Below are 56,336 nucleotides of genomic sequence, written 5' to 3'. Positions count from 1 at the left end.
AAGTATGCGGGCGATGTCGCGCTGCCGGCATACCCGTCAACCGAGACGAACACATCGACGGTGAGTGTCTGCATGGCAATTCCTCCGGATGTCTCGCACCTGCCGTGCCCTGCCCGCTCCCATGGGGCATGGCACCTTCCAGTAGAGACGTCGGAGCGGAATCGCGTGCATCGACACCCTCAACCAACCATCGCGTCAACCCCTCGGCCGGGCGCTCCTCAGCCGGTCGCTCCTCAGCCGGTCGCTACGAGGCGCTGTCCGTGGGGCGGCGCGCGATCCAGAGCTGGCGCGTGGAGCGCACCACCAGGTCGTCACGGTGGCGTACGTCCGCCGGGCCGCCGTTCACGAGCGTGTCGAGCGCTTCCAGGTCGGCCGGATGGATACGGCCTTCCAGAGCGCCGCGGATACGGCTGAGCGTGCCGTGCGCGTAGAGCCCGGCGCTGCCGCCCGACGGCGGGCGCAGTTCGAGATTCTCTGTGCGTTCATCCTCAAGGGTGAAACCGGCCGATGCCAGCAGCGCGCCCCAGTCGGCTCCCATGTGCGGTACCTCTTCGGCGTGCAGCGTCGTGAGTGCCTCGCGGAAGCGGCCCTCCAGCCCGGGGCGCTCCGGCACCGCGTCGTCGGCGAGGAATCGCGGCATCCCGTCCAGTTCCGCGACGGCCAGGAGCCCGCCCGGGCGCAGGGCCTTGAAGATGATGTCGAGGGTCGCGGCGGGGTCGTCCATGTGATGCATGGAGGCCGAGGCCCAGACGAGGTCCGCGTCCGTGACGCCCGGCAGGCCCGTACCGGCGTCGGCTTCCAGCAGGTGGACGCGCGCGTCAAGGTTCTTGGCGGCAGCGGTCCGGGTCAGCTGATCCAGCATGTGAGAGGAGCTGTCCACGGCCGTCACCTGAGCGGAGGGGAACTGCTTGAGCAGGGCGAACGTTCCGGTGCCGCTTCCGGCACCAAGGTCCACGATCCGCTCGACATCGTCCCCGGCCAGCGCCGCGATGGAACGCATCGCGGCGGCGAGCTGAGGCGCGAACAGGTCGGCATCGAGGTCGAGCAGCTCCGCCAGGCCGTCCTGCTCATGCGTATGTGTGCCGTGGCTGTGGGCGCCGTGGGCGCCATGGCCGGCCTCATGGGACCCATGTCCGTGCGGCTGGGAGTGTGCGGGAGAACCGTGCGGTGCAGGCGTCCGGTGCGTGGGGTGCGTCATGACATCGACCGTACGTGCCATTTCGTTCAGCGCATAAGCTCTTGCCTATGACGCAAGAAGATCCCTCGCTCGACGGCCCCGCGCGCAAGGGACCACGGCCTTGCGCGCCGCGAAGGCCAGGTCACCCGACGACCTGACCTCCCCCCAGCCACCTGAGACACCGCACCCCACGACACCCCGGGCTCAGACCTGGTATCGGTCCGTCGAGAACCGCGCGCGATGTTCTCGGCCGCCCACCCACCCACTGCGACGTCCGCTTCAGGCCCGCCCACCAGGGAACTCCCAGGCTGCCACCCCGCCCACTCCCTTGCCCGCGCGTTGCCCGGGCCCACGGCGCGGAGCTCACGGCGGAGCAGCCGCAGGGGGCGGAGCGGTGTTCCGGCTGACGTTCGGGTGAGGTCGGGTGGCCGCTGCGGCCCGTTGCGGCACGGCGACGGTGGCAAGGGGGCAGACTGACTGCCGTACCGAACCACGCAGACTGGAACACAGGGGACGTCATGGCCGCGACTGAATCGGCATGGAGGCTGCGAGAAGGGCTTTCGCAGCATCGGCGGGTGGCGGGCGTCGCGCTCGCCGCGCTGGTCGCGTTGACGGTGGGTGGCTGCGGCAGCACGGAGCAGGCCGGCCGTGAGTCTTCACCCAGTAGTGAGACCTCGAAAGCCCATTCCTCTTCCTCGAAGACCCCCTCCCCGCGGCCCTCGTCCCCGCAGCCCTCGTCCGGGCGGCCGTCCGCCTCGGCGGCGGACGGGCACAATGTCGGCGCCTGCGCGGACGGCAACTGCGAGATCGCGGTAGCAGGCCCGGTGAAGTTCAGCTTCAAGGGCCCGGCCGGTCCGGCAACCCTGTCCGTCACCGAGGTCGGCCCGAACAAGATCGAGTACACGATCAAGTCGGGCAACGGCGAGTCCAAGGGCGGCTCGACCGGCCCGGGCCAAGCGTGCACCACGGTCCTCCGCAGCAACGGAGGAAGCAACTCCTGCGGTGGTCCGGGCGACGCCACCCGGCCGAGCCCTCAGCCCGATGCGGTGGTGATCCAGACGGTCACCCGTGAGGACGGCACGGCTCTCCTCCGCATCGTGTCCGACTGACGACACGAAGTCTTGGAGCCGTCGCTCACGCGGTCACGAGCGGAACAGGCAGAGCAGTCTCAAGCTCCGCAGCGGCGCCGGCGCCGTCGGCCTCGGCCTGCTCACTGACTCGGAGTCCCCACTCCCTTCGCCCGGCGCGTGGGCAGCACGCCGGCCGCGGCCGAACCCTCGGTGCAGGACATCGTCCGCTCATGTGCCGGGCTTTCGCCGGCCATCACCCACCAACGCCTGGCGGCGGCCCTGGCCCAGGCGGGGCGTGACGAGGCATCGCCGCCCCACTTGGCGGACGCCCGGTCCCACTTCAGCGAACAAGGCGATACGTCGGGACTCACGCGAACTCACCATGCTCCGGCCGATGTTCATGCCCGCAGGGCCTGGCCCACCGCACCGGCCCTCTACCGCGAGCAAGGCCGTTCCGCCGCGGCACACCGCATGAGGCCAACCTGGCAACCGGCAGTCCCGGCTGACTCCCAACTGATTCACTGGCTCATTGATTCACTGGCTCGCTGATTCACTGATTCACTGATTCACTGGCTCGCCGACGCGCTGACGGCGCTCTGGGCCAACACCTCACGAAGGCAACGCAGATGACCACGCAGACCGATCATGTCGACCACGAACTCATCGAGGCCGCGGCTCATGTCGCGCGCACCCGCTGCCGGGGCGACAACCACACCATGGCGGCCGCGGCCCGCGACCGGGACGGCCGGATCGTCACCGCGGTGAACGCCTACCACTTCACCGGAGGCCCTTGTGCCGAGCTGGTCGTCATCGGCGCGGCAGCCGGCCAGGGCGCCTACGAGCTGGACACGATCGTCGCCGTGGGCGACCGCGACCGCGGAGTCGTCCCCCCGTGCGGCCGGTGCCGCCAAGTCCTCCTCGACTACTTCCCGGACCTCAAGGTCATCGTCGGTGCGGGCGACCGCCTCCGGACCGTCCCCGTCGCCGACCTGCTGCCCGAAACCTACGTGTGGGCCGACCACCAGCTCGATACGGAAGGCTAGTAGTACTGGGACAGGCAGAACTCGTGCCCCTCGGGGTCGGCCATCACGACGACCACACCCTCGTCGTATTCGTGCCGCTCGCCGGTGAACCGGCCGCCGAGGCCTATGACTTGGGCGATCCCCTGATCGATGTCGTCCACCGAGACGTCCAGGTGCAGGCGCACCTTTCCGGCCCTCGGCTCGGTCACGGGCTGGAAGACCAGGCGCGGCTGCGGGTCGTCGCGATGGCCGAGATAGACCCAGCCGGGCTCGGACGGCCCTTGCGGGCGGTCCAGCAGCACGCTCCAGAACGCTGACACTCGCTCGACATCGATGCAGTCCACGGTCACTCCGACCCAACGGTTCGTCATGGAGTGAGCATGCCTTCGTCGTGGGTCCCGCGTCCCGTCGGCCAGGGAATTGCCCCCGGCCCAGGTGCCGCCCGCAGGTGAGGACCGGTACCGCCGGCCCGGCGAAGACGCCCGCGGCGACAACGCCGGTGACTTGCGCACCGAGCCGCTTGACCTTGTGGCAACGTCAACGTTTCTACTGATGCCATGCGAATCGGAGAGCTCGCCCGCATGGCCGGCATCACCACCCGTGCCGTGCGGCACTACCACCGCATCGGGCTCCTGCCCGAGCCTCCCCGGCAGCCCAACGGATATCGCGAATATTCCCTGCGCGACGCCGTGGAGCTGGCGCGTGTCCGCCGGCTGACCGAGCTGGGCCTGAGCCTCGACGAGGTCAAGGACGTGCTGGCGGACGATGTGGGCAAGGATCTCGTCGAGATCCTGACCGAGCTGGACGCCGACCTGGCCCGCCAGGAGGAGTCCATCCGTCGGCGTCGCGCCCGTCTGCGGCTGCTGCTCGGACAGGCCGAGCGCACCGGACAGCTGCCCGCCGAGACCCCCGTATCGCCCGAACTGACCGCGCTCTTCGCCGACATGGCCCGCGCCTCGGCACGGCTGCCCGGCCCCGAGCCCGCGATGGCCGCCAAGGAACGGGAACTGCTGGCCCTGCTGGAGACCGGTTCGCCGGACGACGACCGCGGCTGGCTCGATGCGCTTTCCCTGCCGAAGATCGGGGCGGTGAAGGTGAAGTGGTCCCGCACGCTGCCCGCCACCCCTACCTCGGTCACCGTCGTCCAGGACCCGGACTACGCCGAAGACGCCACATCCGCGGTCACCGCGCTGAGGGCGGCCGACGGAATCCGCAGCCGTTGAACGAGGTGGGCTTCGGGGACCGCCCCTCCTAGGGTCCCCTGCGCACGTCCGACATCCGGCTTGCCCAGGAGGGCCCCGTGCCCCGGAACACCAGCACCGCTCCCCTGGGGGAAAACCCCCAGCTCAAGACGGAGGTCAGCCTCGTTCCGGGGCGGCGCGGGCGCGCCTAGCGTCGGGGGCATGAACGTAGCCACCTGGGAGCAGCCATGATCGAGGTCCGCGGTCTCACCAAACGTTACGGCCCCACCGTTGCCGTGGACGGCCTCGGCTTCGAGGTCCGCCCGGGCGCGGTGACCGGTTTCCTCGGCCCGAACGGGTCCGGGAAGTCCACCACCATGCGCATCATCACGGGCCTGGACCGCCCGGACGCGGGCACCGCCCATATCCACGGCACGCCGTACGAGGAGCTGCGCTGGCCGTTGCGGGAGGTCGGCGCGCTGCTCGAGGCCCGTACGTACCACCCGGGACGCAGCGCGGCGAACCACCTGGCCGCGCTGGCCGCCGCCAACGGCATTCCCCGCACTCGGGTCCGCGCCGTCCTGGACACCGTCGGTCTCGCCGACGTGGCGAACAAGCGCGCGGGCGGATTCTCACTGGGCATGTCGCAGCGGCTCGGCATCGCCGCCGCCCTGCTCGGTGATCCGGGGGTGCTCCTCTTCGACGAGCCCGTCAACGGGCTCGACCCGGAGGGCGTGCGCTGGATCCGCAACCTGATGAAGTCCCTCGCCGCCGAGGGCCGCACCGTGCTGCTGTCCAGTCATCTGATCAGTGAAATGGCGCTCACCGCCGACCACTTGATCGTGATCGGCCAGGGCCGGCTGCTCGCCGACACCAGCGTCGCCGGGCTGACGGCCGACGGGTGTTCGCTCGAGGAGGCGTTCTTCGCCCTCACCGGGGACAGCGCCGAGTACCGGGGCATCGCCCCCGCACAGCCGAGGAGGCAGTCGTGACCGCCCCGCAGACGGCACCGGCGCTGCCCGCGGGGCGCTACGGGTTCGCCCACGCCGCGTGGATGGAGTGGATCAAACTGCGCAGCCTGCGCTCCACCCTCTGGGCGCTCGTGGCCACCGTCGTCGGGATGCTCGTCATCGGCGTCGTGACCATGGCCAACACCCATGCCCCCAGCCCCGACAAGGCCGACACGTTCGACCCGGTGAACAACGTGCTGGCCGGGATCGCTCTCGGCCAACTGATCGTCGGTGTACTCGGCGTGCTCGTGGTCACCGGCGAGTACTCCTCCGGCGCGATTCGCTCCACGCTCGCCGCGATCCCCGACCGGGCGCTGCTGCTCGCCGCCAAGGCGGGCGTCTTCGGCGCGGTGACGCTGGCCGTCGGTGAAGCGGTCGCGTTCGCGACGTTCCTCGCCGGGCGGCTCGCGCTCGGAGAAGGAGTGCCGGTGCCCGGCATCGGCGACCCGGGTGTGCTGCGCGCGGTGGTCCTTTCGGGCGCGTATCTCGCCCTGGTCGGGCTGCTCGGCATCGCGCTGGGCGCCGTCGTCCGACACACGGCCGCGGCCGTCGGGGCACTGGTCGGGCTGCTGTACGTGCTGCCCGCGGCACTGTCCGGGCTCACCGGGGTCACGGTGGCAAAGTACTTCCCGACCATGATCGCCGGGAACTCGCTCGCCGTCTCCAAGCCAGTGGCCGACGTGCTCTCACCGTGGGTCGGCTTCGGGATGCTGTGCCTGTACGTGGTGGCGGCGCTCGGCGCGGGCGGCTGGCTGCTGACGCGCCGGGACGCGTGACCGCCTCACGGCAGACGACAGTTGCCTACAGCAGACGTACGTACAGGAGACTTGAGCCATGCACGAGCCAGCCGGGGACCGGCCACCGGAAGGCGCGCGGGCCGAGCCCTCACGTCAGGTCTCCCCGGGCGCCGTCCTGCGTGCCCCGTTCACGGCTCGCGCCTGGGCCGAGGTCACGTACTGCCTGGTGGGCTTCCCCCTGGCCGTCGTCGGGGCCGTTCTCCTCCTCGTCCTGCTCGCCCTCGGCACCGGTCTCACGGCTTCCCTGGTCGGCGCTGTCCTCGGACTTGCGCTGGTCGTCGGGGCCGTCGGCCTCGGGCGCGGCTGCGCCGCCGTGCATCGCCGGCTCGCCCAGGGGTTGCTGGGCGAGCGGGTGGAGGCGCCGCCGCGGCTGCGGCCGACGGGCAAGGCGTTCGCGCGGCTGGACGCTCGCCTGCGCGACGCGGCGGGGTGGCGTTCGGTGGCCTACCTCCTGGTGAAACTGCCCGTCGCCGCCTTCGGCCTGTACGCCGTCGGCTGGTGGCTGACCGCCCTCCTCAATCTCTCCGCGCCACTGCGGTGGGCCGCGTTCCACCAGCGCCCCGCGGCGGGCGGGGCGGGCATGCCGACGATCACGCCGGTCCCCGTCGGCGGTGGCGCCCCGCACAGCACGAGTCTCGCCGGGACCTTCGTGGCGGCGGCGATCGGCGCGGTGACGCTGCTGGCGGCGCCCTGGTTCACACGTGGCGTCGTCGCCGTGGACCGCTGGCTCATCCGGGCGCTGCTCGGGCCGGGCCAACTCGCCGAACGGGTGAGGAGTTTGGAGGAGAGCCGCGCGCTCGCCGTCGACGACTCGGCCGCCCTGCTGCGCCGCCTGGAGCGCGATCTGCACGACGGGGCGCAGGTCCGGCTCGTCGCGCTGGCCATGAGCCTCGACATGGCGAAGGAGCGGCTCGGCCCGGAGGGCGAACCGATCGCTGACCCGGCGCGTGTACGGCAACTCGTGGACACCGCGCACCGCAACGCCACCGAGGCCCTCGCCGAATTGCGTGACCTGGCACGCGGCATTCATCCCCCGGTCCTGGACGACGGTCTGCCGGACGCGTTGTCGACGCTGACCGCGCGGAGCACCGTGCCAGTGGAGCTCTCGGTGGACGTGCCGCAGCGGCCGACGCCCGCGATCGAGACGATCGCGTACTTCTGCGCGGCCGAGCTCCTCACCAACGTCATCAAGCACAGCGGTGCGCGCCGGGCGGTGTTGTGGGTCGCGCAGGAGGACGGCGTCCTGCGGCTGCGGGTCACTGACGACGGTCGCGGTGGGGCGGCACTCGGCGCGGGAAGCGGGTTGACGGGCCTTCAGCAGCGGGTGCGGACGGTGGACGGACGCCTTGACGTGTCGAGCCCGAGCGGCGGGCCGACCGCGGTGACGGTGCAACTGCCGCTCCACGCATGAGTGACTCCGCGAGCAATGCGCTGAGCGACCCGGCGGACGGCCCGCGCGCAGCGCCTCCGCCCCCGCCGTCCACCGCTCCAACCCGTGAGAGCATGCCCCCATGCGCATCGTGATCGCCGAAGATGCCGCCGTGTTGCGGGAGTTGCTCGCCCAGATGCTCACCGAGCGTGGCCACGAGGTGTGCGCGGCCGTGCCCGATGCCGATGCCCTGCTCGCCGCCGTCGCCGAGCACCGGCCCGACGTCACCGTCGTCGACATCCGTATGCCGCCGACACACACCGACGAGGGCCTGCGAGCCGCGATCGACATCCGGCGCGAGCACCCGGACACGGGCGTGCTGCTGTTCTCCCAGTACATCGAGACTAAGTACGCGACCAGGCTGCTCGCCGCGGGCTCGGCCGGGGTCGGCTACCTGCTCAAGGACCGCGTCGCGAACGTCGCCGAGTTCACCGACGCCCTGTCCCGCGTCGCCGCCGGCGGCACCGCTCTCGATGCCGAAGTGGTCACGCAGTTGGCCGGAGCGAGCCGCCGTGGAGGCGACCTGGAGTCACTGACGGCACGCGAGCGGGAGGTTCTGGCGCTGATGGCCGAAGGCAGGACGAACGCCGCGATCGCGCAGACGCTGGTGGTGTCGGCGGGCACGGTCGAGAAACACGTCGCGGCCGTCTTCGGCAAGCTGGGCCTGCCCGCGTCGGAGGACGCGAACCGGCGCGTGCTGGCCGTACTGCGCCACTTGGGGTCGTAGACGGCGCCGGTCCACTGGAGTTCGGGTCGGCTCCGCGGCACGCAAGTGACGCCTTCCGGGCGGGAGTTCAGCGGTCCTTCGGATCGAGCAGCCACAGTCCCAGGACCACCAGGAAGGACAGGCACAGGAACCCCGCGCCCCACCAGGCCGTACCGGTAGCGCCCGTCATCCACTCGTCGACCACCACGCTGAGGCCCCAGAGCTGTCCGATGACCACCGTCATCGCCAGGACGAGGCGGGCCGTGAGTTTCGAGGAGCGTTCCGGCTCCTGGTCGGTGCCGGCGCCGGGACCCGGACCCGTGTGTCGGATCCGGGGGTCGCCGTAGCCGCTGGTCGGGCGGATCTGCGGGTAGCGCTCCTGGACCGGGCGGTTGAGGCGCGGCTGGGCACTGCCGGGGGTGTACGGGGGCCTCGGGGGGACGGCTTGGGGCTCGTCGGTGCTCATGTCCGCCGGCTCCTTTCCCCGTTGGCACCGTTCGCGACGGGGCAGCCGAGCTGGGCCCGGACCTCGGGCCGCGCGTCGGCGAACTCCCGGCACACCGCGTCCTGGGCGTTCTCCCCGGAGCGGGCCGTGGCGACCGCCCAGACGCTGCCGTCGCTCTGCTCGACGAGCAGCACCTTGGGCAGGCCGCGCGGTGGCGGGCCCGCGGTGACCTCGCCGGTGCGGGCGTCGAAGACGCCTTCGTGGCAGGGGCAGTACAACTCGCCCTCGCTGCCGCGGTCCTTGCGCCACAGCACGCCGCACGCCAGGTGCGTACAGACGGCGGAGTAGGCGACGAGGCTGCCGTCCGTGAGGCGGACGGCGACCGCCCGGTCGTCCTCGCCGGGATACCGGAAGGCAATGGACTCGCCGGGCGCGAGGCGGCCGGTGATCCGCTTGGGTTCGGGCGCGCCGTCGATGTCACCGTGCCGGTGCAGCACTCCCCCGGCGACGGCGATGCCCCCGACCGCCAGGCCACCGGAGACGGTGGCGACGATACGGAGGTAGTCGCGGCGCGTGGTGAGGGAGTCGGCGGAGATGCGGTCCTCGAGCGCCGCCTGCGCCGCGTCGCCGTCGGTTCCGGGCCCGGGGACCGGGGGCTGCTCGGTGACGCTCATCGGGCCACGTCCTTCCCGTTGACCTGGACGATCGGCAGTCCTCCGGGCACCGGCCACTGGACCTTGTCGGCGGGGACGACCATCGCCACGCCGGTGTTGACGACGACGTCGCCGAACGTGAAGGAGTCCGCGACCTGGACGCCCGGGCGTTCGGCCTGGAGATCCTCGAGCGTTCCGTAGAAGAGGGCCCCGGTGGGGCAGACCGTGGCGCACATGGGGGCGAGTCCGTAGGCGGTGCGGTCGTAGCAGAGGTTGCACTTCATCTGCAGTTTGGCCTGGAGGTCGATCTTCGGTACGCCGAAGGGGCAGGCGTTGACGCAGTTGGCGCAGCCGATGCAGCGGGTGGTGTCGGCCTGCTGCACGACACCGTCGGCGGTCACCAGGATCGCGTCGGCGGGACACACCTCGGCGCACGGGGCGACCGGGTCCTCGCAGTGCATGCAGACCGTGGGCAGGGACGCGACCGAGTGGCCCTCGTCGGGGTAGTCGAGGTGAATCATGGACTTGCCCCGGTGCGAGTCGCACTCCCGGCAGGCGGACACGCACGCCTGGCAGCCGATGCACCGCCCCGGATCGATGAAGATCGTTCTGCCCATCATGGCGTGACCTCAGCTCCTCTCGGCGGTGCCACGGCCCTGCGGGGCCGTGGGCGGCAGGGGGTCGGTACGGGACACCTGGGCTTCCGGGTACGCGACCTGGCCGGGCGCGGTCGGGGGCGCGGGCACCTCGTCGATCTGCTCGGCGTGCTCGATGCGGCAGGCGCAGACCTTGTACTCGGGGATCTTGGAACGGGGGTCGAGGGCGTCGATGGTGAGCGCGTTGGCGGCTGTGGGGACCGGCCAGTGGTACGGCACGAAGACGGTGTCGGGGCGGATCGCCTCGGTGACCAGTGCGGGGAAGACCTCGCTGCCCCGGCGCGTCACGACGCGTACCGGATCGCCGTTCCTGAAGCCGTGCGAGGGGTGGACCTCCGCCCACGGACGCGGGGTCTGCTCGACCAGGGCGCCGAGCCTGCGCGTCTGGTTGCCGGACAGGAAGTGGGCGACGGTGCGGCCGGTGGTGAGCGACATGGGGTGGTCGTCGTCGTACGGATCCATCGGCGGGTGCCACTCCACGACCTGGAGGTGGATCTTGCCGTCGGGGTGGTACGACTTGCCGTCCTCGAACAAGCGGGGGGTGCCGGGGTGGTCGGTGGCAGGGCACGGCCAGGCGATGCCGCCGGTCTCCTCGAGGCGGTCGTAGGTGATTCCGTAGTAGTCGATGACCGTGCCGGCCGACGCGATGCGCAGTTCCTCGAAGACCTCGCGCGAGCCCGGATAGTGGAACTTGTCTCCCACGCCGAGGCGTCGGGCCAGCTCACACATCACCCAGGTGTCGGTACGTACGCCCTCCGGCGGCTCCTGCGCCTTGTTGTGCTTGATCACCCGGGCCTCGGCGTTGGCCATCACGCCCTCGTCCTCGGCCCAGGTGGTGACGGGGAAGACGACGTGGGCGTTGTCCGCCGTCTCGGAGAGGAAGAAGTCGAACTGGGCGTGGAATTCGAGAGTGTCGTAACCGTCCTTGACCGTCGCGTAGTTAGGGAGGGAGACGAACGGGTTGTTGCAGATGCCGATCAGGCCGCGGATCTCCCGGCGCTGCATCTGCCAGACCATTTCCATCATCGACGTGCCGGCGGCGGGGAGTTCGGACTCCTCGATGCCCCAGATCTCGCAGATCTGCCGCCGGTGGTCGGGGTTCAGGATGGAGCGCCCGCCGGGCAGCAGGTCGGCCTTCTGGCCGTGCTCGCGGCCGCCCTGGCCGTTGCCCTGGCCGGTGAGGGTGCCGTAGCCGGCGCCCGGTCTGCCGATGTTGCCGGTGGCCACGCAGAGGTTGATGACGGTGAGGCAGTTCTCGACGCCCTGCGAGTGGTGCTCGATGCCCCGGGCGTGCCAGGCCATGGCGTTGTCGGCGCCCGCGAAGGCCCTGGCGACCTGGACGACCTGCGCGGCGGGGATCCCGCAGATCTCGGCGGCCCGTTCCGGGGTGTACGTGGCGACGGTGGCCCGGACCTCGTCCCAGCCGGTGGTGTGCGCGGCCACGTACTCCTCGTCGACGAGGTTCTCGCGGATGACGACGTTCAGTACGGCGTTGAAGAACGCGGAGTCGGTGCCCGGCTTGAGGGCGACGTGGATGTCGGCCGTGCGGGCGATGGACGTCTCGCGCGGGTCGACGACGATGAGGACGGCGCCCCGGTCGCGGGCGCCCCACACGTACTGGGTCATCACCGGGAAGCACTCCCCCACGTTCGACCCGGCGATCAGCAGGCAGTCGGACAGGAGGATGTCGGAGAAGGGGTTGCCGGCCCGGTCGATGCCGAAGGACAGCTTGTTGGCTCCGGCGGCGGAGACCATGCACAGACGGCCGTTGTAGTCGACGTGCTTCGTCTTGAGAGCGACGCGCGCGAACTTGCCGACCAGGTACGTCTTTTCGGAGAACAGGCTCGCTCCGCCGAGCACCCCGAACGCGTCGTTGCCGTGGGCGGACTGGATGCGGCGGATCTCGGAGACCGTGAAGTCGAGGGCCTCCTCCCAGGTCGCCTCCCGGAAGGGTTCGTCGCGGGAGCGGCGCATGAGGGGGGCGGTCAGCCGGTCCGGGTGGTTGATCTGCTGGTAGGCGTTGATGCCCTTGGGGCAGAGCCGCATGCGGTTGATGTCGTGGTTGCGGGGCTCGACGCCGAACACCTTGCCGCGCTTGTCGACGCGCAGGTACATCCCGCACTGCACGCCGCAGAAGCAGCAGTGGGTGGGGACGAGCGTCTCGCCGTTCTGGTCGGCGTGCCACTGGTCGGCCGGGATGCCGCCCGCGTCACGGAAGTTGCGGGTGCCGGGCGGTGCGATGGAGGGGTCAAGCGGGATGTACGGCTGGGTCACTTGAAGCCCTTCTTCACGTCGCTGAGGTATGCGGTGCCGCGCAGCACCCGCTTGCAGCGGGGGCAGTACTCGGTCCAGGTGTCGAAGTCGAGCTTGAGGTCGCGCATGGTGCCCTGGAGGTTCTCGACGTACGGGGCGGTGTCGATCAGCTGGCCGCAGCGCTTGCAGTGGAAGAGCTGTTCGTCCTTGCGGGCCGTGTACTTGAACAGCTGCATGCCGACGGCGGCCGGCCGCTGGACGATGTGGAAGAACTTCCCGAAGGGGATGTAGATGAGGGTGAAGACCACCGACACCATGTGCAGGATCGCCAGGAACTCGTAGCCGCCGCCGTGCAGGAAGATCGACGAGAAGGTGAGGAGCAGGCCGGTCACCGAGATGACGATCAGGGCGATCAGCGGGACCAGGTCGTAGGCGAACCGCTGGCCGGTCATGGCGCCGCGGTCCTTCATGCGCCGCCACAGGAAGTACGAGGCACCGGGGATCACCAGGACGGCGGCGATGTCCAGGCCGTGGAACATCAGCCAGCCGACGATGTTCAGCGAGTCGAAGCCGAGGACCTTCAGGCCCCAGATCCGCATCTCGTAGCCGGGCCCCGCGCTGGACGAGGCGGTGAACGTGAACCAGCCCCACGTCAGCGGGAAGGTGATCAGGGCGGCCAGGACGCAGCCCCAGAAGATCAGCTGGTGGGCGGCCCAGCGGGCCTGCGAGCGGGCTCCGAGGAACTTCTGGAAGCCGAGGTAGGTGGCGATCATCTTCGGCAGCGCGGTGGGCGCCTTGCGGAAGTTGTCGGCCGAGAACAGGCTGCGCCAGCCCTGCTTGAACAGACGGCGTGCGCCCGGGGCGGAGATCCACACGGTGTAGCGGTAGGCGACACCGAAGGCGAGGAACACGGTCGCGACGGCGTACGGGAGGAGAGCCGAGTCGAAGTCCTTGAGCATCCGGCTGCCGAACACGATGGCCAGGATCAGCAGTACGGACACGATGGTTCCGGCGAGCGTGGCCCGCCCCGCGACCGAATGCGGTCCGGGCCGGCCGACCGCACCGGCGGGCGGTGGCGCGTCCGGGGCGGTGGCCACGTCCGGGGCGGCGGGGGGTGCGGGCGGCTCAGTCACCCGGCCCACGATAGGGAGTTTTGTAGGTGTTTCGCCCGTTCTCGAAGGCGCACGAGTGACGTGTCGGTCGGCGGCGGCGCTCAACGGGGTACGCACGCCCGGCCAGTGACGAGGCCGCAGACACGCCCTACGGCCGCCGCGCCCCGATGTCCCGCATGCGGCCGTACGCGTAGACGCAGCCGGCGAGAGCCAGGTCGGACAGGAGCATGAAGCCGATGGAGTACGAGCTCTTGGCGCTGTAGACCGCGCCCATGACGAGCGGTGGCACAAAGCCACCGAGGCCGCCCATCGCGCCCACGATGCCGGTGACGGAGCCGACCTGCGGCTGTGGAGTGACCTGGGAGACGAGCGCGAAGACGCTGCCGCTGGCCGTGCCGAGCCCGGCGGCCATCAGCAGGAAGCAGAGGGTGCCCACGGGGTTCAGCGCCGGGTCGAAGGCCTGGACGATCGCGAAGAGCGCGACGACGGCCAGGGCGCAGGCAGTGACGGTCGCCGGGTGGATCCGGTCGGACAGCCAGCCGCCGATGGGCCGGAAGATGACAGTGACCAGGGCGAACCCGGCCGCCTTGGTGCCCGCGTCGGTGGGGTCGAGCTCGTACCAGGTCTTCAGATACGTGGGCAGGTAGACGCCGAACGCGACGATGCCGCCGAACCCGATCGCGTACAGCCCTGACAGCTCCCACGTCACCCTCAGCCGTCCCGCCTGCCCGAGCCGGGTGGCGAGCGAGGTGGTGGGGATCGGCCGGTCGGGGCGGTCGGCGATGAGGAGCAGAGCGAGCAGCGCGTACGCGGCCAGCGCGATGGCCACCACGAAGAAGGGGAGGTTCTCACTGTACTTGGCCATGCGTGGCGTGAAGTAGCCGGACAGGGCCACACCGCCCATGCCCATGCCGAAGATCCCGAGCGCGAACCCGCGGCGGGCGGGCGGGAACCAGGAGTTCACGAGCGGGATACCGATGGCGAACGTCGTGCCGCCGATACCGAGCAGGAAGCCGACGCCGAGCATGGCGATGAAGGAGTTCCTGGCGGGGATGACCAGGAGCACCGGGATGATCGTCAGGGCGGAGATCAGCGGGAACATCAGCTTGGCGCCGTAGCGGTCGGTCAGCGCTCCGACGGGAATGCGGCCGAGGGAGCCCACGATCACGGGCACCGCGACGAGGAACGACTGGTTGAACGAGCTCAGGTTCAGGCGTTCACCGAAATCGCTGCCGAGCGGCGCGATGAGAGACCAGGCCCAGAACGTGAGAGCGAACCCGACGGTGGCCACCGCCAGATTGCGGTAGGCCGCGGCGGGCGGCCGGGCGGTCGTCTGTTCCGGTGCAGGGTGTTCCACATGCCGATGCTAGGAACGCCTGCGGTGTCCCGGCCTGATCTGGTGCTCCGATCGATTCTCGAGCCCCGGGACCGCGTCAGCATATGTTGACACCCGCCCGAGCGTCAGCATATGCTGACGGCCATGGAGAGCACACTCGAAATCGCCGAGGGCGCCGCCAGCAGCGACCCGGACACCGGGCTCCGCGCGGTGGCCGCCCTACGAGAACTCACCGAACGCCTGGAGATCCTCCAGGTCGAGAACGCCCGGAAGCTGGGATGGTCCTGGCAGGACATCGCGGAGCGGCTCGGCGTCACCAAACAGACCGTGCACCGCAAGTACGGCCGCCTGATAGGGAGTCGATGATGTTCGAACGCTTCACGCCGGACACCCGCACCGTGGTGGTCCACACCCAGGAACACGCCCGCCGCCTCGGCCACAACTACATCGGCCCCGAGCATCTCCTGCTCGCCCTCGCCTCCGCCGATCAGCCCGCGGGCGCCGTACTGCGTGAGCACGGCGTGACGCCTCAGGGCGTGGAGGAGGAGATCGTCCGTCTGGTCGGACGCGGGGGCGCGTCCCACCTGTTCGGCACCCTCAACCGGGACGCGCTCGCGTCCGTGGGCATCGATATCGACGCCGTACGCGCCAGGATCGAGGAGTCCTTCGGGCCGGAAGCCCTCGCGCGCGCCGACAGCGCCGTCCACCACGGACCTCGCTCACCGAGGCGCGGCCCGCGTCACGTGGTGCTCACGGTCCTCGCCCGCCGCCGGCACCGAAGGCGCGCCGCCCGACACCTCCCCCGCCCGGCAGATGCCTCCGCTCCCACCGGCCTGTACCAAGCCGCCGGCGCTCGCTCCGGCGCGCACATCCGGTTCTCCCCTCGCGCCAAGGAGAGCCTCGCGAACACGGTCCGCGAGGCGCAGGCCCGACACGACAGTCACATCGGCCTCGAACACCTCAGCCTCAGCCTCATCACCATGACCACCGGCCTCGTGCCCTCGGTACTGTCGGCGCTCGGCGCCTCGGCCCCGGCGTTGCGCACCGCGATCAGGGAGCGGTATCGGCAGGTGAGCTGATTCCCCCGGTCGTGCGGCTACGGCGCCGTCGCCGTGCTCCGGTCGGGGGCTGGCGGGGCCGCCGGGTCGACGGCGACGACGAGGAACGTGGCGACGAGGGCGCTGGCCCCCGCGAGCCCGGCGGCAAGACGGCGCCGGGCCGTGAGGGTGGGGAGCGGCGTGGGGCCTGCGGGCTTGCGGTGGCGTCCCATGTGGGTCTCTCTGTCAGGGGTGTACGGCATCTGCGCCGGGTCAGAACGTGAAGCGCTCTGCGTGGATGTGGTCTTCGGGCACCCCGGCCCGCACCAGCGCCGCGGTGGCCGCGGCCGTCATGCCGGGCGGCCCGCACACGTACACGTCGTGCTCGGCGAGTTCGGGTACGAGATTGCGCAGGGCCTGCGGTGCGAGCGGGTCGAACGAGGCGCCCGAGGGGCCGAGCAGATAGTGCAGGGCGGCCTGCCTGCTGCGGGCGATGGCCTCCAACTCCTCACTCAGCACGAGTTGTTCGGCCGTGCCCGCGCGGTAGAGGAGAGTGAGGTCGCCCGGCGCTCCGGGCAGCGTCTCGAACAGGGCCCGCAGGGGCGTGATGCCGACGCCGCCCGCCAGGAGCAGCACCTTGCTCCGTGTGCGGCGGTGCGCGGTGAGCGCGCCGAAGGGCCCCGTGGCCAGGACGCGCGTGCCCGGCGCGAGCCTGCGGACGCGGCGCGTGTGCCGGCCGAGCGCCTTGACGGTGATACGGAGTTCATCGCCGTGCACCGGCGCCGAGAGGGAGAAGGGGAGCGACGTGTGCCAGAGCCCTCCCCTGAGGAATCGCCAGCGGAAGAACTGGCCGGGCTCGGCCCGCAGTCCGTCGAGCCCGATGCCCTGCATGACGACGGAGAAGACGCCGGGCCCCTCCCCATGGACCGCGACCACGCGCAGGCTGTGCCGCAGCGCCTGACGGACGGGCACGACCAGCCGGTACCAGACGAGCAGTACGGCGACGATCGCGTGCAGCAGGGCCCAGAGCCACCGCGTGACGACGCCGCTTGCCTCATCCGGGCCCGCGAGTTGATGCACGAAGCCCAGCGCAGCGCCCAGATAGGTCAGCAGATGCAGGGCCCGCCACGTCTCGTGGGTGACCCGGCGGCGTACCGCGCGAGCGCTGCTCACACCGACGGCGACGAGCAGGGCCGTACCGGCGGACGCGGCCGCGACGGCCGGGTATCCGAGGAGGTCCACGACGGTGGAGACGAGGTCGGTGCCGGCGTGGGTGGCGTATCCGCACACGGCGAGGACCAGATGCGCCGCGCACAGCACCAGGACGTGACGTCCACCGGCGGCGTGACGGCGGGCGAGGCGGTCGGCGCCGACTCCGTGCTCGACCGCGGGGATGCGCGCCATGAGGAAGAGCATGACGAGGATGCCGTATCCGGCGAGCAGTCCGGTGAGGTGTGCGCCGGTCGCGAAGAGCACGTCGAGTCGTGCCGACGGTTCGGCCTGTACGGCCCAGAGGACGCTGACGCCGATCCCGCCCACGACGATGCCTGCGCGCAGGGCGGCCGGCGAGACGCGGAGGGGAGCGGCGGGACGTCCGATGCGGGGACGTCGGGTGGGCCGCGGGGGTATGGGCGGATACTCCGCGCCCGGGCCCTCGACGTGGCGCAGATACGCGGTCAGGGCGGGGTACCTGCAGAGTTCGGCTTCGCTGGCGGCCTCGGTCGTCACGCGGCCACAGTAGAGGTCCGGAGGGGTGAAAAGAGCCAGGTCAGAGGCCCATCGCTGATCCTTAAGGCGGGCTTGAGGATCGCCTCAAGGGTGGTTAAGCCACGGGCCTTTCGACCTCGGAAGAGTGCGGGAGCACCACCGCTCCGGAATCCACCGCTCCGCGTTTGCGGCCTCGTCGCCAGGAGGTCACCGTCGCGGGCAACAGTGACGCCCATACCGCACAAGGGACTTCGCCCTCTTGTACACAATGTCGGACAGGCCGGGGATCCGACGCCCCCATGGAGCCTGATACAAACCGTCGGCACCCTGGTACAAAGAACACGTCTTCGGCTCCTCCCGACCGTGCCTCACTCATCGGACACGGCGTACGAGACAGACGTGCCGGCCAGACCGGCCCGCGCCGAAGCCCCCGCACCGAGCCTCGACCAGGCATGCCGGGCGCACTGATCAGAAGGCGGCTCAGAGCAGCCCCCACCCGTGCAGAAAGGCCGACGGTTTGAACCCGCAGACATTTCAGGATCAGGCACCTCCCCACATACCCGCATCGGGTCAGCGCATTGTGATCATCGAGGACGACGAGGCCCTGGGGCGCTCCGCAGCCGCTCACATCGGCCGCTGGTACGGCACGGTGCGCCGTCTGCCGCGGCCCGACGACGACACGCTGCGCGAGCACCTGGAGCAGTCCGTCGACGCTGTCGCTGTCGTCTCCCGTGATGACATCGTCGCCCTGCGCTATGCCTTGCTCGCCCAACATCTCAAGCCGGGTATCCGGTTGGTCGTGACCCTCTTCGACCGCACGGTCGCCGACGAGGTCTCGCGCACAGTGCCCAACTGCACCGTCCTGAGCATGACCGATGCCATCGTGCCCAGCCTCCTGGCCGAATGCCTCGCCCCGAGCTACGCCATGCTCCAGCCCGACGGCGGGGGCGTCATCGCGGTCCGGCGGGAGGCCGGGACCACGTCCGTCGAGCATCTGAACGGACGTGCCCTCGCGGCCCACGCGCATGTTCACCCCCGCGCGTCCTTCCCTGCCTGGCTGCGCTCCCTCGGGACGTCCGCGAAGGCGCTCATCGCGAGTCTGGCCGCCCTGTCGGTGGCCTTCTCGGTGGACATCGCGCTCGGCGTCCTCGTCCTGCACGAGCACTGGACCGACTCCGTGTGGAACGCCGCCCGCGCGCTCACCACGATCGGCTCGTCACCGGCGGCCGAGCACGGACCCGGCTGGTACAAGGTCGTGTCCGCCGTCTCGATGCTCGCCGTCCTGGTGCTGGCGGCCATCTTCACCGCGAGCGTCGTCGACCGGTTCACCGGGCACCGCATGACGAGCATCCTGGGCGCCAGGTCCATCCCGCGCCGCGGCCACGTCATCGTCGTCGGCCTCGGGCAGGTGGGCCTGCGGCTGTCCGCGCGGCTGAAGGACCTCGGCGTCAAGGTCGTCGCCGTCGAGCGCAACCCCCAGGCCGCGTGCCTCCCCCTCGCCCGCTCCCTGAACATCCCGGTCGTCCTCGGCCGGGGCGGTGACCGCTTCCTGCTCGAACGCCTCTCCGTCCTGCGGGCCCGCGGTCTTGCCGCGGTCGGCTCGGACAGTCTGGCGAACATGGCCGTCGCGGTCGCGGCCCGGGCCGTCGCCCCCGACCAGCGGATCATCCTGCGCGCCGGAAGCGACGAGGTCACGACGGACTCGCAGTCCCTGTTCCGGATCGGTGCGGTGTGCGACTTCCCGCGCATCGTCGGCGCGTTCGTCGCCGCGTCGGTTCTGGGCGCCGAACCGTCCAGCGTCTTCGTCGCCGAGGACCGCACCTGCGCGCTGTTCCCGGACGGCCAGGTGGTCGACCTCGCGACGTGGGACACACGCCCCGGGCAATCCGGGGACGAGACCGCACCGGGCCGTACCGCGTCAGGCGTTGAGGCGTCAGCGGCCACGAGCTGAGGGCGGCATCATCGCGCTCTCACCGCAGGCCGGCCGGCGGCCGTCCCCTCCACCCGGCATGCCGTGCACACGGCCGAGGAGCGGGAGGGGACATCCGACCGAGCGTGACCGACGCGCCGGCACGATCACCACCGGCGGGACAAACTCACTGCCGGCTTGCGCCAGTTCCCTGATGCGGGGGACGGATCCGTGTATCGCGGGCGTATCGAAAATCGCATACGCCACCGCAACGGCCCTCCGTCTCCAATGGGGGCATGAACCACAACGCATCCGTGTCGGGACCGCCCCGCCGCACGCGCAGGATCGTGCTCCTCGGCCTGGCGATCCTCGGCATGGCGGGCGCCCTGTTCGTCGTGCGGGGGCCGCTCATGATGGCGGCTCCGAGGTGCATGGCCGGACGGTGGCACGGCTGCTTCGACACGTTCAACGGTGTGGTGCTCATGACGTTGGTCGGGCTGCCGTTGGCCGCGCTGGTGGCGTGGGCTCTGGCACTCCGTCGGCGGGCCGCCGGCGTCGCATCGGCGTGGCGGATGTCGCTGGCCGAGGTGGGCATGGTCCACGGGACGGTGCCGTTCCTGTGGCTCACCATGATGCCGGGCGCCGGCGCCGGCATCGTCCCCGCCCGGGTGAGCCTCGTACCGCTGCGGGACCTGGTCACGATGGGGACGCTCGGGATCGTCGGCAATCTGCTGGTCTTCGCGTCGTTGGGGTTCTTCGCCCCGATGCGGTTCGCGGCGCTGGCGTCCGTGCCACGGATCCTGGCGCTCGGGGCGGGCTGCTCGGTCCTGGTCGAAACCGGGCAGTACGTCCTGCGCCTCGACCGGGTGTCCTCCGTGGACGACGTACTGGTCAACACCGCCGGCGCCGTACTGGCCGCGCTGGCGTCGCGCCACTGGTGGCGCACTGCGGCGCAGGCGCCGTCGGACCAGCCGCGCCCCGCGCCGGCGCCGACAGGCTGAGTCGCGTGTCCGGTGTGCACACTTCTTCGCACTCGCCTTGCACACGCCTTTGGCCCACGCCTTTGCATACGTCGGCGATATGTTCTGCTGCTTAGGCTTCGCACATGCGCGTACTGATCGTGGAGGACGAGCCCTACCTGGCCGAAGCCGTCCGTGACGGTCTACGCCTCGAGGCGATCGCCGCCGACATCGCCGGCGACGGCGACTGTGCCCTGGAACTCCTCAGCGTCAACTCCTACGACCTCGCGGTCCTCGACCGCGACATTCCCGGCCCCTCCGGCGACGAGGTGGCCCGGCGCATCGTCGCTTCCGGCAGCGGCATCCCGATCCTCATGCTCACCGCCGCCGACCGGATCGACGACAAGGCCTCCGGGTTCGGGCTGGGCGCCGACGACTACCTCACCAAACCGTTCGAGCTGCGGGAGCTCGTCCTGCGGCTGCGGGCGCTCGACCGCAGACGCGCGTACGCCCGGCCTCCGGTCCGCGAGATCGCGGGCCTGCGGCTCGACCCCTTCCGCCGGGAGGTCTTCCGCGACGGGCGCTACGTGGCGCTCACCCGCAAACAGTTCGCCGTCCTCGAAGTCCTCGTCGCCGCCGAGGGCGGGGTCGTCAGCGCCGAAGAACTCCTCGAACGGGCATGGGACGAGAACGCCGACCCCCTCACCAACGCCGTGCGCATCACCGTCTCGGCACTGCGCAAACGGCTCGGCGAACCATGGGTCATCGCCACCGTTCCCGGCGTCGGCTACCGGATCGACACCGGTCCGGACACCACCACCCCCGGCAGTACGCCGCATGGATAGGCGCCCAGGGCTCAGCGCCCGACTCAAACTCACCCTCAGCTACGCCGGATTCCTCGCCGTCGCCGGCACTCTCCTGCTGGCCGTGGTGTGGGTGTTCCTGCTGCGCTACGTACCTGACAACCCCAAGGGCCTGCTCGGGATCTCGCCCAACCGCTACCTCCTTGTGCACACCTTCGCCCCCGCCGCGGCCGTGGCGATGGTCTTCCTGCTCGTGTTCGGCCTCGTCGGGGGATGGATCCTCGCCGGCCGGATGCTCGCGCCTCTCACGCAGATCACGGACGCGGCACGGATGGCCGGGAGCGGGTCGCTGTCCCACCGGATCCACATGAAGGGCCGCCAGGACGAATTCCGTGAACTCTCCGACGCGTTCGACTCGATGCTCCGACAACTCGAGTCCCACGTCGCCGAGCAGCAGAGGTTCGCCGCGAACGCCTCCCACGAACTGCGCACCCCGCTGGCGATCTCGCGGACGCTCCTCGACGTCGCCCGCAAGGACCCCCCGCGGGACCCGGGCGAACTCATCGAACGCCTGCACGCCGTCAATACGCGGGCGATCGACCTCACCGAGGCCCTCCTGCTGCTCAGCCGTGGCGACCGCGGAACGTTCATCCGCGAGAGCGTCGACCTCTCCCTCATCGCCGAAGAAGCCGCCGAAACGCTGCTCCCCCTCGCCGAACGGCACCGCATCACGCTCGAAGTCACCGGCGATGCCGCCCGGACCAGCGGCTCGCCGGAGCTCCTGCTTCGCATGGTGGCGAACCTCGTCCAGAACGCCATCGTCCACAACCTCCCCGACGGCGGCACCGTGACGGTCCACACCGAGACGCACGGCGGCACGAGCGTGCTGCGGGTCGAGAACACGGGCCGTCGGCTCCCGCCGGAACTGGTACCGACGCTCACCGAACCCTTCCAGCGCGGAACGGAACGCGTACGCACCGACGAGCACGCCGGCGTCGGGCTCGGCCTGGCCATCGTCCACAGCATCGTCCGCGCCCACGACGGGACCCTCGACCTCGTACCCCGCGCCGCCGGCGGTCTCCTCGTCACGGTCCGGCTTCCCGGCACGCCGTAGACATGGTCGCCGAGCATGGTTGGCGGTCGGGCCCAGCGTCGTGACGCCGGAGCCGACCTGGCCAGGCTCGCCCGGCCGCCCTCGTGCCCACGGGCCGGACGGCGAAGTTCTTCCGGAGCCCAGCCCCTCTCCGGGCGTGCATGTGCGTGGCCGGATGGCGGATCTGCTGCGATGCTGCCCTCATGGGGACAAGACCGCGGCGCAGCCAGGCCGAGCGGGACGAGATCACTGTCGAGATCGGCTATGCACTGTTCAGCGCGTGCTTCCTCGGTGGCATCGTCTTCGCGACGATCGCCGGCCCCGCCTTCGTCTGGCGCCTCCCTCCCACTGTCGAGCACTCATTGGTGGCCACGGGGACTGTGGCCGGCGGCGTGCTGGCAGTGATGCGCGTCGTCCACGTCCTGTGGCGATTCGACTCGCAACACCGCTGACGGACAACCAGGCGCGGGCGGCCGCCGCATCAGCACGTCCGGCGGTAGGGAACGTCAGAAGTGTGCGCGGGTGAAGAACCTGCCGTTCTCGTGCACCGCAGTGAACGCTGAGCCGTCGGGGCTGAAGGGCCGGGGCTGAGGGCCTGACTCATTGCCCGCCGAGTCGGAGCGCGCCGACCACGTACAGGCTCCCGGATACCGTCGTCAGCAGAAATGCGAGAGTCGTGTGGACGACGAGACCTCGTCCCGGGGCAAGGCCCAGGTATGCCCGTGCCGCGCGGCTCACCCGGGGTCGGGGGACCCCTCGCGCGGCGTTCGCGTCGGCCTTCTCGATCGCTCGGCGAAGTTTGCCGCGGGCTCTCTTCGTCGTGATGCCCAGGCGCACACCATGGACGTCGCACACCACGAGGGTGCGGTGCGCGCCGCTGTACGAAAAGGTCGTGAGCAGGCGGACGGTGGTGATCAGGTTCAGGTCCACGGACCGTTCGCCGGTCAGGGTGTGCGCGGTCAGGTGCGACGACGAGTGTCGGAACGGGGCTCGTTCCTCGCACAGTTCGGTGAGGAGGAGGAACCCGGTGGTCGCGCACAGCAGGCCGAGCATGATCGGTGTGGCTTCGGGGACCGCCCCGGTACGGGCCAGTCCGTAGCCGGCGAGGGGCAGCAGAAGAACAGCCACCGCCAGTCCGGATCCCACGCGCGCACGCACCACGCTGCGGGTTGTACTCGCTTCCACTGACGCCCCCGTTTCAGCCGACCGGCACCAGCATGCCTGTGATGTGGGTTGTGGCGCACTGCCGATGTCCGGCAATCTTCGGGATCCCCCAGGAGCAGGAGCGGGACGCAGCACCGCAGGCGTCGCACAGCGCGTCGCCACCGCCTGAAGGATGTGCTCGTCCGGGAGAGCCAGAGGTGCCCGCCACCGGAGAACAAGAAAGGCAAGGAGGACTTCCCACTCCTTGCCACTCTCAACTTATAGCGCACCGGGGGGCTTGCGGCAAGGCCCCCACCTTGCCGCACAATCGCTGGCCGAAGCCCGAACCCTGCGGAAATGGGAGATCAACGAAGTGCATGTGCTGTTGTCGGTTCATGGGTCGTGCGGTGGCGTGGCGCCGGTGCGGGTGCTCGGCGCCGGGGCGCCGGTGGGCGCCGCGTCGGACTTCGCAGGCGTGACCTCGGATCGGAGCTGATGACATTGACCTCCACGACCACCCGTGCGTTCGACCTTCCCGAGCGTCTTTCCGCGAAGGCCGATGCGACGCTGATCGCCGGCGATGAGCAGCACTTCGCGGCCGTCGCGAGCAGCCTCGACCAGACGATCACCGAGCTCTCCGACCGTCTCGACGTCCTGCGCAAGGCGCCCGGCGGCATCGGCCGCGAGGCGATGGACCGGGACTCGGAGATCCACCGGCTGACCGGCCGCCTGCGCGCCCTGCGCCGCTTCGGCCTGGACCTGTGCCTGGGCCGTGTCGTCGGCGCGGACGACGCCGGGCCCCTGTACATCGGGCGGCTCGGCCTCACCGACAGCGAGGGCCGCCGACTGCTCGTCGACTGGCGCTCACCCGCCGCCGAGCCGTTCTTCGCGGCGACGCACGCCAACCCGATGGGCCTGGCGAGCCGTCGCCGGTACCGCTGGACCGGCGGCCGGATCAGTGACTACTGGGACGAGGTGTTCACCGCCGACGGCCTGGAACAGCGGGCCGCTCTCGACGACCAGTCCGCGTTCATCGCCAGCCTGGGCGGCAACCGTTCGGCCCGTATGCGTGACGTCCTCGGCACCATCCAGGCCGACCAGGACGCCATCATCCGCGCCGGTTCGCGCGGAGCGCTCGTCGTCGACGGCGGGCCCGGCACGGGCAAGACCGTCGTCGCCCTGCACCGTTCCGCGTACCTCCTCTACTCCGACCCGCGCCTCAGCCACCGTCGGGGCGGTGTGCTGTTCGTCGGTCCGCACCGGCCCTACCTGGACTACGTGGCCGATGTCCTGCCGAGCCTCGGAGAGGAGGGCGTGCAGACCTGCATCCTGCCGGACCTCGTCACCGAGGGCGCGACGGCGGAGGCCGAGACCGACCCGGACGTGGCCCGCCTGAAGTCGTCGGCGGACATGGTGCGGGCGATCGAGAAGGCCGTCAGGTTCTACGAGGAGCCGCCCACCAAGGGCATGACCGCCACGACCGCCTGGTCCGACATCTGGGTGAGCGCCGACGACTGGGCCGAAGCGTTCAAGGCTCCGGGTCCGGGCGCCGCGCACAACGAGGCGCGCGAGCAGGTCTGGGAGGAACTGGCCACGATCCTCATGGACAAGCAGGGTATGGACGAGGACGAGGACGGCGTCTCGCCCGATCTGTTCCTGCGGTCGCTGCGGCAGGACAGGGATCTGGTCGCGGCCCTCAACAGCGCGTGGCCGCTGCTCGAGGCCGCCGACCTCGTCTCCGATCTCTGGACGGTCCCCGCCTACCTGCGGATGTGTGCCCCCTGGCTCGGCCGCGACGACGTGGCGAAGCTGCAGCGCAAGGACGCACCCCAGGCCTGGACGGTGTCCGACCTGCCGCTCCTTGACGCGGCTCGGCAGCGCCTCGGTGACCCGGAGGCGGCACGGCGCAAGCGGCAGCACGACGCGGCCGTCGCCGCCGAGCGTGAGCGCATGGCCCTCGTCATCGACGACATCATCTCGGCGGCCGACTTCAACTCGGCCGGCGACGACAGCGAGGGCGCGGTGCGGATGCTGCGCGGGAAGGACCTCCAGGACAGCCTGATCGACGAGAGCGCGCTGCCCACGGCCGACCCGGACCGGCTCGCGGGACCGTTCGCCCACATCGTCGTGGACGAGGCCCAGGAACTGACCGACGCGGAGTGGCAGATGCTGCTGCTCCGCTGTCCGTCGCGGAGTTTCACCATCGTCGGGGACCGTGCTCAGGCGAGGCACGGGTTCACGGAGTCGTGGGAGGAGCGCCTGGAGCGGGCCGGGCTCGACCGGATCAAGATGGCCTCCCTGAGCATCAACTACCGCACGCCGGAGGAGGTCATGACGCAGGCCGAGCCGGTCATCCGGGCCGAGCTCCCCGACGCCAATGTGCCGACGTCCGTCCGCAGCAGCGGCGTCCCCGTCGTCCACGGACCGGTCACGGACCTGGACTCGATCCTCGGCACCTGGCTCGCCGCGCACGACGACGGGATCGCCTGCGTCATCGGCGACCCCACGTTCCGGGCGACGTCACGCGTCCGGTCCCTGACCCCGGAGCTGTCGAAGGGCCTCGAATTCGATCTGGTCGTGCTCATCGATCCGGAGGAGTTCGGCGACGGCATCGAAGGAGCGGTCGACCGCTATGTGGCGATGACCCGGGCGACGCAGCAGCTCGTCATCCTGACGAGTTCCGTCCTGACGAGTTCCTGACCGAGGAGGGACAGGCCGCCGTGATCGCCGCTCGGTGATCGTGCGGATCGCCGCCGAGGTTCCCGGATGTGCCCGGCCCGCCACGTGCATGGCGGGCCGGGCATACGACATACGACGTACGACATACGACGTACGACATGCGCCTCTCACATGCGGTCGTCTGCAAGACGGACCGGCTCCTCCTGCCCCGCCAGGGTGCGCGGCATCGGCAGTGCGCCGTCTCCCGGCACGGGCCCGGCGCCGGATGCGGCTCGCCCCCAGGTCCCCGCCTCCACCTCCCGTCTGCACCCAGGGCTCTACAAAAGGGGTCCTGCGGTCATACCGGGGGATGACCGGCCACCGAGTCCGACTACCGCAGGCGTGGGCCGGAGTCAGGCCCGGAGGCTGACATCCGGGCTCCGGAATGCGGCGACGATAGAGGGAGAAATCCTGCTGACTTCCCTGACGTGCCATGGCACCGCCGGGCGGTCGCCCCTGCCTCCGCCTCCACCCGACGGGAGTCTCTTTCGCCGTGGCTACCTTCCTTTACAAACTAGGGCGCCTCTCCTTCAGGCGGCGCCGCTATGTGGCGCTCCTGTGGGTGCTGCTCCTGGGCGGCATCGGATACGCGTCCTCGGCCGCGCCCGCGCCGCCCGCCGACTCGTTCTCCATGCCGGGCACGGACTCGCAGAAGGCCTTCGACCTGCTCGACGAGCGCTTCCCCGCCGCCAGCGCGGAGGGCGCCACCGCCCGCGTCGTCATCCGCGCGCCGGAGGGCGAGAAGATAACCGACCCCGCCGCGAAGGCCGAGGTCAACCAGCTCGTCACAGCGCTCGGCAAGGGTCCGCAGGTCGCCGGTGTGGCCGACCCGTACAAGGCGAACGCCGTCAGCAAGGACGGCACCACCGCGTACGCGTCCGTCACCTACAAGGTGATCTCGACGGAGCTCACGGACAAGACGCACGACGCGCTGACCGACGCCACCGACAAGACCCGCGCCGAGGGCTTCAAGGTCGAGACGGGCGGTGACGCCGTCCAGGCCGAGCAGGAGATGGGCGGCTCCGCCGAGCTCATCGGCATCGCCGTCTCCGCGGTCGTCCTCGTCATCACCTTCGGCTCGCTGATCGCCGCCGGCCTTCCGCTGCTGACCGCCATCATCGGCGTCGGGATCGGTGTCTCCGGCATCGCCGCCCTGGGCAGCGTCCTCAACCTCTCGGGCACGACCTCGACGCTGGCGATGATGATCGGGCTCGCGGTCGGGATCGACTACGCCCTCTTCATCGTCTCCCGCTACCGCGCCGAGATAGCCGAAGGCCGGGAACCGGAGGAAGCGGCGGGCCGGGCCACCGGTACCGCGGGCTCCGCCGTGGTCTTCGCCGGACTGACCGTCATCGTGGCTCTCGCGGGTCTGTCGGTCGTCAACATCCCCATGCTCACCAAGATGGGCCTCGCAGCGGCGGCCACGGTGGCCATCGCCGTACTCATCGCGCTGACCATGATCCCCGCGCTGCTCGGTTTCGCGGGCAAGCGCGCCCTGCGCCGCAGGGACCGCAAGAACCTCGCGAAGCCGGCCGCCGAGCACAGTGCCAGGGATGCCAAGGACGCCAAGCCCAACCTAGGCACCCGCTGGGCGCGCCTCGTGCTGCGCCGCCCCGTCACCGTGCTGCTGATCGGTGTACTCGGCCTGGGCGCGGTCGCCATCCCGGCGACGAGTCTGGAGCTCGGGCTGCCCGACGAAGGGACCTCGGCGCCGGACACCACGCAGCGCAAGGCGTACGACATGCTGTCCGAGTCGTTCGGGGCGGGCTTCAACGGCCCGCTGATGGTCACCGTCGACACGGGCGGAGCCAAGAACGCTGCCGCCGCCGCCAAGACGGTGGGCACGTCCCTCGCCAAGGTCGACGGCGTCGCGGCGGTCACCCCCGCCTCGGTGAACCCGGCCGGTGACACCGCGATCATCACGGTCGTCCCGACGACCGGACCGAGCGACCACAAGACCGAGGAACTCGTCAAGACGATCAGGTCCACCGCGAGCGGCCTGGAGGCGGACACCGATTCCGACGTCCTGGTCACCGGGCAGACGGCGATGACCATCGACTTCTCCCAGACCCTCGACGACGCGCTCCTGCCCTACCTGGGTCTCGTCGTCGGGCTCGCCTTCCTGATCCTGATGCTGGTCTTCCGCTCGGTCCTCGTCCCGCTGAAGGCGGCCCTCGGCTTCCTGCTGTCGGTCGCCGCGGCGCTCGGCGCAGTCGTCGCCGTGTTCCAGTGGGGCTGGCTCGCGGACATCGTCGGCGTCGACCAGCCGGGCCCCATCATGTCGATGATGCCGATCTTCATGATCGGCGTGGTGTTCGGCCTGGCGATGGACTACGAGGTCTTCCTCGTGACACGGATGCGCGAGGCGTACGTCCATGGGGCGCGCCCCGCCGAGGCGGTCGTGACCGGCTTCAAGCATGGCGGCCGGGTCGTCGGCGCGGCGGCGATCATCATGATGAGCGTCTTCTCCGGGTTCATCATGGAGAACAACGACATGATCAAGATGATGGGCTTCGGGCTCGCCATCGCGGTCTTCTTCGACGCGTTCGTCGTCCGTATGGCGATCGTCCCGGCGGTACTCGCCCTGCTCGGCAAGTCTGCCTGGTGGCTGCCGCGATGGCTCGACAAGATCCTGCCCAACGTGGATGTCGAGGGCGAGAAACTGCACAAGACCCTCGCCCCGTCGTCGTCACCGGCGGCCGAGGAGGAGCGGGAGCTGGAGCCCGCACGCGGCTGATCCCACGGTCCCGCCCGATCCGGGGCCCCTCCCCACCGCAAGACCGCCGCCCCGGTGATCACAGTCACCGGGGCGGCGGTCGCCGCGGCGCCTTCAGCGGCGGAGCATCGACATCAGCTGCCCGTGCGTCTCGGCGTCGGCGGCCACCACAAGTCCCCGCCCCGCAGGCCCAGTCGGGGCGCCGTCGACCCCAGTGACTACGCAGCCGGCGGCCCGGCACAGTGCGATCCCCGCGGCGAAATGCACACTCTCGGTGAGGTCACCGCCATCAGTGACGTACGCTGCGCGCTTGCCGGCCGCGACCCAGGCCAGCGCCAGCGTCGTCGACACGACCCGCGGCCGGAACCGCTCGGCGAACGCGGGGTGGGCCAGCAGGTCGACGGCCCGGAAGCCGGGCCGGTTGATGAACGGCGGGTCCAGATTGACGTCCACGAGCGAGGTGCCGGATGTCGGGGCCAGCGGCTCGTCCACCCCGTCGCGCCGCACCCACGCGCTCGTCCCGTCCGTGAAGAACACCTCGCCGCTGAACGGGTCGGCCACCGCCGCCGCCCCATCGCGCAGCGCCACGTTGACGGCGACGAGCATGCTGCCGACGGCGTAGTTCAGCGTGCCGCAGAGGGGATCCACCAGCCACTGGCGCGCGGCGCCGTCCGTGCCGTGTCGCCCGCCTTCCTCACCGAGTACCGCGTCGTCGGGGCGGGCGGCGCGGATGACGTCGACGATGGCCTTCTCGGCCTCCACGTCGGCGGCGGTGGCAAAGTCACCCGCGCCCTTGTCGATGCGGGTGAGGCGTAGCCCGTACAGGCTGCGCACCACGTCGGCACCGGCATTCGCCGCGGCTATGGCGACCACGGAATCGTCAGAACGCACAGATGAGTTGATCACGCGGTGCAGCGTATCGGGCAGTGCCGGAGCCGGCGGCGGAAAGCCCGCCGCCGGCTCCAGCACCGGTACGTGTCGCGTGGTGGACGGGTCGCTACGAAGCCACTCGGCGCGTTCCGGCTTCCACAGCGCTCGGCTCCGTCAGGCCCAAGTGGTCGCGCAGGGTGGTGCCCTCGTACTCCGTGCGGTACACCCCGCGCTCCTGGAGCAGCGGAACGACGGTGTCGGCGAAGACGTCGAGGCCGCCCGGGGTGGTGTGCGGGACGAGGATGAAGCCGTCGGCCGCGTCCGCCTGGACGAAGTCGTCGATCGTCTCGGCGACCGTGGCCGCAGAGCCCACGAACGACTGGCGGTTGCCCGTCTCGATGACGAGATCCCGGATCGACCACTTGTTGGCGGCGGCGCGCTCCCGCCACTCGCGGGCTGTGGCCAGCGGGTCACGGTACATGCGGACCTGGGCGCGGCCGCGAGCGATGGTGTGCTCGCCGAGGTCGGGGTCGATCTCGGGGAGCGGCCCGTCCGGGTCGTAGCCGGACAGGTCACGGTTCCAGACGAACTCCAGGTGCTTGATGGCGGTGGCGCCGCTGACCTGCTGTCGGCGTACCTCGCGGGCCAGTTCCGCCGCCTCGGCGTCACTCTCGCCGAGCACGAAGGTCGCGGCGGGCAGGATCAGGAGCTGGTCGTGCGTACGGCCGTGACGGGACAGGCGGCCCTTGACGTCCGTGTAGAACGCCTGCCCCTCCTTGAGGGTGCTGTACCGGCTGAAGATCGCGTCGGCGCTCGACGCGGCGAACTCCCGCCCCTCGTCGGAGTCGCCTGCCTGGAAGATCACCGGGCGGCCCTGGGGGCTGCGGGGTACGTTGAACCGCCCGCTGATGTCGAAGTGCTGTCCCTGGTGGACGAAGGCTCCGGCCCGGGCGTCGCGCAGGAAGGTGCCGCTCGCCCGATCCGCGACGATCTCGTCGCCGCGCCACGAGTCGAAGAGCTCGCTCGCGGTGGTCAGGAACTCCTTGGCCCGCGAGTACCGCTCGTCCTGCGGCAGGAACCCGCCGCGCCGGAAGTTCTCGCCGGTGAACGCGTCCCAGGAGGTGACGACGTTCCACGCGGCACGCCCGTCCGAGAGGTGGTCGAGGCTGGCGAACTGGCGGGCGACCTCGTAGGGCTCGTTGAAGGTCGAGTTGATGGTGCCGGTCAGGCCGAGGCGCTCGGTGACCGCGGCGAGCGCGGTGAGGATCGTGAACGTGTCGGGTCGCCCCACGACATCCAAGTCGTAGATCTCTCCGGCCTGTTCACGCAGGCGCAGCCCTTCGGCCAGAAACAGAAAGTCGAACTTGGCCCGCTCGGCCGTCTGCGCGAAGTGGGCGAAGGAGCTGAACTCGACGTGGCTGCCGGCCTTGGGGTCGCTCCATACGGTGGTGTTGTTGACGCCCGGGAAGTGGGCCGCGAGGTGGATCTGCTTGCGAGGCATGGTCTGTGCTCCCTCCGGCTCAGACGGTGGCGGCGTAGCGGTTGGCGGGGCGCGCGAGCCCGAGGAGTCCGCGCAGCGTGTCGGCCTCGTACGCGCTCCGGAACGCCCCGCGCCGCTGCAGCTCGGGGACGAGTTCCTGGGCGATCGCGGGCAGATCGTGGCCGACGACGGCGGGACGCAGCCGGAATCCGGTGAGGCCCGCCGACTGCAACTCCTGGAGCAGATCGGCCAGTTGTGCGGGGGTACCCGTGAAGATCCGGGCGTCGCTGGTGTACGTGTGGCCCGCCAGGCCGTCGAGGCGTTCACGCCGAGCAGCCGCCGCGGCCGGGTCGTCGTCCAGGAAGACCACGAGATCTCCGAAGACGTGGACGGGCTCGTCCGAGCGTCCGGCCGCGGCCTGTGCCGTACGGATCCCGTCGACGACGGCACGCGCCTGGTCCGCGTCGTGCGGGGTCACGTATCCGATGTCGGCGGAGCGTGCGACGAGTTGGAACGGCACGCTCCGGTGAGCCAGGGCGCTGACGACCGGCTGTCCCTGGGGCGGACGTGGCGTGATCGAGGGGCCCTTGACGCTGAAGTGCCTGCCCTCGAAGTCGATGTAGTGCAGCTTGTCGCGGTCGATGAAGCGGCCGGTGGCGACGTCCCTGATCTCGGCGTCGTCCTCCCAGCTGTCCCACAGCCGGCGCACCGCTTCGACGTAGTCGGAGGCCTCGTCGAAGAGGTCGTCCGTCAGCTCCTTCGCCTCGGGGCTGTCCAGGTCCTCGGTGCGCAGGGCGGGAAACGTACGGCGTCCGAAGTGCGCGGCCTCGTTCCGGCGTGCCGACACCTGTACGCGTAGACCCGCGCGGCCGGAGCTCACATAGTCGAGGGTGGCGATCGCTTTGGAGATGTGGAACGGCTCCGTGTGTGTGGCGACCACGGTCGGCACAAGCCCTATGTGCCGGGTCAGCGGGGCGACGCGGGCGGCGATGAGCACGGCGTCGAGGCGCCCGCGGACCTGGTCGGTGCGGGCGTCGGGTTCCGTGAAGTGCGAGGACTGGAGCCCGAGTCCGTCCTCGATCGTCACGAAGTCGAGCAGCCCGCGCTCGGCCTCCTGGACGAGGTCGGCCCAGTAGCGGGCGGTGAACAGCTCCCGGGGCCGGGACACTGGCTCACGCCAGGCTGCCGGGTGCCAGCCTGCGCCGTCGAGAGCAACGGCCAGGTGCAGCAGGGGGATTGAAGTGGGCAGCGAAGAAGACGAGGACACGAAAGGGTGCCTTCCTGATCGACCGTACGAGATGAGCGACCCTCGGGCGGAGGGTGCGACGGCGAAGAATCCGATCAGGAACAACAGAGTGCGCCGGCCACGCGCTGGAGGTCGATATGGGCCCGGGTGTACAGGTGCACCGGGCGGTACGGGGCGAGGGCCAGGGCGCACAGGCGGGACTCCTGGGTCATGAACGCCCCCTCCCCCTCATCGCCGGTGCACACGGCATTGTCAGCAACAACGGTCGGCCCCCGTCGTCTGTTCCCGCTTCGGGCCCGGCTCTCACACGGAACCCTGTGTGTTGCCACCGGGGAGGCCCAGGACTCCCCGCGCCAGGTCAGTCCTCGGCCCGGTGGAGCCGGATCTCACGGTTCACGAAGAGGTGCACGTATCCGCACTTCCAGCAGATCAGACCCGTCGCCGTCTCGTCCGCCCACGCCAGCTTCATGAATTCCATGCCGGTGCTGTTGAGCTTGACGCCCCGCTCACGGAAGAGTTCGCTGCGGCACACCTGGCAGGTGATCCACATCTCCCCCAGCGACGCGCGTACCGGCTTGGCCATGGTCGTACTCCCCCGAGTCGTCACCCCACACCCGAACCGAGTGGGGTGATCACCTTATATTCGGGTGCTCGTGGCCGATGAGGAGGGTGATGGGCGCCCGTCACCGGGCGAGGGAACCGACCCAGTCCTCGACGGTGACGACCTCCGCCCACTGTGGGAACAGCTTCTCGATGAGAGTCCGGTGCACCTCTGGGTCGAGGTCGAGGCAGGCGTCCGACAGGACGGTGAGGCCGAAATCCAGGTCGTTGGCCTGGCACAGGGTGTGCAGCACCACGCCACTGGTGGCGATGCCCGCCAGCACAAGGCTGTTGATGTCGCGCGCCCTGAGCACGGAGTCGAGGTCGCTGCCCGAGAACGCGCTCGCCCGTCTCTTGGTGACCACGATGTCGCCCGGCCGGGGCGCCACATCGTCGTGGATCTCGGTGCCGGGAGCGCCGTCGGTGAACAGGCCCGCCTGCAGCACGGTGGCGAGCGTCCTGTTGCGCGGGCTGACTTCCGGCTGACCAGGCCGTAGCCGCATGACCACGTAGATCACGGGGATACCCGCCGCGCGAGCGCCCTCGATCGCCGCTTTCAGGCGGGCCGGACAGCCCGACCCGTCGTCGGCGATCCGGACGACGTCCCGCTGGACGTCCATCACGAGCAGAGCGCTGTTCTCCTTCGCCATGCTTGCTGCCCCTTCCCTCACAGTGGCCCTCGAGCGGGCCTCCATGGAATCAGAAGAGGGTGAGAAGCAGGGTCCGGTGCAGTGAAGAGTTCACCGCGCACCGGATCCGGTGTCCGAGCCACGCCGTGCCGCCAGATGGCGCCAGGGCCGTGCACCGGAATCGGCCGGTGTGCCGTCCAGGATGCGGGCCGTGCTCGTGGCCGGTTCGAGGATGACCGTGGCCAGGCTTGCCCACCGCTGTCCCTCGGGAAGATTCATGTCGGGCAGGCAGGTGAGCGCCGCCTCGCCCTCCCCCGATACGAGGAGGGCGACGAGTTCGTCCGGTGACTGCGGCAACGCGGTGGGCGCCAGGCGGCTGCGGATGAGGTCGTAGCGCTCGCCGGAATCCGGCTGGTAGAGCCAGGTCTTCTCGCCGACGGCAGGGGCCGGCGTGAGGAAGTGGTTGGTGCGCACGAGCGTGCCCGGGCCGGAATCCACCGCGAACACACCCTCGGGACTCAGGTCGAGGAGTACGGCCTCGGAGGTGTCGAAGAGGGCGAACGATCCCGACGAGGCGATCGGAGCGCCGCGCACGATCTCCACGGCCTTCGCCACGCTCCCCGCTTCCTCCAGGACGACGGCGGCCAGGACGTGCATGGGGATGCCGCCGATGCCGTCGCGACGGTGGCCGAGGATGTTGAAGTGCAGTGCGAGGCCTGCGCTGTTGATGCCGATCTTGGCGAGGATGCCGTGCTCGGTGAGGCCGACGACGTCGTGGGTGCCTCCGCGGGATTCCAGGGTGTGCCAGAAGGGGTTCAACTCGACGTGCCAGTCCCACGTCTGGACGCCGAAAGCGGCGAATGCGCCATCCGTGCGGCGGACGATCGTCGAGCACTCGCCGGGTGGGACGGTGGCGCTGCGGGCGAGTATCTCGGTGCGTGCGTTGAGGGCCGCGATGCGCCACACGTCGAGACCGGCACCGTGCGCTATGCCCTCGATCTCCGCCCGCGCATGGGGGCGGAACGCGTCGATGGCGTCGAGAGCACGCTCGGCGTCGTCGCGGACCTGCTGCGGGCCGATGCCGCCGAGACGGAAGAAGCGGTCGTACGCGGCGACCCCTCCGGGAAGGGTGTCGCGCAGTCGCTCACCGCGGGCGGCTCCGCGCGCGAACGGGTCGGACGACGCGACCTCGACGTGGAGGCGTTCGGCGGGACGGGTGATCATGACTGCCTGCTCCTCGGAGAAAGTGGGGATTTGGCGGGTGCGGGGATGTCGGGGCGTTGCGTGGGGGCTGCGGCGCGTCGGTCACTCGCCCGGTTCCGCGATCACCGCGCGGCGCCGCGTGCGCCCCAACCCTCCATATACGGCGGCCGAGACCACGAGTCCCGCGATGAGGGACAGGTTCGCGCCGCCGAGCAACGACGAGACGGGGCCGGTCCAGAAGCTCGTACTCACGCACAGGACCCCGGCGAGAGCGCCGGCGACGAACCCCGCCACTCCCGCCCGGTGCACGCCCGCGTCGTACCAGAACGGGCTGCCGCGCCGCTCGTCGAGGAGTCGGGGACCGTCGTAGCGGTTGCGGCAGATCCAGATGTCGGCGACGTACACGCCGACGGCCGGTCCCGTGACCACCACGACGAGTTCGAGCATGGTGTTCACACTGGTCAGGAAGTCGAAGACCAGGAGTGCGTACAGCGTCATCGCCGTGGCCAGGATGCCGATGATCAGGACGGCCCGGATCCGGCCGAGCCGCACGCCGATGGACTGGAAGGTGAGACCCGCGCTGTACGCGGTGAGGCCGTTGTTGGCGACAGTGTTGAGGACGACGGCGATGACGAACACCGGGACGAACCAGCCCGGGAGTATCCCCTCGAGCGCCGCCTCCGGGTCGCTCATGTCGAGCGTGGTGGCGGCCAGGGCACCGGCGCCGGTGAAGAGCACGCTCGGCAGGAAGGCCCCCAGCGCGGTCCACCCGGCCACCGCCATCGGCTTGCTGTCGCGCGGCAGGTAGCGCGCGAGGTCAGGACTGTTGCTGTACGAGAGCGGGGTGGACGCGACGATCGAGAAGCCGCCGACGAGCGTCACCCAGAGCTGGACACCGTGCAGTGACTCGGCGGGCCGGTAGGACCAGTCGGTGTGTCCCAGTACGTAGCCGCTCAAGACGACGAACACGACCGTGAGGGCGACACTCAGCACGGAGTACAGCCGCACGATCGTGGCGTGTCCGTACACGCTGACCACGAGGGTGACCGCGGCGATGACGCAGATGATGACGCCGTCGAGCACAGTGCTGTCGGGAGCGCCGAGCCGCCGGGCGAGTCCGAACGAGGCGACCGAGGCGGCGGACCAGTTCAGCGCCAGATAGGCGGCGGAGATCAGCCAGCCGGTGAGCGCGATGACCACTTTGTTCCCGAGGATTCCGTACATGGCACGGGAGATGACCGAGCCCGTGGTGCCCGCGGCCGGTCCGCTGACGGCCAGAACTCCGGTGAGCGCCCACAGCACGTTGCCGGCGACGATCACCGCCAGCGCCTGTCCGAGGGTGAGACCCGTCAGGACCAGCGCCGCACCCACGACGAGGCTCAGGTAGCTCACATTGGGCGCCGCCCAGACCGCGAACAGCTCCTGCGGCCGGCCGTGCCGCTCCTCCTCGGGGATGTAGTCGATCCCGTGCGCTTCCAGCTGTCCGGCCTGCTCCACGGCCTTGGCCGCGTCACTGCCGACGGTGGCTGTCAGGTCTCTGGTCGCCATCGCGTCCTCCCTTGAAGCGTCACGGCATGACCGATCGACCATATTGGTCGCATGCCCAATAGAGGAGATCTAATAGCGGAGGGTCGCGAGACGTCAAGGGTTCACCGGAAATACGGTCTCGATACAGCGGAAGCGGCACCCTCGATACGCCATGGTCAGGCGGCAGCGGACTCTGACGGGCGCCTCGGCCCTGACGCCCGCCAGGAGAACGATCACGTCACGGACGGCGACGACGGAGGCACCCGCGAGAGCCGCCGGAGCGGCCCGACCTGCCCGAGCCACCAGGCAGGAACGAGCGGATGCCCGCCGCTCGGCATGCGACGACTCGTCCCCGACCTGGCGGCCCCGTGCGTGACGTCGTGGGCTACGCGGCCGGCTTGCCCGGCTGGTCGTGGGTCGAGCAGTGGATTCCGCCGCCGCCACCCGCGATGGTGTCGATCTTCACGGGCACGATGTCACGCGTCGGGAAGTGGTCCTGGAGGATCCCCTTCGCGCGGTCGTCGGCCCGGGCGTCGCCGAAGCGCGGCATGAACACGGCACCGTTGGCGACGTAGAAGTTCGCGTACGTCGACACGAAGTCGTCACCGCGGCCGGTGATCTTGTCGAGGTCCGGCTGAGGCAGGTCGACGACTTCCAGGCGCTTGCCGCGGGCGTCCGTGGCTTCCTTGAGGACCGACCTGGCCTGGTCCGCCGATCGCGACCACACGTCCGGCGGGCTGCCGGGGTACGCCTGGTCCACGAGAACGACGCCCGGCGCGGTGAACCTGACGAGACTGTCGACGTGGGCGTCCGTGATGTCCTGGCCCCGCACTCCGGCCAGCCAGAGCACCTTTTCGACGCCCAGAGTGCTCTTGAGTTCGGCCTCGATCCGGTCGCGGCTCTTACCGGGGTTGCGGTTCTTGTTGACCACCGAACTCTCGGTGAGCAGGAGCGTGCCCTCGCCGTCGGTCTCGAAGGAGCCGCCCTCGGCGACGAGCGGCGCCTTCGAGCGGGCGATGTCGTACTTGGCGAGCAGGAGTCGGCCGACCTGGGCGTCGTTGCGGTGCTCCTGCTTGTCGCCCCAGCCGTTGAAGTTGAAATCGACGCCCAGCAGGCGGCCGTCCGACTCCTCCACGAACACGGGGACGATGTCGCGCGCCCACAGGTCGTCCACCTCGAGAGGGATGACCTCGACCTGGGAGCCGCAGGCACGCTGGGCGGCGTCGGCCTGTTCCGGCCGGGCCATGAGCACCACTGCCTCGTACTCCGCCACGGCCCGCGCCACGCGAGCGATGTCGTCGCGCACGGCGGGCAGATCCTCGAACCACACCGATTCCAGCGCGGGCCACGACATGAACGTACGCGTGTGGCTGTCCCACTCCGCTCCGAACCTGCGGCCCGACGCCTTCGCCCCGCTCGCGGAGGATGAGGACGCAGAGGAGGTCAGTTCGTCACCCGGGCCGCAGGCCGCGGCTCCGAGGGCGAGCGCGCCGATACCGGCGAAGGAACGCAGCGCACTGCGACGGGACATGGGGGGATGGGGCACTGAGAACTCCGGAATTCAGCTGACGGGCCACTCTCAGGATTCCTGGATCCTGGAAGGTGGAGCCCTGGGGGCGGAAAATATCCGACGCCGGTTGCCTTTTTGGCTGCCTGGGCGCGTTTTCAGGTATTGGGGGCCTTTTTGATATCTGGATGCGTTGTGAGTTACCTGCGTAGGCGTGTGGGTCTACGGCACGGGTTCGTGCATGGTGGAGCAGTGGATGCCGCCGCCTCCGCCCATGAGGCGGTCGACATCGAGCTGGATCACCTCGCGCCCGGGGAACGCGCCGGAGAGGGCCTGGCGGGCGGCGTGGTCCTTCGTCCGGTCCCCGAACTGTGCCGTGATGACGGCGCCGTTGACGACATGGAAATTGAGGTACGAGTCGACGAACTGCGAGCTGCGTGAGCGGACGGTGTCGGGGCCGTCGACCTGGATGACCTGGAGTCTTCTCCCCCTGGCGTCGGTCTCGCCGGACAGGATCGCGAACTGCTCACGCGCGTCGCGGGCCCAGACGTCCCCCCTGTCGCCGGGCGGCATCTGCACCATGACGACGCCGGGGCGGATGAAGCGGGACGTGACGTCGATGTGGTTGTCGGTGATGTCCCGGCCGCGGACGCCCGGAACCCAGATCATCTTTTCGGCGCCGTATGCGTGCAGTACGGCCTCCTCGATCTCCGTCCGGCTCATTCCGCGATTGCGGTTCTTGTTGACGAGGCTGCTCTCGGTGGCCATGACCGTCCCGTCACCGTCGGTCTCGATCGAGCCGCCTTCTCCGACGAAGTCCGCCCATTCGAATTCGAGTTCATTGAATTCGGCGACCCACTCGGCCACGGCGGCGTCATCCCGGTGCGTCTGCTTGTGGCCCCACCCATTGAAGTTGAGGCCTACGGCACCACGGTTCCCGCGACCGTCGCGCCGGAAGACGGCGCACGTGTCGCGCATCCAGAGGTCGTCCGTGGGGATCGACGTGATGACGGTGACGTCCGGGCCGCAGGCAGCCCTGGCATCCTCGGCGGTGTCCTCGTCCGGGGCACACATGATGACGGGCTCATAGGCGGCTACCGTGCGGGCGATGAGGGCGATGTCCCGCTGGACCCCGGACAGCTGACGGCCCCAGATGGATCTGCTCGCCGGCCAGGACATCCAGGTCCGCACGTGCGGGACGTCGTCCGCCGGCACGTGCCATCCGTCATCGGCTGTGCTGTCGTAGCCGGCCCGACGTGAAGGGCTCGCCCCGAAGAGCGCGTCGAGCAGACGCCTGCCCAGGGGAGGTTCGTTCATGGAGGGCTCCACATCAAGTGCTGTGTAGTGAGCGGCTGTTGAGGCCACGGGATCGCCAGGGAACGGCCGTCGGCGACAGGGATCCCGCCGGGCCTCGCACGGGACGGGCCGGAAGCCTCTACGGCCTTCACCGTTCGCCCCACGCCGCGCCGGGAGCCGTCGGCCTGCCGGGCCTGTACGGCGGCCGCACTCACCCGTATCCCCCGGGGCGCAGGGCGCGACCCGGGCAGGGAGCGAGCGGAGAGGCTCGGTGTCGCCATGCATGCATTGTGGCACTGACTGGATTTTCAGTCAAAGACCGCGCCTAACCCTGCCCGTCCAGCGAACCGGTGAGGCGTGAGGCCCGACGCCTCGTACGGTCCTGCGGATCAGGCCCTGCGGATCAGGCCCTGCGGATCAGCCCCGCAGACCGGCCCCGCAGACCGGCCCCGCAGACCGGCCCCGCAGATCAGCCGCGCGGATCGGGCAGCAGCTCGCGTTCCAGAGCGGCGGCCACATGCGCCCGGGCCTCGGCGGTGGTGAGCAGGCCGGCGAGCCAGCGCCCGCTCAGCCCTTCCACCAGGGAAGTCAGCCGGACCGCGGCGGCGCGCGAGTCCACGGACGCCGGGATGTCCCCGTCGTCCTGACCGTCCTCGATCACCTCGGCCAGCTCGACGAGCCATCGTTCGGTCAGCGTCGCCAGGACCGGCCGCAGCCCTTCGTCGAAGGTGGCCGCGGCGCGCACCTCGCCCCACACCGCGGAGTTCTCCCGCACGGACCGGTCGTCCTGGAACTCCCCGGCCAGCAGTCGGAGCAGCAGCTCACGGACGGGGGCGTCATCGTCGTCGGATACGCCCGCGTACCCTTCGGCACGGTCGTTGACGTACTCCAGCGCGCTCGTGACCAGGCCCGACCGGTCGCGGAAGTGGTAGTAGATGAGGGTCTTGGACACACCCGCCTCGGCGGCGACCTCCTCGACCCGCAGTCCCCTCACTCCCCGCAGGGCGATCACTCGGCAGGTGGCTTCCAGCAGTTTGGCGCGTCGAGTACTCACGCCCGTACTGTAACCAGCAGGTCAGGGCGCCGGCGCGACGCACACCGCCGGGGCGGGCAGCACCTACCGGCGCTCCAGCCGCCCCAGTTCGGTGTCGATGGCGTCCAGCATCAGCTCGCGGGCGTGCTCCAGCGGGAGGATGCCGCTGAGCCAGCGCATGCTGATGCCCTCCACCAGAAGCGTCAGCCGCTCGGCGGAGGTGGCGAGGGTGGTGACGGTGGCCATCGGCCGTACCTGACCCAGCAGTTCGGAGATTTCCTGCACCCAGACCAGCGTCGCCCTGGCCAGGTCTTCCCGCAGATCGGGGTCGAAGATGGCGCTGGCGCGCAGCTCGCCCCACGCGGTGCTGTTCTCGCGGACGACCGGATCGTCCTGGAGCTCCAGGAGAAGGGTGCGCTCCAGCTCCTGACGTGGGGTCAGGGGCTCGGCGTCCGCGTCGCGCTCCGTGGTGTAGCGCTCGGCGCGGTCGTTGATGAACTCCAGGGTCCGGCGCAGGATCCCGGCGCGGTCCTTGAAGTGGTAGTAGATGAGCGCGGTGGACACCCCGGCCTCGGCGGCCAGCTCCTCCACCCGCAAGCCGCGCACTCCGCGGCGGGCGATGACCCGCGCGGCTGCCTCCATGATCGCTGTTCTACGGTCGCCCACGATTCCTACCCTAACCGCTTTCGCAGACCGAACCTCATCCCATATTGACTGAAACTTCAGTCACGGGCACCATGCAGTCCCATCCCCTCCCCTGTCCCGCGTGCCGCACGCAACCCCCTGTCCGTCACACCCTGAGAGAGCCACCGCATGACCTCCGACCGGCGCGGAGCGCCACCCTCCTTCGAGGCCCTGTCCGTGGACGATCCGCACGAGATCGGCGGCTACCGGCTGTGCGCCCGGCTCGGTTCGGGCGGCATGGGCCATGTCTATCTGGCCTTCACACCCGGGGGCAGGCCCGTCGCCCTGAAGGCGGTGCGCCCGGAGCTTGCCGGGGACACCGCGTTCCGCCACCGGTTCGCCCAGGAGGTGACGAACACGCGGCGCGTCCACGGCCTGTACACGGCCCCGGTCATCGACTCCGGCACCGACGCCGCGACACCGTGGCTGGCCACCGCCTACGTGCCGGGGCCCTCACTGCACGAGGTGGTCCACCGGCACGGCCCGCTGCCCGTTCCGACGGTGCTGCTGCTCATGGCCGGCATCGCCGAAGCGCTCCAGGCGATCCATGCCGCCGGCGTGGTGCATCGCGACCTCAAGCCGGCCAACGTACTGCTGGCCTCCGACGGCCCGCGGGTGATCGACTTCGGTATCGCCCGTGCCGCCGACGCCGTCGCGCTCACCAGCGCGGGTCTGCAGATCGGCACACCCGCCTTCATGGCCCCCGAGCAGGTCCTGGGCAGACCCGCCACCGACGCCACGGACGTCTTCGCGCTCGGTGCCCTCGCCGTGTACGCGGTCTGCGGTGCCCCGCCTTTCGGCAGCGGCCCCGAGTCCGCGGCCCTGTACCGGGTCGTACACGAACAGCCCGACCTCACCCACGTACCGCCCGAGCTGCAGAACTTGTTGTGGCAGTGCCTCGCGAAGACCCCCGGGGACCGGCCCACCACCGGAGCCCTGATCGAGGCCGTGCGCCACCATCCGGCCGCGGGGTCCCAGCTCCGGTTCACCGAGGGCTGGCTGCCGCACTCGGTCCGCGCCGACATAGCCAGCCGCAGCGATCTGCCCGAACCCCTCCAGCCGATGCACGCCCAGCCGACGATGACGGCCCCGGCCCGCACGGACACCGCCGTCACCGCGTCACCCGCACCGCCACCCGTGCCACGGGGACGCAGGAGGCGCCGGCGCTGGATCGTGCCGACGGCGACAGTGGCCGTCCTCATCGCCGGAGCGACGGCCTACCGCCTCAGCGACTCCACCGGGGACCCGTCGAAGGCGAACGGCCCCAGCGGGCGCGACCGAAGCTCGGCGCCACCGTCACGGCCCCACTCCCGCCGCCCTCGAAGTCGAACGCGTCGCCAGGTACCGGGTACCAGCAGGTGTACGCCGACACCGAGCTGACCTCCCCCGACCCGAGCTACGAGTTCGACCTGCGCAGCGGCACGGTCGCACCCGAGTCCACCGCCGCCTGGTACCTGGCACGTACCGCCGACGCATTCGACTTCCCCGACGACAGCGATGCGTACATCGCATACGACGACACGTTGTCCCCCGGTGGCTGCGAGGAAGGGATCGACAGCGAGCCGGTGACCGCGCTGCAGTTCGATGACCTGGAGGAATGGCGTCCGTTCTGTATCCGCAGCGCGAGCGGCAAGGACATCGCGATCGTGCATCTCGTCGACGCCCCCACGGCAAACGAGTCCGTGACGGTCTCCGTCCGCTACTACCGCAAAAGCGCCTGACGGACAGTCTCCAGACCCCCTGCCGGGCGGGGCCGCCAGACCCCCTGGCGGCCCCGCCCGGCGGATGCTCCGAGAAGTCCTGCCACACATCTTGACTGAATTTTCAGTCAGTGACATCTTCAGGTCAGCACCAGATGAACCGCCACAGAGAGCGACTCACCACCATGCACCTCGACGCCGCCACCACCCACGAGCCCGTCCGGGGCAGATCCGCGGAGCCGCCGGTATGCGGCTGACTCCGACGGAACGCGACCGGCTGCTGCTGTTCGGGGCCGCCGAACTGGCCCGCGGCCGACACGCCCGCGGTCTGCGCCTCAACGTGCCCGAGGCGACCGCGCTCATCGCCGACACGGTGTGCGAGGCGGCCCGTGACGGCGCCCGGCTCGCCGAGGCCGTCGCCGCCGCGCGCAAGGCCCTCGGGCCCGATGAAGTCCTGCCCGGCGTACCCGACGTGGTCACCGAGATCCACGTCGAGGCGGTCTTCGACGACGGAACCCGGCTGGCCGTGGTCAGTGATCCGTTCGGGGGCGGCAGCCTCGGGACTCGGGCGCCGGGCGCGGTCCTGCCCGCGGCGGAGGAACCGGCCTGGCAACCCGCTCCGGTCCGGACGGTCACCGTCCACAACACCGCCTCCGTACCGATCAGCGTCACCTCTCACTTCCACTTCTTCGAAGCCAACCCCCGCCTGGACTTCGACCGGGCCGCCGCCTTCGGCATGCGTCTGGCCGTGCCGGCCGGCGCGTCCACCCGGTTCGCGCCGGGCACGGAGAGCGAGGTCGGGCTTCTCCCCATCGGCGGCGAGCGCGTCGTGATCGGGTTCGCCGGCCTGGTCGACGGCCCGCTGGACGCGCCGGGCGCCCGCCGGGACGCCCTGCGCCGCGCGGCTGCCTGCGGATATCTCGGCGCCGGGCCGGACGACGACCAGGAGGCTTCGCTGTGAGCACCACCATCGATCCGCAGGAGTACGCCGCCGTGCACGGCCCGCGCGTCGGCGACCGGGTCCGCCTCGGCGACACGGGGCTTGTCGTACGGGTCGAGGCGGACTCGCAGGCCCCGGGGGACGAGTTCCTGGCCGGCTTCGGCAAGACCGCCCGCGACGGACTGCACCTCAAGGCCGCCGCCGTCCGTGAGACCTGTGACGTCGTGATCAGCAACGTGCTGGTGATCGACGCGGCGCAGGGCATCCGCAAGACGTCGATCGGCGTACGGGAGGGGCGCATCGCCTCCGTCGGCCGCGCGGGCAACCCGGACACCCTGGCCGACGTGGACGTCGTGGTCGGCACCGGGACGACGATCGTCTCGGGCGAGGGCATGATCGCCACGGCGGGGGCCGTCGACACGCACGTGCACCTGCTCTCGCCGCGCATCATGGAGGCCTCGCTCGCCTCCGGCGTGACCACGATCATCGGGCAGGAGATCGGGCCCAGTTGGGGTGTCGGGGTCAACTCGCCCTGGGCGCTGCGGCACGCGTTCAACGCCTTCGACGCCTGGCCGGTCAACATCGGCTTCCTGGGCCGGGGTTCGTCCTCCGACCCGGCGCCCCTGGTGGAGGCCCTCGCCGAGGGCGGCGCGTCCGGCTTCAAGGTGCACGAGGACCTCGGCGCGCACACCAGGGCGCTGGACACCGCACTGCGGGTCGCCGAGGAACACGACGTGCAGGTCGCCCTGCACACCGACGGTCTGAACGAGTGCCTCTCGGTCGAGGACACCCTCGCCGTCCTCGAAGGGCGCACCATTCACGCCTTCCACATCGAGGGCTGCGGCGGCGGGCACGTGCCCAACGTGCTGAAGATGGCGGGCGTACGCAATGTCATCGGCTCCTCGACCAATCCGACCCTCCCCTTCGGCAGGGACGCGGTCGCCGAGCACTACGGGATGATCTTCAGCGCGCACGCCCTGCAGCCGGACCTCCCGGGCGACGCCGCCATGGCCCGGGACCGCATCCGGGCGGGGACCATGGGCGCCGAGGACGTGCTGCACGACCTCGGGGTCATCGGCATCACCTCGTCCGACGCCCAGGGCATGGGCCGGGCCGGGGAGACCGTGCGCCGCACCTTCGCCGTGGCCGGGAAGATGAAGGCCGAGCTCGGCCCGCTGGAGGGCGACGGGCCCGACGACGACAACGCGCGCGTGCTGCGCTACATCGCCAAGCTGACCATCAATCCGGCGATCGCCCACGGTCTGTCCCACGAGGTCGGCTCGATCGAGAGCGGGAAGCTGGCGGACATCGTGCTCTGGTGGCCCGACTCGTTCGGCGCCAAGCCGCAGATGGTCCTGAAGGCGGGCTTCCCTGCCTACGGTGTGACCGGCGATCCCAATGCCGCCGACGACCGCTGCGAACCGCTGGTGCTCGGCCCGCTGTTCGGCGCGCACGGGGCGACCGCGGCGGATCTGTCGGTGGCGTTCGTCAGCCGGGCAGCCGCCGAGTCCGGCTCCTTCGGCCGGCCCTACGACGCGCTGGCGACCCGGCGCCGGCGGGTGGCCGTGCACGGCACCCGCGGGATCGGCCCGGCCGACATGGTGAACAACGCGCGCCTGGGCGAGGTCCAGGTCGACGCGGACAGCGGGCTCGTCACGCTGGACGGATCGCCGGTCCGCTCGGAGCCGGCGTCCGAAGTGCCCCTCAACCGCCTGTACTTCCTGTGACGCACCGAGACCGACCAGTGCAGAACCGCCGAGATTTTCAGCTTCACTGGCCTGACTGAATTTTCAGTCATATCTCTGTCCATACGAACCCGGATGAATCCGGAGAGGGAGAACCCCGATGACCTTCCGCATGCCCGCCGAGTGGACCGAGCACGAGCGCTGCCTGATGGCCTGGCCGACCCGCCCCGACCTGTGGGGCGACGTCCTGGAGACGGTCAAGGGTGAGTACGCCGAAGTGGCCCGCGCCATCGCCGAGTTCGAGCCCGTGACCATGGTCGCTCCGCCCGGCCACGGCGCCGAGGCCCGCGAACGGTGCGGCGACGACGTCGAGGTGATCGAACTGCCCACGGACGACTCGTGGTTCCGTGACTCCGCGCCGCTGTTCGTGCTCGACCCCGACGGCCGCCGGGCCGGCGTGGACTTCCGCTTCAACGCCTGGGGCGGCAAGCACCACCCGTACGACACCGACGACCGGATCAGCGCTCTGCTGCTGGAGCGGCTCGGTGTTCCGGCCGACCGCTCCGAGATGATCCTGGAGGGCGGGGCGATCACCGTGGACGGTGAGGGCACGCTGATCACCACCGAGCAGTGCCTGCTCCACCCCAACCGCAATCCGGACCTGACCAGGGCGGAGATCGAGGCGGAGCTGAAGGCCCGGCTCGGTGTCACCAAGGTGATCTGGCTGCCGTACGGCGGGCTTCTGGACACGGAGACGGACGGTCACGTGGACGGCGTCTGCGCGTTCGTCGCCCCTGGCAAGGTCGTCGTGCAGCTCCCGGACGATCCCGAGCACCCCGACTACGCGCGGATGCGCGCCAACCGGGCGGTCCTCGAGGCCACGCCCGACGCGACGGGGCGGACGCTGGAGATCGTCGATCTGCCGCAGAGCGCGTTCGTCGAGGTCGGGGGCGAGCCGGTCGAGGTCGGATACCTCAACTTCTATCTGGCCAACGGCGGCGTGGTCGTACCCGTCGCCGGGCTGCCTCAGGACGCGCAGGCCCTGGAAGTCATCGCGCGGGCCTGTCCCGGGCGCAAGGTCGTCGGCGTGAACGCGCGCGTGATCGCCCACGGCGGCGGCGGTGTCCACTGCATCACCCAGCAGGTCCCCGCCGCGCGTCCGCGCGCCTGAGCAGTTCCTCACCCTCGGCGACGTACGTACGGAGAGGAACCGCGCCGATGCACACCACACCACCCCGGCGGGGAAGACGCAGGGCCGGGCGTCCCGCCCTGCTGGCCGCCGCCCTGTCCGCCATCCTCCTGCTCCCCGCATGTGCGGGACCGCCGGGCACCGGCGCCTCGGGCGCGGGTGCCGACTTCCGGCTGTCCGCGAGCACGCCACGGGCGAAGGGCCGGATCGACTCGTTCACGTGGGCGCTGTACGCGGAGCCCCCGACGCTCGACTACATCTCCGCTTTCGACTACCCGCAGAACATGATCCTCTCCAACGTGTGCGAGAGCCTGATGCGGTGGACGCCCGACCTGAAACTGGCGCCGGGTCTGGCCAGGAAGGCGTCCCATCCCGACCCGCTGACCTGGGTGTACGACCTGCGTGACGGCGTGCGCTTCCACGACGGGCGCACCTTGAACGCCGACGACGTCCTCTTCAGCCTCGGGCGGCAGATGAACCCGCACAACGGGGCCGCGTGGGCGCAGGTCTTCGAGAACGTCGCCTCCCTCGACAAGACCGGGCCGCTCCAGGTCACCGTCAGACTGAAGCGGCCCGACTCGCAGTTCCCCCAGTACATGGCGACCGCCGCCGGGGTGGTGGCGAGCCGGTCCGGGGTCGAGGCCGCCGGCCGGGACTACGGCACCTCCGGTGGACTCGCCTGCTCGGGACCGTACGAGCTGGGCAAGTGGGACAAGGGGCAGTCGATCGAGCTGCGGCGCTTCGACCGCTACTGGGGAACGAAGGCCAAGTCGGCCCATGCGGTGTTCCGCTTCCTCAGTGACTCCTCCGCGCGCACCAAGGCCATGCTCAGCGGCGAGGTGGACGGCGGATACCTCATCCCCACCGAGAGCTACGGCGCGCTGCGCTCCTCAGGTGTCGGGACCCTCTACTTCGGTGAGGGGCTCAGCACGGTCAACGTCAATGTCACCAACATGCGCGGACCGCTCGGCGACGTCCGGGTCCGGCGCGCACTGTCGCTGGCTCTGGACCGCCGGGGCTTCCTCAAGACCGGCCTGAGCGGCGCGGGAACGGTCACCAACTCCCTCACCACGAAGGCTGCTTGGGCCGCCGCCCCCGAATCGGTGCGCAAGGCCGCCTTCGACGGGCTCCCGTCCGCCGAGCCGAACCTGAGCAAGGCGAAAAAGCTGATCAAGGAAGCCGGCGCCACCGGCAGGACACTCACCGTCGCCACCAGCTCGATCGGTCAGGACGTGTCCCTGCTCGCCACCGCCGTCCAGGCCGCGGGCAGCGAGATCGGGCTCGACATCAAGCTCAAGACCGTCGCGCCCAACGCCTTCACGGCGCTGTTCACGGACCCGCAGGCGCGCAAGGGCATCGACATGTTCCCCGAGACGTACTACGACTCGATCACCGATCCGCTGGACCTGCTCAGCAACTTCCGGACGGGCGCGTACCAGAACTTCGCCGGTTACAGCGACCGCTCGTACGACCGCCTGGTCGACCGGGCCCGCGCCACGTACGACCCGGTCGAGCGCCTGACGACGGAGGCCGAGCTCCAGCGGAAGGCGGCGGGCCAGGTGCTCTGGATCCCGGTCGCCGAGTGGCCCACCGCCCTGTTCCTCAACAAGCGGATCACCGGGGCCCCCACCACCATCTCCTACCTGTACTCCCCGTGGGCCGCCGGCATCGGGGCCGCGCGATGAACTACCTCACATTCACGGTGCGGAGGCTGGCCGAGATGGCTGCCACCCTGCTCGGCGCCTCGTTCGTGATCTTCGGCGCGATGTATCTGGCGCCCGGCAGCCCGGCGAGCTTCCTCCTGTCCGGGCGGTCCGCCTCACCGGACGCGCTGCGCGCGGTCAACGAGCAGTACCACCTCGACGACCCGTTCGCCGTACGGTACTTCACTTGGCTCGGCCGGCTGCTGCACGGCGACTTCGGCCGGTCGATCACGTACCGCACCGACGTCTCCCGGCTCCTGGCCGACCGGCTGCCGAGCACCCTGCTCCTGGTCACGATGGCGATGGTCCTCGTCGTGGTCGTCGGCCTCGCTCTCGGCCGGATCGGCGCGGTCCGCGGCGGGGCCACCGACGCCACGATCCTCGTCACCACCACCCTCGCCGTCGGCACTCCGTCGTTCGTCGCCGCGGTCGTGCTCCAGGGTGTGTTCGCGGTGCGGCTGCACTGGTTCCCCGCCGGCGGCACCGGCGAAGGGTTCGGGCAGTTGCTCTGGCATCTGACGCTCCCCGCCGTGGCTCTCTCGCTGTATCTGATCGGCATGCTGGCCCGCGTCACGCGCAGCGCCATGCTCGACGTCCTCGGCCAGGAGCACGTCACCGTGGCCCTCAGCCGAGGTGTCCCGAAGCGTCACGTCATCAGCAGGCACGTGTTCCGCAACGCGCTCGGCACCGTGCTCACCACCGGCGGACTGATCGTCTCCACCCTTCTGGTGTGCACCGTCCTCGTGGAGTCCGCGTTCGGTGTCGGGGGCATCGGCCAGCTTCTCGAACTGTCCATCACCACCAAGGACTTCCCCACCGTGCAGGCCATCTCGCTGACCATGGTCGGGCTGTTCATGGCGGTCAACCTCGTCGTCGACCTCGTCCACCCCCTGATCGACCCGCGCATTTCCCTCGGGCCGGGGAGGTCCGCCGCATGAGTGTCGCCGTTCTGCGCCGCCCCGGCCTCGCCCGGCTCCGCACCCACCGTCCGCTCCTCCACGTGCTCTGCCTCGGATTCGTCTGTCTGATCGTCCTCACGGCCCTGCTCGCCCCGTGGCTGGCCCCGGCCGACCCCAACGCGGCCGACCTCGGCAACGCGCTGGCGGGCACGTCCACCGCCCACCCCTTCGGCGTCGACGCCTCCGGCCGCGACACGCTGTCCCGCCTGGTCGTCGGCGCGCGGACCTCCCTGCTCGGCCCGCTCGGCGTGGTCGCCTTCTCGACCGTCGCCGGTGTCGCCGTCGGGATCGCCGCCGCCTGGCGGGGCGGCTGGCTCGACTCCGTGCTGTCGCGCGGCACCGAGCTGGTCTTCGCGTTCCCCGGAATGCTCCTGGCGATCCTGATCGTCTCCGTGTACGGCGAGGGCCTCTTCGCCCCGGTCATCGCGCTCGCCGTCGCCTACCTCCCGTATGTCAGCCGGCTCACCCGTTCCCTGGCGCTGGCCGAGCGCGAACGCCCGTACGTCAGCGCCTGTTCGGTGCAGGGGCACTCCGGGCTCCAGGTCTGTCTGCGGCACGTCCTGCCCAACATCGCGCCCGTCGTCCTCGCCCAGTCCGCCATCAACTTCGGCTACGCGCTGATCGATCTGGCGGGACTGTCCTTCCTCGGACTCGGCGTGCCCGCGCTGACGCCCGACTGGGGCCGGATGGTCTTCGACGGCCAGACCGCCATCCAGCGGGGCTATCCCCTGTCGGCGTTCCTGCCGTGCGCCGCGATCGTGCTGACCGTCGTCGCGTTCAACGTGGTCGGCGAGCGCTGGGCCGACCAGGTCGCCAGGAGGGACCGATGAACGACACCCCACCCGTGCTCGACATCCAAGGACTGCGGCTCCAACTCCCGGACACCGCACGGCCGGTGCTCGACGGCGTCGATCTCACCGTCGCCGCCGGGGAGACGGTCGCCCTCGTCGGCGAGTCCGGCTCCGGCAAGTCCCTCACCTCCCGCAGCATCCTGGGCCTGCTGCCGCCAGGGGCCACGACCGAAGGGACCGTGCGGGTCGCGGGCGACGACGTCCTCACGATGACGCCCGCGCGGCTGCGCGAACTGCGCACAGGCACGGCCGCCATGATCTTCCAGGACCCCCGGGCCGCCATCAACCCACTGCGCCGGATCGGCGACTTCCTCACCGAGAGCCTGCGCCTCAACACCGGGATGCGCGACGAGGACGCCGGCCGGCGCGCCGCGGAGATGCTCCCCGCGGTCGGTCTCTCCCCCGACGTCCTGCGCCGCTACCCGGGGCAGCTGTCCGGCGGCATGCTCCAACGCGTCATGATCGCGGCCGCGTTGACGGGCGATCCGGCACTGCTCCTCGCCGACGAGGCCACCACGGCTCTCGACGTCACCACCCAGGCCGAGGTCGTCGCCCTCCTCGGTGACCTGCGCGAACAGTTCGGCACCGGCCTGCTCTTCGTCACCCATGACCTGGGGCTCGCCGCGACCATCAGCGACCGGGTCTACGTGATGTACGCGGGCCGGATCGCCGAGACCGGCACCGCCGACGCCCTGTTCGACCGACCGAGGCACCCGTACACGGCGGCCCTCCTCGGGGCCACACCGCGCCTCGACGCTCCGCAGGGGCGACTGGCCGCGATCGACGGCCAACCACCCGATCTGCGGCAGCAGTTGACGGGTTGCCCGTTCGCTCCCCGGTGCGCGTACGCCACCGACATCTGCCGGGACGAGGCGCCCGTCGACCGGCAGGTCGATGACGAGGACGGGCCTCTGCGGCATCGCGTCGCGTGCCACCACAGCGAACGGCTCGAAGGGAAGTCCGGAAATGAGTGAGACCGTCCTCGAAGTGACCGGAGTGAGCCGCTCCTACCGCAGTGTCCAGGCGGCTGACGACGTCTCGTTCACGCTCGGCGTGGGCGGATCACTCGGCATCGTCGGCGAGTCCGGCTCCGGCAAGACCACCACTGCCCGCATCGTCGTGGGCCTGGAGCGCGCCGACGCGGGCGAGGTCCTGGTGCGCGGCGTCTCTCGGACGGTACGGGCGCGTGGCCGGGCGGCCCGGCTCGCGCGCGCCCGCGAGGTCCAGATGGTGTTCCAGGACCCGTTCCTCTCCCTCGATCCGAGAATCACCGTCGACGCGACGCTGCGCGAAACGCTGCGCCTCCACTTTCCCGACGGGGACCACTCGCGCCGCCTCGACGAGCTCCTCGACCAGGTGGGGCTCGGCAGCCGGGCGGCCGGAGCCCTGCCCCGGCAGCTCTCCGGTGGACAGCGCCAGAGGGTGGCCATCGCGCGGGCACTCGCGGTCGAACCGGCCGTACTCGTGCTCGACGAGGCCGTGGCAGCCCTGGACGTGTCGGTGCAGGCGCAGATCCTCAACCTGCTCGCCGACATCCGCGAACAGACCGGCATCGCCTACCTCTTCATCACGCACGACCTCGGCGTGGTGCGCTGCGTGACCGATGACGTGATCGTCATGCGCCAGGGCCGGATCGTCGAGTCGGGACCCACCTCCCAAGTCCTCGACGCTCCCCGACATGCGTACACAGGCCTGCTGTTGGAGTCGGTCCCCCGCCCCGGATGGAACCCGCAGGCCATCGCCCTGGCCCGCCGCGCGCTGTAGCCCGGGCCCCGAGACCAACACCCGGAGATCCGTACACAACAGATCGGAGATCACACATGAACGACCACCGCGCACCGCACAGCCCGTCCCACCGCCTGCTCGGCAGGCGCAACTTCTTCGCCGCGACGGGGCTGGCGGCGGCCGGCGCCGCCTGGGCCGCGACCGGCGGCGGCAAGGCAGTCGCCACCCCGGTTCCGGCCTCCGGCACGGGCTTCGCCGTGCCGCTCGACACCGTCCCGCACACCCGGACGTGGATGGCGTGGCCCGACAGCACCGCCATCTGGGGCCGCAAGCTGGCCGGCGTCCAGGCGAACATCGCCCTCATCGCGAAGACGATCGCCAAGTACGAACCCGTCACCATGTGCGCCAACTCCGCCGGAGTCTCGCAGGCCCGGAGCGCCTGCGGGTCGGCCGTCACCGTGATCGGTTCCATCCCGGTCGACGACTGCTGGATGCGTGACAGCGGGCCGGTCTTCCGCACCGACGGGGCCGGCGGCCTCGACGCCGTGGACCTGAACTTCAACGGCTGGGGCAACAAACAGGCCCACGCGAGGGACTCGCTGGTCGCCGGGCGCATCGCGGCCGAGGTCGGGGTGCAGATCACCAGCGCCGACTTCGTCGGCGAGGGCGGCGCGGTGGAGACGGACGGCAGCGGCACGCTCATGGCCACCAAGAGCAGCCTCGTCAACAAGAACCGCAACCCGGGCATGACCACCGCGCAGATCGAGGCCGCGATGTGCGACGCCTTCGGGGCGTCGAAGGTGATCTGGTTCAACGGAGTGACCGGGCGGGACATCACCGACGACCACGTCGACGCCACCTCCCGCTTCCTCGCCGCCGGTGACGGCCTCGTCCAGATGCCCCTGGCCACCGACACCGACGCCTGGTCGAAGGACGCCCGCCAGCAGTACCAGATCCTCTCCACGTCCACCGACGCCGACGGCACGCCGATCGCGGTCACCAAGCTGCAGGGCCCCGACTACTCCCGCATCCGGTCGAGTGACCCCGCCTTCGTCGCGGCGTACGCCAATTACTACGTGTGCAACGGTGCCGTGATCTCGGCCCAGTTCGGTGACACCCGTGCGGACGCGGGGGCCAAGACCCTCCTCCAACGGCTGTTCCCGGGCCGTACCGTCGAGCAGCTCGACATCGACAGCCTCGGCGCGGGCGGCGGCGGCATCCACTGCGTCACGCAACCGCAGCCACGCCCGTAGCGACCAGGTTCCGGTGCCGGGCCACCACCCGGCACCGGAACGTTGCGGAACTCTGCCCCACGTACTCACGGTTTAAGATCAGCGACGCCGAGGCGGCAGCCATGCCATCGGCCGACTGGACGCGGTGAAGGTGAAGCACCGCGTCAGGTACCGCGGAAGGGGCGGGGAGCACATCGTGAGCAAGGGTGGGGCGTCCATATCGGACGAGGAGTGGGAGCGATTCCAGAAGGAGGCCGAGGCCGGGACACAGGGCGCGCCCGAGGAACCCTCGGCCCGGGCCCGGATGGTGACACGACGGCTGCGGGAGGAGACCGGGCGGCCCGCGGGGTGGCGGACGCACGAACCGGCCCGGCAGCGGCGGGGCAAGGGCTGGTACGTGGTCGGTCTGCTCGTCGCCGCAGGCATGCTGTTCGTGGCGCTGGATCCCGGGCGCGTGACCGACTGGTTCGCCGGCGGAGGTGGCGGCGATACACCGCTCGCCGCGGAGTCGGAACGTCCCGGCCGGCCGCCCGCGACGGAGTCGGCCCAACAGCCCACCCTCCAGGAGCCGTTCAAGGGATCGCCCGCCGCGCAGTGGGGTGACGGAACGGCGGGGATCACCGTCCCCGAGGCACGGGCCACCGGCTGGATGAGCAAGGCGCAGGTCTCGCAGGCGCTCGACAGGTCCAGGGACTTTCTTGCCGCGTCCAATCTGGACTCCGGTGTGCTTCTCGGACGGCCGCCCGAGAAGGCGATCTCGTTGATCAATCCGAAGCAGAAGGACGTCCAGGACTACCTGGCTACCGCCTTCCGCGAGCCGAGCCAGGAAGACGATCCTCTGCTGCTGTTCAGCCGTTTCGCGACGGACAAGGTGCGTCTCGTCGGGGACGTGGTCAAGACGCGCGGGCGGATCACGTACGGGGAGGGCAAGCGCGGTGCGGTCAAGGTGACCACCGACGTCACGTACGTCTATCCGGTCGCGCACGCAGCGGAGGGAAGGGACGAGGTCGCGCGCACGATCGTGCGCCGCGAGGTGGTGATGAGCTGGGACGACCCGGCGAAGGTGTTCACCGAGCCGGGGACGTTCTCCCTCGTCTCCTACAAGTCGGACACCGCCAACGGCGGCTGTGACAACGACACCGGTTTCTACGTCCCGGAGTTCCCCTCCGCGCGCGCCGCGTCCGGCCCGGGAACCGGCCCCGGGGTCGACCCGTACGACCGGAGCACGTCGATGGACGCGCGCATGCAGGGCTCCGACGATGCGGAGTGCGGAACCGCGACACGGACGTGAGTGCCGCGGGGGAACGGCGCGAGCGGTGCGGGGAAGCAGAGGGGACGCCAAGGGTGAAGCGGGATCGGTCGGCCTGGGCACGGGGGCGGGTGCTCGCCGCGCTTGCCGTGGTGACGGCCGGACTGTTGGCGTTCCACCGCGCCGTGCCCAACTCCGTGGGACACCTGGGCAGTCTGCTGGAGCAGTTCCTGCCCTGGCTCGGCCTGGTGGTCGTGGTGCTGCTGGTCCTGGCGCTGGTGCGTCGTTCGGCCGCAGCGCTGGTGGCCCTGCTCCTGCCCGTGACGGCATGGACGTACCTCTGCGGGGGGCTGCTGTTGCCGGGGAAGACACCCGGCGCGCACGACCTGGTCGTGGTGCAGCACAACGTCAGTGACGTGAACACCGACCCGGCGGGCACAGCGCGCGCCCTTGCCGACGCCGGGCCCGACCTCATCGCCCTGGAGGAGTTGGTCCCGGTGGCCCGGCCGGTCTATGACAGGACACTGGCGCCGCAGTACCCGTACCACGCGGTCCGGGGCACGGTCGGACTCTGGTCGAAGCATCCGCTGACCGACTGCCGGACGGTGGACATCAAACCTCGTGGGATCACGCAGAGTTGGGAGCGCGGGCTGCGCGCCGTGGCCCACACGCCGCGCGGCAGGATCGCGGTGTACGTCGCGCATCTGCCCTCGGTCCGCGTCGGGGCGAGCGGCCTCGGCTCCACATGGCGCGACGAGAGCGCCCGCATGCTGGGTCAGGCCGTCGCTGCCGAGAAGGTGAAGCCGGTGATCCTGCTGGGCGACCTCAACAGCACGGTCGACGACCGCGGGCTGGCCCCGCTGACCTCACGCATGAACACGGCGGAGCGCGGCTTCGCGTTCAGCTTCCCCTCCGCCTTCCCGGTGGCCCGGATCGACCAGGTGATGGCCCGCTCGGCGACGGTCACCCAGATCCGCACGCTGCCCGAAACCGGCAGCGACCACCTGCCCGTGGCCGCCCGGATCGCACTGGGCCAGGGTGTGTAGCGCGGCCGCCACCGCTGGTCGGCGGCGGCCGCACACGATGTCAGGCCAGCTGGTCGGCGAGCGGTCCGAGCACCGGGGACCACTCCCGGACCGAGACATCGCTGACGAGTCCCTTCACCCGGAACGGGTCCTTGTCCGTGACTGCCAGCGCCGCCTGCTTGTCGGCCGCGCGGAACAGGAGCAGCGCGCCGGGCGCCTCCCCACCGGTGAAGGGGCCCGAGACGAGGTTGATCCCCTGCTCGACGAGCGTGCCGAGGAACTCCCGGTGAGCGGGGTGGAGCGTGCCGCGGGCCTCGGAGTCGTCGGTGTAGGTGTAGGTCACAGCGTAGATGGGCATCGGGGCGTTCTCTCCTGTGAGTCTGGGGTGGGCCGGGGTCAGGCCGAGTCCGGGGTGGGTCTGAGGTCTGAGCCCTGAGGTCAGGTCCGAGTCTGAGGTGGGTCGGGGCGATCGCTGTGCGATTATGCTGCCCGGTCTGGCGAAAAGATCAGTATCCCGTCCGTGGAGCCCTCATCCAGGCGAGCCACGCCGGTGGGATCGGCTTGGGGGGATTGTGGTGCGGGGACGGCTTGGTGGATCTCGTTCCGGACGGGTGACGGCTACGACAGCGGCGGTGCTGGTGGCGCTGTGCCTGGGCCTGACCGGCGGATGCTCGTTCGGCGACAGCACGGATCCCAAAAAGGCGGAGGCCCAACAGCAGCGGTTCTGTGCCCAGTTCGGCCAGTGGCAGCAGGACGACGCCGCACATGACGTCGACTCCGTATCGGCTCAGATGGTCGTCGACGCGGCGAAGGTGCTGGACCAGGAGCACCTGGACACGGAAGGCAGTCACATCCTGCGTGACACCGAGGAGGCCGTGGTCCACCACATTCACTACAGCGCAGTCAGGGTCACCTCCTACTGCGACCGGGCTGGTTTCGAAATGCTGGTGGCCTCGCCCTAGGCCCGCTGACGCGTCGGGGGGACCTCCTCCGTCCGGGCGGCTTCGCGCCTGCGCATGAAGCGGCGGCGAGGGAGATGAGTACGGCGTCACCCGCGGGGATGCGTGCTCC

At 70.5% G+C, this 56,336-nt stretch carries 55 protein-coding genes (1 of these 55 only partly in view); 30 read left to right on the top strand and 25 right to left on the bottom strand.

Going from position 1 to position 56,336, the window contains the following annotated elements:
- Together ACZ67T_RS34260 and ACZ67T_RS34255 are read right to left on the bottom strand one after the other, a co-directional pair.
- Positions 1 to 74 carry the start of a dihydrofolate reductase family protein gene (locus ACZ67T_RS34260; protein ID WP_469989291.1) on the bottom strand. The gene continues 490 nt to the left of window position 1, outside the view, so 74 of the gene's 564 nt are visible here — the first part of the coding sequence; the start codon lies at positions 72 to 74; the stop codon falls past the left edge of the window.
- Between the two features lie 170 nt (positions 75 to 244).
- The gene (locus tag ACZ67T_RS34255; protein ID WP_469989290.1) at positions 245 to 1,198 is read right to left on the bottom strand and encodes a methyltransferase; all 954 of its coding nucleotides are present in this window, start codon (positions 1,196 to 1,198) and stop codon (positions 245 to 247) included.
- Positions 1,199 to 1,695: 497 nt separating this feature from the next.
- Here ACZ67T_RS34255 and ACZ67T_RS34250 point away from each other — a divergent pair, with 497 nt between their 5' ends.
- Together ACZ67T_RS34250 and ACZ67T_RS34245 are read left to right on the top strand one after the other, a co-directional pair.
- Positions 1,696 to 2,286, top strand: coding sequence for a hypothetical protein (locus tag ACZ67T_RS34250; RefSeq protein WP_469989288.1), 591 nt, complete (start codon positions 1,696 to 1,698; stop codon positions 2,284 to 2,286).
- A gap of 587 nt (positions 2,287 to 2,873) precedes the next feature.
- Positions 2,874 to 3,290, top strand: a complete 417-nt coding sequence (locus ACZ67T_RS34245; protein WP_469989287.1) for a cytidine/deoxycytidylate deaminase family protein — start codon at positions 2,874 to 2,876, stop codon at positions 3,288 to 3,290.
- On the opposite strand, the gene ACZ67T_RS34240 is transcribed toward ACZ67T_RS34245, so the two are convergent.
- Complete coding sequence (locus ACZ67T_RS34240) at positions 3,287 to 3,640, bottom strand: VOC family protein (RefSeq protein ID WP_469989286.1); 354 nt, start codon at positions 3,638 to 3,640, stop codon at positions 3,287 to 3,289. The two genes, ACZ67T_RS34245 and ACZ67T_RS34240, sit on opposite strands and share 4 nt — an antisense overlap.
- A 186-nt stretch (positions 3,641 to 3,826) precedes the next feature.
- Here ACZ67T_RS34240 and ACZ67T_RS34235 point away from each other — a divergent pair, with 186 nt between their 5' ends.
- From ACZ67T_RS34235 to ACZ67T_RS34215, 5 genes are all read left to right on the top strand, one after another.
- Positions 3,827 to 4,492, top strand: a complete 666-nt coding sequence (locus ACZ67T_RS34235; RefSeq protein WP_469989284.1) for a MerR family transcriptional regulator — start codon at positions 3,827 to 3,829, stop codon at positions 4,490 to 4,492.
- Positions 4,493 to 4,698: 206 nt separating this feature from the next.
- A complete protein-coding gene (locus ACZ67T_RS34230) occupies positions 4,699 to 5,442 on the top strand; it encodes an ABC transporter ATP-binding protein (protein ID WP_469989282.1) in 744 nt (247 codons plus the stop codon).
- Positions 5,439 to 6,236, top strand: coding sequence for an ABC transporter permease (locus ACZ67T_RS34225; protein ID WP_469989280.1), 798 nt, complete (start codon positions 5,439 to 5,441; stop codon positions 6,234 to 6,236). The genes ACZ67T_RS34230 and ACZ67T_RS34225 overlap by 4 nt, the downstream gene beginning before the upstream one ends.
- A 58-nt stretch (positions 6,237 to 6,294) precedes the next feature.
- Positions 6,295 to 7,668, top strand: a complete 1,374-nt coding sequence (locus tag ACZ67T_RS34220; protein WP_469989279.1) for a sensor histidine kinase — start codon at positions 6,295 to 6,297, stop codon at positions 7,666 to 7,668.
- Between the two features lie 100 nt (positions 7,669 to 7,768).
- Positions 7,769 to 8,413 carry a response regulator gene (locus tag ACZ67T_RS34215; protein ID WP_469989277.1) on the top strand — a complete coding sequence of 215 codons (645 nt, stop codon included), beginning with the start codon at positions 7,769 to 7,771 and terminating at the stop codon, positions 8,411 to 8,413.
- 67 nt (positions 8,414 to 8,480) lie between these two features.
- Here the strand turns inward: ACZ67T_RS34215 and ACZ67T_RS34210 are convergent, their stop codons facing one another.
- The 6 genes from ACZ67T_RS34210 to ACZ67T_RS34185 all read right to left on the bottom strand — a co-directional run bounded on the left by ACZ67T_RS34210 (position 8,481) and on the right by ACZ67T_RS34185 (position 14,868).
- On the bottom strand, positions 8,481 to 8,858 hold the full coding sequence (locus ACZ67T_RS34210; RefSeq protein WP_469989275.1) for a hypothetical protein: 378 nt from the start codon (positions 8,856 to 8,858) through the stop codon (positions 8,481 to 8,483).
- Positions 8,855 to 9,511 (bottom strand): QcrA and Rieske domain-containing protein, encoded by a 657-nt coding sequence (locus ACZ67T_RS34205; RefSeq protein WP_469989273.1) that lies wholly within the window; start codon positions 9,509 to 9,511, stop codon positions 8,855 to 8,857. The genes ACZ67T_RS34210 and ACZ67T_RS34205 overlap by 4 nt, the downstream gene beginning before the upstream one ends.
- Positions 9,508 to 10,110 (bottom strand): 4Fe-4S dicluster domain-containing protein, encoded by a 603-nt coding sequence (locus tag ACZ67T_RS34200; protein WP_469989271.1) that lies wholly within the window; start codon positions 10,108 to 10,110, stop codon positions 9,508 to 9,510. The genes ACZ67T_RS34205 and ACZ67T_RS34200 overlap by 4 nt, the downstream gene beginning before the upstream one ends.
- A gap of 9 nt (positions 10,111 to 10,119) precedes the next feature.
- The gene (locus tag ACZ67T_RS34195; RefSeq protein ID WP_469989269.1) at positions 10,120 to 12,420 is read right to left on the bottom strand and encodes a molybdopterin oxidoreductase family protein; all 2,301 of its coding nucleotides are present in this window, start codon (positions 12,418 to 12,420) and stop codon (positions 10,120 to 10,122) included.
- A complete protein-coding gene (locus ACZ67T_RS34190) occupies positions 12,417 to 13,532 on the bottom strand; it encodes an MFS transporter (RefSeq protein WP_469989267.1) in 1,116 nt (371 codons plus the stop codon). Before ACZ67T_RS34190 ends, ACZ67T_RS34195 begins: the two co-directional genes overlap by 4 nt.
- A 127-nt stretch (positions 13,533 to 13,659) precedes the next feature.
- Entirely contained in the window at positions 13,660 to 14,868 is a 1,209-nt protein-coding gene (locus ACZ67T_RS34185) for a nitrate/nitrite transporter (RefSeq protein WP_469989265.1), read from the bottom strand.
- A 123-nt stretch (positions 14,869 to 14,991) separates the two neighbouring features.
- Here ACZ67T_RS34185 and ACZ67T_RS34180 point away from each other — a divergent pair, with 123 nt between their 5' ends.
- Together ACZ67T_RS34180 and ACZ67T_RS34175 are read left to right on the top strand one after the other, a co-directional pair.
- Positions 14,992 to 15,213 (top strand): helix-turn-helix domain-containing protein, encoded by a 222-nt coding sequence (locus ACZ67T_RS34180; protein ID WP_100594665.1) that lies wholly within the window; start codon positions 14,992 to 14,994, stop codon positions 15,211 to 15,213.
- Positions 15,213 to 15,926, top strand: coding sequence for a Clp protease N-terminal domain-containing protein (locus ACZ67T_RS34175; protein WP_469989263.1), 714 nt, complete (start codon positions 15,213 to 15,215; stop codon positions 15,924 to 15,926). Before ACZ67T_RS34180 ends, ACZ67T_RS34175 begins: the two co-directional genes overlap by 1 nt.
- A 17-nt stretch (positions 15,927 to 15,943) precedes the next feature.
- Here ACZ67T_RS34175 and ACZ67T_RS34170 read toward each other — a convergent pair whose 3' ends face one another.
- Together ACZ67T_RS34170 and ACZ67T_RS34165 are read right to left on the bottom strand one after the other, a co-directional pair.
- Positions 15,944 to 16,117 (bottom strand): hypothetical protein, encoded by a 174-nt coding sequence (locus ACZ67T_RS34170; protein ID WP_469989261.1) that lies wholly within the window; start codon positions 16,115 to 16,117, stop codon positions 15,944 to 15,946.
- Positions 16,118 to 16,157: 40 nt separating this feature from the next.
- Complete coding sequence (locus tag ACZ67T_RS34165) at positions 16,158 to 17,612, bottom strand: ferredoxin reductase family protein (protein ID WP_469989259.1); 1,455 nt, start codon at positions 17,610 to 17,612, stop codon at positions 16,158 to 16,160.
- Between the two features lie 559 nt (positions 17,613 to 18,171).
- Between ACZ67T_RS34165 and ACZ67T_RS34160 the strand changes: the two genes are divergently transcribed.
- From ACZ67T_RS34160 to ACZ67T_RS34140, 5 genes are all read left to right on the top strand, one after another.
- Positions 18,172 to 19,542, top strand: coding sequence for an NAD-binding protein (locus ACZ67T_RS34160; RefSeq protein WP_469989258.1), 1,371 nt, complete (start codon positions 18,172 to 18,174; stop codon positions 19,540 to 19,542).
- Between the two features lie 254 nt (positions 19,543 to 19,796).
- The gene (locus ACZ67T_RS34155) at positions 19,797 to 20,501 is read left to right on the top strand and encodes a VanZ family protein (RefSeq protein ID WP_469989256.1); all 705 of its coding nucleotides are present in this window, start codon (positions 19,797 to 19,799) and stop codon (positions 20,499 to 20,501) included.
- 104 nt (positions 20,502 to 20,605) lie between these two features.
- Complete coding sequence (locus tag ACZ67T_RS34150; RefSeq protein WP_469989254.1) at positions 20,606 to 21,304, top strand: response regulator transcription factor; 699 nt, start codon at positions 20,606 to 20,608, stop codon at positions 21,302 to 21,304.
- On the top strand, positions 21,297 to 22,376 hold the full coding sequence (locus ACZ67T_RS34145; RefSeq protein WP_469989252.1) for a sensor histidine kinase: 1,080 nt from the start codon (positions 21,297 to 21,299) through the stop codon (positions 22,374 to 22,376). The genes ACZ67T_RS34150 and ACZ67T_RS34145 overlap by 8 nt, the downstream gene beginning before the upstream one ends.
- A 182-nt stretch (positions 22,377 to 22,558) precedes the next feature.
- Positions 22,559 to 22,807 (top strand): DUF6332 family protein, encoded by a 249-nt coding sequence (locus ACZ67T_RS34140; RefSeq protein ID WP_469989250.1) that lies wholly within the window; start codon positions 22,559 to 22,561, stop codon positions 22,805 to 22,807.
- 148 nt (positions 22,808 to 22,955) lie between these two features.
- Here the strand turns inward: ACZ67T_RS34140 and ACZ67T_RS34135 are convergent, their stop codons facing one another.
- Positions 22,956 to 23,483, bottom strand: a complete 528-nt coding sequence (locus ACZ67T_RS34135; RefSeq protein WP_469989248.1) for a hypothetical protein — start codon at positions 23,481 to 23,483, stop codon at positions 22,956 to 22,958.
- Positions 23,484 to 23,993: 510 nt separating this feature from the next.
- Here ACZ67T_RS34135 and helR point away from each other — a divergent pair.
- Both helR and ACZ67T_RS34125 read left to right on the top strand, forming a co-directional pair.
- On the top strand, positions 23,994 to 26,198 hold the full coding sequence (helR, locus tag ACZ67T_RS34130; protein ID WP_469989246.1) for an RNA polymerase recycling motor ATPase HelR: 2,205 nt from the start codon (positions 23,994 to 23,996) through the stop codon (positions 26,196 to 26,198).
- Between the two features lie 511 nt (positions 26,199 to 26,709).
- Entirely contained in the window at positions 26,710 to 28,953 is a 2,244-nt protein-coding gene (locus ACZ67T_RS34125; RefSeq protein ID WP_469989245.1) for an MMPL family transporter, read from the top strand.
- A 93-nt stretch (positions 28,954 to 29,046) separates the two neighbouring features.
- Here the strand turns inward: ACZ67T_RS34125 and ACZ67T_RS34120 are convergent, their stop codons facing one another.
- The 12 genes from ACZ67T_RS34120 to ACZ67T_RS34065 all read right to left on the bottom strand — a co-directional run bounded on the left by ACZ67T_RS34120 (position 29,047) and on the right by ACZ67T_RS34065 (position 40,965).
- Complete coding sequence (locus ACZ67T_RS34120; protein WP_469989243.1) at positions 29,047 to 29,838, bottom strand: inositol monophosphatase family protein; 792 nt, start codon at positions 29,836 to 29,838, stop codon at positions 29,047 to 29,049.
- A 91-nt stretch (positions 29,839 to 29,929) separates the two neighbouring features.
- On the bottom strand, positions 29,930 to 31,303 hold the full coding sequence (locus tag ACZ67T_RS34115; RefSeq protein ID WP_469989241.1) for an NtaA/DmoA family FMN-dependent monooxygenase: 1,374 nt from the start codon (positions 31,301 to 31,303) through the stop codon (positions 29,930 to 29,932).
- A gap of 19 nt (positions 31,304 to 31,322) precedes the next feature.
- Positions 31,323 to 32,549, bottom strand: coding sequence for an LLM class flavin-dependent oxidoreductase (locus ACZ67T_RS34110; protein WP_469989239.1), 1,227 nt, complete (start codon positions 32,547 to 32,549; stop codon positions 31,323 to 31,325).
- A gap of 74 nt (positions 32,550 to 32,623) precedes the next feature.
- On the bottom strand, positions 32,624 to 32,740 hold the full coding sequence (locus ACZ67T_RS34105) for a putative leader peptide (RefSeq protein WP_469989237.1): 117 nt from the start codon (positions 32,738 to 32,740) through the stop codon (positions 32,624 to 32,626).
- 146 nt (positions 32,741 to 32,886) lie between these two features.
- Positions 32,887 to 33,111 (bottom strand): hypothetical protein, encoded by a 225-nt coding sequence (locus ACZ67T_RS34100; protein ID WP_356083066.1) that lies wholly within the window; start codon positions 33,109 to 33,111, stop codon positions 32,887 to 32,889.
- Between the two features lie 100 nt (positions 33,112 to 33,211).
- Positions 33,212 to 33,778 carry a cysteine hydrolase family protein gene (locus ACZ67T_RS34095; RefSeq protein ID WP_469989235.1) on the bottom strand — a complete coding sequence of 189 codons (567 nt, stop codon included), beginning with the start codon at positions 33,776 to 33,778 and terminating at the stop codon, positions 33,212 to 33,214.
- Positions 33,779 to 33,868: 90 nt separating this feature from the next.
- Positions 33,869 to 34,981: a C45 family autoproteolytic acyltransferase/hydolase gene (locus ACZ67T_RS34090; RefSeq protein ID WP_469989233.1), complete on the bottom strand. Its 1,113-nt coding sequence runs from the start codon at positions 34,979 to 34,981 to the stop codon at positions 33,869 to 33,871.
- Positions 34,982 to 35,062: 81 nt separating this feature from the next.
- Entirely contained in the window at positions 35,063 to 36,508 is a 1,446-nt protein-coding gene (locus ACZ67T_RS34085) for a purine-cytosine permease family protein (protein ID WP_469989231.1), read from the bottom strand.
- A gap of 364 nt (positions 36,509 to 36,872) precedes the next feature.
- Positions 36,873 to 38,018 (bottom strand): agmatine deiminase family protein, encoded by a 1,146-nt coding sequence (locus ACZ67T_RS34080; RefSeq protein WP_469989229.1) that lies wholly within the window; start codon positions 38,016 to 38,018, stop codon positions 36,873 to 36,875.
- 198 nt (positions 38,019 to 38,216) lie between these two features.
- A complete protein-coding gene (locus ACZ67T_RS34075) occupies positions 38,217 to 39,311 on the bottom strand; it encodes an agmatine deiminase family protein (protein WP_469989227.1) in 1,095 nt (364 codons plus the stop codon).
- A 448-nt stretch (positions 39,312 to 39,759) separates the two neighbouring features.
- The gene (locus tag ACZ67T_RS34070; RefSeq protein ID WP_469989225.1) at positions 39,760 to 40,344 is read right to left on the bottom strand and encodes a TetR/AcrR family transcriptional regulator; all 585 of its coding nucleotides are present in this window, start codon (positions 40,342 to 40,344) and stop codon (positions 39,760 to 39,762) included.
- 63 nt (positions 40,345 to 40,407) lie between these two features.
- Positions 40,408 to 40,965 (bottom strand): TetR/AcrR family transcriptional regulator, encoded by a 558-nt coding sequence (locus ACZ67T_RS34065; protein WP_469989370.1) that lies wholly within the window; start codon positions 40,963 to 40,965, stop codon positions 40,408 to 40,410.
- Positions 40,966 to 41,136: 171 nt separating this feature from the next.
- Here ACZ67T_RS34065 and ACZ67T_RS34060 point away from each other — a divergent pair, with 171 nt between their 5' ends.
- From ACZ67T_RS34060 to ACZ67T_RS34000, 13 genes are all read left to right on the top strand, one after another.
- Positions 41,137 to 42,387: a serine/threonine-protein kinase gene (locus tag ACZ67T_RS34060; RefSeq protein ID WP_469989223.1), complete on the top strand. Its 1,251-nt coding sequence runs from the start codon at positions 41,137 to 41,139 to the stop codon at positions 42,385 to 42,387.
- Positions 42,366 to 42,728 carry a hypothetical protein gene (locus tag ACZ67T_RS34055; RefSeq protein WP_469989222.1) on the top strand — a complete coding sequence of 121 codons (363 nt, stop codon included), beginning with the start codon at positions 42,366 to 42,368 and terminating at the stop codon, positions 42,726 to 42,728. The genes ACZ67T_RS34060 and ACZ67T_RS34055 overlap by 22 nt, the downstream gene beginning before the upstream one ends.
- Before the next feature lie 226 nt (positions 42,729 to 42,954).
- Positions 42,955 to 43,668 carry an urease subunit gamma gene (gene ureA, locus ACZ67T_RS34050; RefSeq protein ID WP_469989220.1) on the top strand — a complete coding sequence of 238 codons (714 nt, stop codon included), beginning with the start codon at positions 42,955 to 42,957 and terminating at the stop codon, positions 43,666 to 43,668.
- Positions 43,665 to 45,374 (top strand): urease subunit alpha, encoded by a 1,710-nt coding sequence (locus ACZ67T_RS34045; protein WP_469989218.1) that lies wholly within the window; start codon positions 43,665 to 43,667, stop codon positions 45,372 to 45,374. The genes ureA and ACZ67T_RS34045 overlap by 4 nt, the downstream gene beginning before the upstream one ends.
- A 118-nt stretch (positions 45,375 to 45,492) precedes the next feature.
- Positions 45,493 to 46,503 carry an agmatine deiminase family protein gene (locus ACZ67T_RS34040; protein ID WP_469989217.1) on the top strand — a complete coding sequence of 337 codons (1,011 nt, stop codon included), beginning with the start codon at positions 45,493 to 45,495 and terminating at the stop codon, positions 46,501 to 46,503.
- Between the two features lie 47 nt (positions 46,504 to 46,550).
- Positions 46,551 to 48,206, top strand: coding sequence for an ABC transporter substrate-binding protein (locus ACZ67T_RS34035; protein ID WP_469989215.1), 1,656 nt, complete (start codon positions 46,551 to 46,553; stop codon positions 48,204 to 48,206).
- Positions 48,203 to 49,162, top strand: coding sequence for an ABC transporter permease (locus ACZ67T_RS34030; RefSeq protein ID WP_469989213.1), 960 nt, complete (start codon positions 48,203 to 48,205; stop codon positions 49,160 to 49,162). The genes ACZ67T_RS34035 and ACZ67T_RS34030 overlap by 4 nt, the downstream gene beginning before the upstream one ends.
- Positions 49,159 to 50,013, top strand: coding sequence for an ABC transporter permease (locus tag ACZ67T_RS34025; protein WP_469989211.1), 855 nt, complete (start codon positions 49,159 to 49,161; stop codon positions 50,011 to 50,013). Before ACZ67T_RS34030 ends, ACZ67T_RS34025 begins: the two co-directional genes overlap by 4 nt.
- The gene (locus ACZ67T_RS34020; RefSeq protein ID WP_469989209.1) at positions 50,010 to 51,008 is read left to right on the top strand and encodes an ABC transporter ATP-binding protein; all 999 of its coding nucleotides are present in this window, start codon (positions 50,010 to 50,012) and stop codon (positions 51,006 to 51,008) included. Before ACZ67T_RS34025 ends, ACZ67T_RS34020 begins: the two co-directional genes overlap by 4 nt.
- Complete coding sequence (locus ACZ67T_RS34015) at positions 51,001 to 51,798, top strand: ABC transporter ATP-binding protein (RefSeq protein ID WP_469989207.1); 798 nt, start codon at positions 51,001 to 51,003, stop codon at positions 51,796 to 51,798. Before ACZ67T_RS34020 ends, ACZ67T_RS34015 begins: the two co-directional genes overlap by 8 nt.
- A 56-nt stretch (positions 51,799 to 51,854) precedes the next feature.
- The gene (locus tag ACZ67T_RS34010) at positions 51,855 to 53,012 is read left to right on the top strand and encodes an agmatine deiminase family protein (RefSeq protein ID WP_469989205.1); all 1,158 of its coding nucleotides are present in this window, start codon (positions 51,855 to 51,857) and stop codon (positions 53,010 to 53,012) included.
- A 175-nt stretch (positions 53,013 to 53,187) separates the two neighbouring features.
- A complete protein-coding gene (locus ACZ67T_RS34005; RefSeq protein ID WP_469989204.1) occupies positions 53,188 to 54,282 on the top strand; it encodes a hypothetical protein in 1,095 nt (364 codons plus the stop codon).
- 53 nt (positions 54,283 to 54,335) lie between these two features.
- Positions 54,336 to 55,286: an endonuclease/exonuclease/phosphatase family protein gene (locus tag ACZ67T_RS34000; protein ID WP_469989202.1), complete on the top strand. Its 951-nt coding sequence runs from the start codon at positions 54,336 to 54,338 to the stop codon at positions 55,284 to 55,286.
- A 40-nt stretch (positions 55,287 to 55,326) separates the two neighbouring features.
- Here the strand turns inward: ACZ67T_RS34000 and ACZ67T_RS33995 are convergent, their stop codons facing one another.
- Positions 55,327 to 55,623, bottom strand: coding sequence for a YciI family protein (locus ACZ67T_RS33995; protein WP_469989200.1), 297 nt, complete (start codon positions 55,621 to 55,623; stop codon positions 55,327 to 55,329).
- A gap of 274 nt (positions 55,624 to 55,897) precedes the next feature.
- On the opposite strand from ACZ67T_RS33995, the gene ACZ67T_RS33990 reads away from it, so the two are divergent.
- Entirely contained in the window at positions 55,898 to 56,227 is a 330-nt protein-coding gene (locus tag ACZ67T_RS33990) for a hypothetical protein (protein WP_469989199.1), read from the top strand.
- The last annotated feature ends 109 nt before the right edge of the window (positions 56,228 to 56,336 follow it).

This window comes from Streptomyces sp. NPDC107517 (assembly GCF_055582645.1).
The sequence above is the reverse complement of the archived record's forward strand: the minus strand, read 5'-3'. Positions and strand labels throughout refer to the sequence as shown.

Coding starts and splice junctions, on each gene's coding strand:
- ACZ67T_RS34105 (WP_469989237.1), bottom strand. CDS start 32,740: ATGACCCAGGAGTCCCGCCTGTGCGCCCTGGCCCTCGCCCCGTACCGC.
- ACZ67T_RS34020 (WP_469989209.1), top strand. CDS start 50,010: ATGAACGACACCCCACCCGTGCTCGACATCCAAGGACTGCGGCTCCAA.
- ACZ67T_RS34180 (WP_100594665.1), top strand. CDS start 14,992: ATGGAGAGCACACTCGAAATCGCCGAGGGCGCCGCCAGCAGCGACCCG.
- ACZ67T_RS34100 (WP_356083066.1), bottom strand. CDS start 33,111: ATGGCCAAGCCGGTACGCGCGTCGCTGGGGGAGATGTGGATCACCTGC.
- ACZ67T_RS34065 (WP_469989370.1), bottom strand. CDS start 40,965: ATGGAGGCAGCCGCGCGGGTCATCGCCCGCCGCGGAGTGCGCGGCTTG.
- ACZ67T_RS33995 (WP_469989200.1), bottom strand. CDS start 55,623: ATGCCCATCTACGCTGTGACCTACACCTACACCGACGACTCCGAGGCC.
- ACZ67T_RS34250 (WP_469989288.1), top strand. CDS start 1,696: ATGGCCGCGACTGAATCGGCATGGAGGCTGCGAGAAGGGCTTTCGCAG.
- ACZ67T_RS34150 (WP_469989254.1), top strand. CDS start 20,606: ATGCGCGTACTGATCGTGGAGGACGAGCCCTACCTGGCCGAAGCCGTC.
- ACZ67T_RS34245 (WP_469989287.1), top strand. CDS start 2,874: ATGACCACGCAGACCGATCATGTCGACCACGAACTCATCGAGGCCGCG.
- ACZ67T_RS34075 (WP_469989227.1), bottom strand. CDS start 39,311: ATGAACGAACCTCCCCTGGGCAGGCGTCTGCTCGACGCGCTCTTCGGG.
- ACZ67T_RS34115 (WP_469989241.1), bottom strand. CDS start 31,303: ATGCCTCGCAAGCAGATCCACCTCGCGGCCCACTTCCCGGGCGTCAAC.
- ACZ67T_RS34010 (WP_469989205.1), top strand. CDS start 51,855: ATGAACGACCACCGCGCACCGCACAGCCCGTCCCACCGCCTGCTCGGC.
- ACZ67T_RS34240 (WP_469989286.1), bottom strand. CDS start 3,640: ATGACGAACCGTTGGGTCGGAGTGACCGTGGACTGCATCGATGTCGAG.
- ACZ67T_RS34255 (WP_469989290.1), bottom strand. CDS start 1,198: ATGACGCACCCCACGCACCGGACGCCTGCACCGCACGGTTCTCCCGCA.
- ACZ67T_RS34040 (WP_469989217.1), top strand. CDS start 45,493: ATGACCTTCCGCATGCCCGCCGAGTGGACCGAGCACGAGCGCTGCCTG.
- ACZ67T_RS34220 (WP_469989279.1), top strand. CDS start 6,295: ATGCACGAGCCAGCCGGGGACCGGCCACCGGAAGGCGCGCGGGCCGAG.
- ACZ67T_RS34140 (WP_469989250.1), top strand. CDS start 22,559: ATGGGGACAAGACCGCGGCGCAGCCAGGCCGAGCGGGACGAGATCACT.
- ACZ67T_RS34090 (WP_469989233.1), bottom strand. CDS start 34,981: ATGATCACCCGTCCCGCCGAACGCCTCCACGTCGAGGTCGCGTCGTCC.
- ACZ67T_RS34175 (WP_469989263.1), top strand. CDS start 15,213: ATGTTCGAACGCTTCACGCCGGACACCCGCACCGTGGTGGTCCACACC.
- ACZ67T_RS34030 (WP_469989213.1), top strand. CDS start 48,203: ATGAACTACCTCACATTCACGGTGCGGAGGCTGGCCGAGATGGCTGCC.
- ACZ67T_RS34015 (WP_469989207.1), top strand. CDS start 51,001: ATGAGTGAGACCGTCCTCGAAGTGACCGGAGTGAGCCGCTCCTACCGC.
- ACZ67T_RS34080 (WP_469989229.1), bottom strand. CDS start 38,018: ATGTCCCGTCGCAGTGCGCTGCGTTCCTTCGCCGGTATCGGCGCGCTC.
- ACZ67T_RS34235 (WP_469989284.1), top strand. CDS start 3,827: ATGCGAATCGGAGAGCTCGCCCGCATGGCCGGCATCACCACCCGTGCC.
- ACZ67T_RS34170 (WP_469989261.1), bottom strand. CDS start 16,117: ATGGGACGCCACCGCAAGCCCGCAGGCCCCACGCCGCTCCCCACCCTC.
- ACZ67T_RS34145 (WP_469989252.1), top strand. CDS start 21,297: ATGGATAGGCGCCCAGGGCTCAGCGCCCGACTCAAACTCACCCTCAGC.
- helR (WP_469989246.1), top strand. CDS start 23,994: ATGACATTGACCTCCACGACCACCCGTGCGTTCGACCTTCCCGAGCGT.
- ACZ67T_RS34215 (WP_469989277.1), top strand. CDS start 7,769: ATGCGCATCGTGATCGCCGAAGATGCCGCCGTGTTGCGGGAGTTGCTC.
- ACZ67T_RS34060 (WP_469989223.1), top strand. CDS start 41,137: ATGACCTCCGACCGGCGCGGAGCGCCACCCTCCTTCGAGGCCCTGTCC.
- ACZ67T_RS34200 (WP_469989271.1), bottom strand. CDS start 10,110: ATGATGGGCAGAACGATCTTCATCGATCCGGGGCGGTGCATCGGCTGC.
- ACZ67T_RS34230 (WP_469989282.1), top strand. CDS start 4,699: ATGATCGAGGTCCGCGGTCTCACCAAACGTTACGGCCCCACCGTTGCC.
- ACZ67T_RS34025 (WP_469989211.1), top strand. CDS start 49,159: ATGAGTGTCGCCGTTCTGCGCCGCCCCGGCCTCGCCCGGCTCCGCACC.
- ACZ67T_RS34085 (WP_469989231.1), bottom strand. CDS start 36,508: ATGGCGACCAGAGACCTGACAGCCACCGTCGGCAGTGACGCGGCCAAG.
- ACZ67T_RS34155 (WP_469989256.1), top strand. CDS start 19,797: ATGAACCACAACGCATCCGTGTCGGGACCGCCCCGCCGCACGCGCAGG.
- ACZ67T_RS34210 (WP_469989275.1), bottom strand. CDS start 8,858: ATGAGCACCGACGAGCCCCAAGCCGTCCCCCCGAGGCCCCCGTACACC.
- ACZ67T_RS34095 (WP_469989235.1), bottom strand. CDS start 33,778: ATGGCGAAGGAGAACAGCGCTCTGCTCGTGATGGACGTCCAGCGGGAC.
- ACZ67T_RS34205 (WP_469989273.1), bottom strand. CDS start 9,511: ATGAGCGTCACCGAGCAGCCCCCGGTCCCCGGGCCCGGAACCGACGGC.
- ureA (WP_469989220.1), top strand. CDS start 42,955: ATGCGGCTGACTCCGACGGAACGCGACCGGCTGCTGCTGTTCGGGGCC.
- ACZ67T_RS34035 (WP_469989215.1), top strand. CDS start 46,551: ATGCACACCACACCACCCCGGCGGGGAAGACGCAGGGCCGGGCGTCCC.